Annotated in this window: 53 protein-coding genes and 2 tRNA genes (2 of these 55 only partly in view); 33 read left to right on the top strand and 22 right to left on the bottom strand. The window is 71.1% G+C overall.

The features are described from left to right. The 7 genes from ACA514_RS06775 to ACA514_RS06745 form a co-directional block, all read left to right on the top strand. Nucleotides 1–1,084 carry the 3' portion of an alpha/beta fold hydrolase gene (locus ACA514_RS06775; protein WP_375040140.1) on the top strand. Its footprint begins 182 nt before the window's first position, so 1,084 of the gene's 1,266 nt are visible here — the last part of the coding sequence; its start codon lies beyond the left edge, outside the window; its stop codon occupies nt 1,082–1,084. Nucleotides 1,085–1,201: 117 nt separating this feature from the next. Next, nucleotides 1,202–4,537, top strand: a complete 3,336-nt coding sequence (locus ACA514_RS06770) for an FtsX-like permease family protein (RefSeq protein ID WP_375040139.1) — start codon at nt 1,202–1,204, stop codon at nt 4,535–4,537. Nucleotides 4,538–4,548: 11 nt separating this feature from the next. Then, nucleotides 4,549–7,179 (top strand): FtsX-like permease family protein, encoded by a 2,631-nt coding sequence (locus ACA514_RS06765; protein WP_375040138.1) that lies wholly within the window; start codon nt 4,549–4,551, stop codon nt 7,177–7,179. Between the two features lie 43 nt (nt 7,180–7,222). Further along, the gene (locus ACA514_RS06760; RefSeq protein ID WP_375040137.1) at nt 7,223–8,158 is read left to right on the top strand and encodes an ABC transporter ATP-binding protein; all 936 of its coding nucleotides are present in this window, start codon (nt 7,223–7,225) and stop codon (nt 8,156–8,158) included. Next, complete coding sequence (locus tag ACA514_RS06755; RefSeq protein WP_375040136.1) at nt 8,155–8,850, top strand: ABC transporter ATP-binding protein; 696 nt, start codon at nt 8,155–8,157, stop codon at nt 8,848–8,850. Before ACA514_RS06760 ends, ACA514_RS06755 begins: the two co-directional genes overlap by 4 nt. A 42-nt stretch (nt 8,851–8,892) precedes the next feature. Next, the gene (locus ACA514_RS06750) at nt 8,893–10,131 is read left to right on the top strand and encodes a Tm-1-like ATP-binding domain-containing protein (RefSeq protein WP_375040135.1); all 1,239 of its coding nucleotides are present in this window, start codon (nt 8,893–8,895) and stop codon (nt 10,129–10,131) included. Beyond that, a complete protein-coding gene (locus tag ACA514_RS06745; protein ID WP_375040134.1) occupies nt 10,128–10,949 on the top strand; it encodes a phosphoenolpyruvate hydrolase family protein in 822 nt (273 codons plus the stop codon). The genes ACA514_RS06750 and ACA514_RS06745 overlap by 4 nt, the downstream gene beginning before the upstream one ends. 16 nt (nt 10,950–10,965) lie before the next feature. Here the strand turns inward: ACA514_RS06745 and ACA514_RS06740 are convergent, their stop codons facing one another. Continuing rightward, nucleotides 10,966–11,346 (bottom strand): YchJ family protein, encoded by a 381-nt coding sequence (locus ACA514_RS06740; protein WP_375040133.1) that lies wholly within the window; start codon nt 11,344–11,346, stop codon nt 10,966–10,968. Between the two features lie 79 nt (nt 11,347–11,425). On the opposite strand from ACA514_RS06740, the gene ACA514_RS06735 reads away from it, so the two are divergent. Continuing rightward, entirely contained in the window at nt 11,426–11,641 is a 216-nt protein-coding gene (locus ACA514_RS06735; protein ID WP_375040132.1) for a hypothetical protein, read from the top strand. A 1-nt stretch (nt 11,642) separates the two neighbouring features. On the opposite strand, the gene ACA514_RS06730 is transcribed toward ACA514_RS06735, so the two are convergent. After that, nucleotides 11,643–12,755, bottom strand: coding sequence for a hypothetical protein (locus ACA514_RS06730; protein ID WP_375040131.1), 1,113 nt, complete (start codon nt 12,753–12,755; stop codon nt 11,643–11,645). Nucleotides 12,756–12,870: 115 nt separating this feature from the next. Beyond that, a complete protein-coding gene (locus tag ACA514_RS06725) occupies nt 12,871–14,391 on the bottom strand; it encodes an alpha/beta hydrolase domain-containing protein (protein ID WP_375040130.1) in 1,521 nt (506 codons plus the stop codon). 258 nt (nt 14,392–14,649) lie between these two features. On the opposite strand from ACA514_RS06725, the gene ACA514_RS06720 reads away from it, so the two are divergent. From ACA514_RS06720 to ACA514_RS06705, 4 genes are all read left to right on the top strand, one after another. Further along, nucleotides 14,650–15,309, top strand: a complete 660-nt coding sequence (locus ACA514_RS06720) for a cutinase family protein (protein ID WP_375040129.1) — start codon at nt 14,650–14,652, stop codon at nt 15,307–15,309. Nucleotides 15,310–15,775: 466 nt separating this feature from the next. Then, entirely contained in the window at nt 15,776–17,374 is a 1,599-nt protein-coding gene (locus ACA514_RS06715; protein ID WP_375040128.1) for a TROVE domain-containing protein, read from the top strand. Nucleotides 17,375–17,572: 198 nt separating this feature from the next. Beyond that, nucleotides 17,573–18,778, top strand: coding sequence for a YncE family protein (locus ACA514_RS06710; RefSeq protein WP_375040127.1), 1,206 nt, complete (start codon nt 17,573–17,575; stop codon nt 18,776–18,778). Between the two features lie 55 nt (nt 18,779–18,833). After that, complete coding sequence (locus ACA514_RS06705) at nt 18,834–19,973, top strand: helix-turn-helix domain-containing protein (protein ID WP_375040126.1); 1,140 nt, start codon at nt 18,834–18,836, stop codon at nt 19,971–19,973. On the opposite strand, the gene ACA514_RS06700 is transcribed toward ACA514_RS06705, so the two are convergent. After that, nucleotides 19,945–20,370, bottom strand: coding sequence for a RidA family protein (locus tag ACA514_RS06700; protein WP_375040125.1), 426 nt, complete (start codon nt 20,368–20,370; stop codon nt 19,945–19,947). The two genes, ACA514_RS06705 and ACA514_RS06700, sit on opposite strands and share 29 nt — an antisense overlap. 128 nt (nt 20,371–20,498) lie before the next feature. Between ACA514_RS06700 and ACA514_RS06695 the strand changes: the two genes are divergently transcribed. The 3 genes from ACA514_RS06695 (at nt 20,499) to ACA514_RS06685 (ending at nt 23,572) form a co-directional block, all read left to right on the top strand. Then, nucleotides 20,499–21,470, top strand: a complete 972-nt coding sequence (locus ACA514_RS06695) for a helix-turn-helix transcriptional regulator (RefSeq protein WP_375040124.1) — start codon at nt 20,499–20,501, stop codon at nt 21,468–21,470. Between the two features lie 48 nt (nt 21,471–21,518). Further along, nucleotides 21,519–21,872: a hypothetical protein gene (locus tag ACA514_RS06690; protein WP_375040123.1), complete on the top strand. Its 354-nt coding sequence runs from the start codon at nt 21,519–21,521 to the stop codon at nt 21,870–21,872. A 125-nt stretch (nt 21,873–21,997) separates the two neighbouring features. Then, complete coding sequence (locus ACA514_RS06685; protein WP_375040122.1) at nt 21,998–23,572, top strand: hypothetical protein; 1,575 nt, start codon at nt 21,998–22,000, stop codon at nt 23,570–23,572. A gap of 69 nt (nt 23,573–23,641) precedes the next feature. On the opposite strand, the gene ACA514_RS06680 is transcribed toward ACA514_RS06685, so the two are convergent. Continuing rightward, nucleotides 23,642–24,556, bottom strand: coding sequence for a hypothetical protein (locus tag ACA514_RS06680; RefSeq protein WP_375040121.1), 915 nt, complete (start codon nt 24,554–24,556; stop codon nt 23,642–23,644). Between the two features lie 105 nt (nt 24,557–24,661). Here ACA514_RS06680 and ACA514_RS06675 point away from each other — a divergent pair, with 105 nt between their 5' ends. Beyond that, nucleotides 24,662–25,378, top strand: a complete 717-nt coding sequence (locus tag ACA514_RS06675) for a hypothetical protein (protein ID WP_375040120.1) — start codon at nt 24,662–24,664, stop codon at nt 25,376–25,378. Here the strand turns inward: ACA514_RS06675 and ACA514_RS06670 are convergent. Next, nucleotides 25,375–27,009, bottom strand: coding sequence for a sigma factor-like helix-turn-helix DNA-binding protein (locus ACA514_RS06670; RefSeq protein WP_375040119.1), 1,635 nt, complete (start codon nt 27,007–27,009; stop codon nt 25,375–25,377). The genes ACA514_RS06675 and ACA514_RS06670 overlap by 4 nt on opposite strands. Before the next feature lie 620 nt (nt 27,010–27,629). On the opposite strand from ACA514_RS06670, the gene ACA514_RS06665 reads away from it, so the two are divergent. The 4 genes from ACA514_RS06665 (at nt 27,630) to ACA514_RS06650 (ending at nt 31,622) form a co-directional block, all read left to right on the top strand. Next, nucleotides 27,630–28,523 (top strand): IS982 family transposase, encoded by an 894-nt coding sequence (locus ACA514_RS06665; RefSeq protein ID WP_375040118.1) that lies wholly within the window; start codon nt 27,630–27,632, stop codon nt 28,521–28,523. Between the two features lie 371 nt (nt 28,524–28,894). Continuing rightward, nucleotides 28,895–29,272 carry a hypothetical protein gene (locus tag ACA514_RS06660; protein WP_375040117.1) on the top strand — a complete coding sequence of 126 codons (378 nt, stop codon included), beginning with the start codon at nt 28,895–28,897 and terminating at the stop codon, nt 29,270–29,272. Beyond that, nucleotides 29,269–30,357, top strand: coding sequence for a hypothetical protein (locus ACA514_RS06655; protein WP_375040116.1), 1,089 nt, complete (start codon nt 29,269–29,271; stop codon nt 30,355–30,357). Before ACA514_RS06660 ends, ACA514_RS06655 begins: the two co-directional genes overlap by 4 nt. Nucleotides 30,358–30,683: 326 nt before the next feature. Then, entirely contained in the window at nt 30,684–31,622 is a 939-nt protein-coding gene (locus tag ACA514_RS06650) for a hypothetical protein (RefSeq protein ID WP_375040115.1), read from the top strand. Between the two features lie 154 nt (nt 31,623–31,776). Here the strand turns inward: ACA514_RS06650 and ACA514_RS06645 are convergent. Beyond that, nucleotides 31,777–31,849 (bottom strand) — tRNA-Arg (locus ACA514_RS06645). Between the two features lie 177 nt (nt 31,850–32,026). Here ACA514_RS06645 and ACA514_RS06640 point away from each other — a divergent pair. Beyond that, the gene (locus tag ACA514_RS06640) at nt 32,027–32,473 is read left to right on the top strand and encodes a hypothetical protein (protein ID WP_375040114.1); all 447 of its coding nucleotides are present in this window, start codon (nt 32,027–32,029) and stop codon (nt 32,471–32,473) included. Between the two features lie 81 nt (nt 32,474–32,554). Continuing rightward, nucleotides 32,555–33,586, top strand: a complete 1,032-nt coding sequence (locus ACA514_RS06635) for a D-alanyl-D-alanine carboxypeptidase family protein (RefSeq protein ID WP_375040113.1) — start codon at nt 32,555–32,557, stop codon at nt 33,584–33,586. 4 nt (nt 33,587–33,590) lie between these two features. Here ACA514_RS06635 and mscL read toward each other — a convergent pair whose 3' ends face one another. The 8 genes from mscL to ACA514_RS06595 form a co-directional block, all read right to left on the bottom strand. Beyond that, nucleotides 33,591–34,001, bottom strand: a complete 411-nt coding sequence (gene mscL / locus ACA514_RS06630) for a large conductance mechanosensitive channel protein MscL (RefSeq protein ID WP_375040112.1) — start codon at nt 33,999–34,001, stop codon at nt 33,591–33,593. Nucleotides 34,002–34,245: 244 nt separating this feature from the next. Continuing rightward, nucleotides 34,246–34,863: an RcpC/CpaB family pilus assembly protein gene (locus ACA514_RS06625; protein ID WP_375040111.1), complete on the bottom strand. Its 618-nt coding sequence runs from the start codon at nt 34,861–34,863 to the stop codon at nt 34,246–34,248. After that, nucleotides 34,860–35,678, bottom strand: coding sequence for an S-methyl-5'-thioadenosine phosphorylase (locus ACA514_RS06620; RefSeq protein ID WP_375040110.1), 819 nt, complete (start codon nt 35,676–35,678; stop codon nt 34,860–34,862). The genes ACA514_RS06625 and ACA514_RS06620 overlap by 4 nt, the downstream gene beginning before the upstream one ends. Nucleotides 35,679–35,808: 130 nt before the next feature. Further along, nucleotides 35,809–37,938, bottom strand: a complete 2,130-nt coding sequence (locus ACA514_RS06615) for an MMPL family transporter (RefSeq protein ID WP_375040109.1) — start codon at nt 37,936–37,938, stop codon at nt 35,809–35,811. Nucleotides 37,939–38,189: 251 nt separating this feature from the next. Then, nucleotides 38,190–38,549 carry an FmdB family zinc ribbon protein gene (locus ACA514_RS06610; RefSeq protein ID WP_375040108.1) on the bottom strand — a complete coding sequence of 120 codons (360 nt, stop codon included), beginning with the start codon at nt 38,547–38,549 and terminating at the stop codon, nt 38,190–38,192. Between the two features lie 158 nt (nt 38,550–38,707). Next, on the bottom strand, nt 38,708–40,195 hold the full coding sequence (locus ACA514_RS06605) for a potassium/proton antiporter (protein ID WP_375040107.1): 1,488 nt from the start codon (nt 40,193–40,195) through the stop codon (nt 38,708–38,710). A gap of 103 nt (nt 40,196–40,298) precedes the next feature. Further along, nucleotides 40,299–41,288, bottom strand: a complete 990-nt coding sequence (locus ACA514_RS06600) for a 2-hydroxyacid dehydrogenase (RefSeq protein WP_375040106.1) — start codon at nt 41,286–41,288, stop codon at nt 40,299–40,301. A 221-nt stretch (nt 41,289–41,509) separates the two neighbouring features. Continuing rightward, nucleotides 41,510–42,091: a 5-formyltetrahydrofolate cyclo-ligase gene (locus ACA514_RS06595; protein ID WP_375040105.1), complete on the bottom strand. Its 582-nt coding sequence runs from the start codon at nt 42,089–42,091 to the stop codon at nt 41,510–41,512. A 33-nt stretch (nt 42,092–42,124) separates the two neighbouring features. On the opposite strand from ACA514_RS06595, the gene galU reads away from it, so the two are divergent. Genes galU through ACA514_RS06575 form a run of 4 tightly spaced genes read left to right on the top strand, consistent with a single transcriptional unit; the run spans nt 42,125 to nt 45,271 of the window. Then, complete coding sequence (gene galU / locus ACA514_RS06590; protein WP_375040104.1) at nt 42,125–43,060, top strand: UTP--glucose-1-phosphate uridylyltransferase GalU; 936 nt, start codon at nt 42,125–42,127, stop codon at nt 43,058–43,060. Between the two features lie 41 nt (nt 43,061–43,101). Then, complete coding sequence (gene glp / locus ACA514_RS06585; RefSeq protein WP_375040103.1) at nt 43,102–44,307, top strand: gephyrin-like molybdotransferase Glp; 1,206 nt, start codon at nt 43,102–43,104, stop codon at nt 44,305–44,307. Between the two features lie 5 nt (nt 44,308–44,312). Continuing rightward, entirely contained in the window at nt 44,313–44,783 is a 471-nt protein-coding gene (gene moaC, locus ACA514_RS06580) for a cyclic pyranopterin monophosphate synthase MoaC (RefSeq protein ID WP_375040102.1), read from the top strand. After that, entirely contained in the window at nt 44,780–45,271 is a 492-nt protein-coding gene (locus ACA514_RS06575) for a molybdenum cofactor biosynthesis protein B (protein ID WP_375040101.1), read from the top strand. The genes moaC and ACA514_RS06575 overlap by 4 nt, the downstream gene beginning before the upstream one ends. On the opposite strand, the gene ACA514_RS06570 is transcribed toward ACA514_RS06575, so the two are convergent. Beyond that, on the bottom strand, nt 45,268–46,053 hold the full coding sequence (locus ACA514_RS06570; RefSeq protein WP_375040100.1) for a DeoR/GlpR family DNA-binding transcription regulator: 786 nt from the start codon (nt 46,051–46,053) through the stop codon (nt 45,268–45,270). The genes ACA514_RS06575 and ACA514_RS06570 overlap by 4 nt on opposite strands. 137 nt (nt 46,054–46,190) lie before the next feature. On the opposite strand from ACA514_RS06570, the gene nagA reads away from it, so the two are divergent. From nagA to ACA514_RS06550, 4 genes are all read left to right on the top strand, one after another. After that, nucleotides 46,191–47,321, top strand: a complete 1,131-nt coding sequence (nagA, locus tag ACA514_RS06565; RefSeq protein ID WP_375040099.1) for an N-acetylglucosamine-6-phosphate deacetylase — start codon at nt 46,191–46,193, stop codon at nt 47,319–47,321. A 76-nt stretch (nt 47,322–47,397) separates the two neighbouring features. Continuing rightward, entirely contained in the window at nt 47,398–48,018 is a 621-nt protein-coding gene (locus ACA514_RS06560) for a GNAT family N-acetyltransferase (RefSeq protein ID WP_375040285.1), read from the top strand. 224 nt (nt 48,019–48,242) lie between these two features. Beyond that, nucleotides 48,243–48,785, top strand: a complete 543-nt coding sequence (locus ACA514_RS06555) for a hypothetical protein (protein WP_375040098.1) — start codon at nt 48,243–48,245, stop codon at nt 48,783–48,785. 51 nt (nt 48,786–48,836) lie between these two features. Continuing rightward, nucleotides 48,837–48,910: transfer RNA gene (locus ACA514_RS06550), tRNA-Ala, on the top strand. A gap of 379 nt (nt 48,911–49,289) precedes the next feature. Here ACA514_RS06550 and ACA514_RS06545 read toward each other — a convergent pair. The 6 genes from ACA514_RS06545 to ACA514_RS06520 form a co-directional block, all read right to left on the bottom strand. Beyond that, nucleotides 49,290–49,727, bottom strand: coding sequence for an NUDIX domain-containing protein (locus ACA514_RS06545; protein WP_375040097.1), 438 nt, complete (start codon nt 49,725–49,727; stop codon nt 49,290–49,292). An 889-nt stretch (nt 49,728–50,616) separates the two neighbouring features. Next, the gene (locus ACA514_RS06540) at nt 50,617–51,246 is read right to left on the bottom strand and encodes a hypothetical protein (RefSeq protein WP_375040096.1); all 630 of its coding nucleotides are present in this window, start codon (nt 51,244–51,246) and stop codon (nt 50,617–50,619) included. A gap of 240 nt (nt 51,247–51,486) precedes the next feature. Then, a complete protein-coding gene (locus tag ACA514_RS06535) occupies nt 51,487–52,305 on the bottom strand; it encodes a phosphotransferase (RefSeq protein WP_375040095.1) in 819 nt (272 codons plus the stop codon). Between the two features lie 21 nt (nt 52,306–52,326). Then, the gene (locus ACA514_RS06530) at nt 52,327–52,800 is read right to left on the bottom strand and encodes a hypothetical protein (RefSeq protein WP_375040094.1); all 474 of its coding nucleotides are present in this window, start codon (nt 52,798–52,800) and stop codon (nt 52,327–52,329) included. Nucleotides 52,801–52,929: 129 nt separating this feature from the next. Then, the gene (locus ACA514_RS06525) at nt 52,930–53,163 is read right to left on the bottom strand and encodes a hypothetical protein (RefSeq protein ID WP_375040093.1); all 234 of its coding nucleotides are present in this window, start codon (nt 53,161–53,163) and stop codon (nt 52,930–52,932) included. A 264-nt stretch (nt 53,164–53,427) separates the two neighbouring features. Further along, entirely contained in the window at nt 53,428–53,679 is a 252-nt protein-coding gene (locus tag ACA514_RS06520) for a hypothetical protein (protein ID WP_375040092.1), read from the bottom strand. A 441-nt stretch (nt 53,680–54,120) separates the two neighbouring features. Between ACA514_RS06520 and ACA514_RS06515 the strand changes: the two genes are divergently transcribed. The 3 genes from ACA514_RS06515 to mobC form a co-directional block, all read left to right on the top strand. Next, complete coding sequence (locus ACA514_RS06515) at nt 54,121–55,449, top strand: transcriptional regulator (RefSeq protein WP_375040091.1); 1,329 nt, start codon at nt 54,121–54,123, stop codon at nt 55,447–55,449. A gap of 41 nt (nt 55,450–55,490) precedes the next feature. Further along, nucleotides 55,491–56,018 (top strand): NUDIX domain-containing protein, encoded by a 528-nt coding sequence (locus ACA514_RS06510; RefSeq protein WP_375040090.1) that lies wholly within the window; start codon nt 55,491–55,493, stop codon nt 56,016–56,018. A 315-nt stretch (nt 56,019–56,333) separates the two neighbouring features. Continuing rightward, nucleotides 56,334–56,519, top strand: the 5' end (the start) of a protein-coding gene (gene mobC, locus ACA514_RS06505; protein WP_375040089.1) for a plasmid mobilization relaxosome protein MobC. 234 nt of this gene lie beyond the right edge of the window; the window shows 186 of its 420 coding nt (coding positions 1–186); the start codon lies at nt 56,334–56,336; the stop codon falls past the right edge of the window.

Raw genomic sequence — 56,519 nt, 5'->3', positions numbered from 1 at the left:
GGCGCCGCGGCCGGGCGCGATGCCTGCGGCGTGGCTCGAGCGGGCGCTGCGGGACTACCGGGTGCTGCTGCTCGACCAGCGCGGCACCGGGCGCAGTACGCCCGCGAACCGGCAGACGCTTCCGGCGGATCCGAAGGCCGCCGCCGAATATCTGCGGCATTTCCGTGCCGACTCCATTGTGCGGGACGCCGAACTGCTGCGCCGGCATCTGATCGGCGACCGTCCGTGGAGCGTTCTCGGGCAGAGCTTCGGCGGATTGTGCTCGGTGACGTACCTGTCGATCGCGCCGGAGGGGTTGAGCGAGGCGTTCATCACCGGCGGGCTGCCGAGCCTGACGGCGACACCCGACGACTGGTACCGGGCTGCGTACCCGCGGATCGCGGCGGCCAATGAGCGCTATTTCGCGCGCTATCCCGAGGACCAGGACGTGGCGCGCCGCATCGCCGCGCACCTGGACGAGAACGACGAGCGGCTTCCGGGCGGCGAGCGGCTGACGGCGCGCCGGTTCCAGACGGTCGGCATCGGGCTCGGCCATTCCGTGCAGTTCCACAATCTGCATTACCTGCTGGAGGAGGCGTTCGTCTCCGGCGGGCGGCTCTCCGACACGTTCCTGCGGGGCGTCGACGGCATCGTCTCGTTCGCCGCGCAACCGCTGTACGCGCTGATTCACGAGGCGTGCGTCAGCAATGGGACGGCGTCGAATTGGGCGGCGGCGCGGGTGCTCGCGGAGTTCCCCGAGTTCGAGCCCCAGGCGGAACCGTTCCGTTTCCTCGGCGAGACCATCCTGCCGTTCCTGTTCGAGGAGGACCCGGCGCTGGTGCCGCTGCGGGAATGCGCCGACCTGGTCGCGGCGCACGAATGGCCCGCGCTGTACGACGCGGAACGGCTCGCGTTCACGACCGTTCCGGTGACGGCCGCCGTCTACTACGACGACATGTACGTGGACCGCGAGATGTCGATGGCCGCGGCGTCCGTCATCCCCGGCATCCGGACGTGGGTGACCAGCGAGTACGCGCACAACGGGCTGTCGGCGGACGCGCGCGTCCTCGACCGCCTCCTCGCGCTGCGCCGCGGCGACCGGTGACCTCCGGACGCCGCCGATTCTGTCGCGATCATGGTGAAGTATCGGAAATGTTGCGATAAGGACAAGCGCGTCGCGAGGTCTTGTCGTCCCGGCGACGGCGGTTGATCATGAACGGCCATGGGGCAACGGGGGCTCGTCGTCAGCCGCATGGCCGCCGACCGGACGCTGGTGCTCGCGGCGTGCGCCACCGCGCTGTTCGCCACGACCGTCCTCGCGGCGCTCGTCGGCTACGCGGGGACCACGACCCGCGAGGGGCTGCGGCGCACCCTGGCGCAGGCGACGTTCGCGTCGTCCGGCGCGACGCTCAGCACGACCGTCCCGCCCGGCGGCCTCGCCACCGCGCAGCGGCAGGTGGACGGGGCGCTCAAGCGGATCTACCGGGACGTGCCGCTGTCGGTCTCGATGGGCGTCCGCAGCGACTCCTACACGCTGCCGGGTCAGGAGAAGAGCCCGCATCCCGAGCTGACGGTGTTCGAGACCTACACCGGCATCGACCGGCACGCCCGGCTGGCCCAGGGGCGCTGGCCGTCGGCGGGCGCCGGGGCCGGTAAGGACAGCGAGGTCGAGGCGGCCCTCCCGGCCACCGCGGCACGGCTCATGCACGCCTCCGTCGGCGACGTCCTGACCCTGCACGGCCGGATCGACGGCAAGTCGGTCGTGCGGGCCAAGGTCGTGGGGCTGTTCGACGTCCCCAGGCCCGACGACTACTTCTGGCAGGGCGACGGTCTGATCGGCACCGGCGCCGAACGCGGCGACTACACCACCTACGGGCCGCTCATGGTGCCGCAGGACGTGTTCGCCGCCCGGTTCACCGGCACCGGCGTGTCCGTCCGGTGGACGGTCCTGCCCGACCTGCGGCGGCTGGACACCGGCGACCTCGGCCCGCTCGGCGACCGCGTCGCGCACGGCGGCGACGTCTACGGCAAGGCCCTCGGCGGCGCCCAGTACACCGCCGTGACGAACCTCCCGCAGCTCACCGGCCAGCTCGGCGACGCCATGCGGGTCACCCGGTCGCTGCTGCTGATCCCGGTGCTGCAGCTGATCCTGCTGGCGGGCTGCGCCTGGATGCTGGTCGCCCGGCTGCTGGCCGACCACCGGCGCGGCGAGGTGGCGCTGCTGCGCACCCGCGGCCTCGGCATGCGCGGGCTCGCCGGGCTGAGCGCCGCCGAGGGCGCGCTGATCGTGCTGCCCGCCGCGGTGTGCGGGCCGCTGCTGGCCGGGCCGCTGCTGCGGCTGGCCGGGCTGGCGCCCGCGATCCGGGCGTCCGGGCTGCGGCTCGACGCCGGTCCGCTGCCGCCCCTGTTCGGCGTCTCGGTCGCGACGGCGCTGGCCGGCGCCGTCGCGCTCGGCCTTCCGACGCTGCGCGGCGCCAACCGCACGTTCGTCGAAGCGCAGGCCGGGATGGGCCGCGCCGCCCGGAGCAGGCTGGGCGCGTCGGGCGCCGACCTCGCGCTGCTGCTCGTCGCCGGGCTGGCGATCTGGCAGCTCAGCCGGTACGGGGTGGACGGCTCCGGCGGCTCCGGCAGCGCCACCGGGGTGGACCCCGTGATCGTGTCCGGGCCCGCGCTCGGGCTGCTCGCCGGCGCCGTCCTGCTGCTGCGCGCCGTGCCGCTGGCGTCCGGCGCCGCCGAACGGATCGCCGCGCGCGGCCGGGGCCTCGCCCCCACCCTCGGCACCCGCCAGGTCGGCCGCCGCTCGTCGCGCTACGCCGGACCGGTGCTGCTCCTGGTCATGGCGATCGCGGTCGGGGTCCTGTCGGTGACCACGATGGCGACCTGGCGCCGCTCGCAGACCGACCAGGCCGACTTCCAGAGCGGCGCCGACCTGCGCGTCGCCGGCGTGAACGGCGTCGGCGGCGCGACCCCGTTCGGCACCGGCGCGCGGATCGCCGCGCTTCCCGGCGTCACGTCCGCGACCGGCGTGCTGCGCACCGACGGCACGATCGGCACCGCGTCCGCGACCATGCTCGGCGCCGACGCGCGGGCGCTCGGGCCGATGCTGCGGGTCCGCCCCGGACTCCGCGACGGACTCGCGCTCGGCGAGCTGGCCGCCGGCCGTCCCGCGGCGCCCGCGCTGACGATCCCCGGCAGGCCCGGACGGCTGCTGGTCGACGTGCGGCTGAAGCGCACCGGCCCCACCCCCGAGCAGCCGCCCGACGCCCAGGTGAGGAGGGGCCGGACGTTCAAGGCGGAGCTGACCGTCGGCGACGCGCGCGGCGTGGTCGGCCCCGTCGAGCTCGACGGCGTCCCGGCGGACGGCAGGACGCACACGATCGCGGTCGACGCCGCCGCCATCACCGGGCCGGGCGGTGCGCTGAGCTACCCCCTATCTGTCCGCTCGCTGAACTACTCCTACGACGACAACCCCTACAGCGGGCCACTCGATCTGACGGTGGAGCGCATCCGCGGCGACGGCACCGGCGACGCGGCGATGCCCTCCGGCGCGGGCTGGGACGTCTTCGCCGAGCCGGTGGACCCCGCCAAGCCGGTGCGACCGGAACTCGGAAAGGGGCGCGGGATCGCCGAGATCGCGATCCCCACGACCCCGCCCGGCCAGCTCGTGTACGGCACCGAGCTGCCCACCAGCGGAACGATCGTGCACGCGGTGCTCGGCACCGGCACGCCGCCCACCCACGACGGCAAGAACCCGCGCCTCATGCCGGTGGTGCCCGGAGTCGTCACCACAGCCGCCGCGTCCCGCGCCAAGGTCGGCGTCGGCGGCACCCTTACGCTGAGCGGAGGCGAGGGCGACCAGCCCGTCAAGGTCGTCGGGATCGTCGAGACGCTGCCGACCATCGCGCCCGGCACCCCGGCCATCCTCGTCGACCTGCCCACCCTCGTGCAGAAGCGGGTCGCCGCGGGGCAGATCGGGCCAGGCGGCACACAACCCGGCGAATGGTGGGCGTCGGTCTCCGGCGACCGCACGGAACCCGCGGCCAAGGCCGTCGGCGCGCACCACGAATGGGGCGAGGTCGCCGCCGACCGCGCCGCGCTGCGCTCCCGGCTGCTCGACGCCCCGCTCGGCGCCACCCTCCAGGGCGTGCTCGTCCTCGGGTTCGGCTCCGCGCTCGCGTTCGCCGTCATCGCGTTCGTGGTGAACGCCGCCGTCACCGCCGGGCGGCGGTCCCGCGAGTTCGCGGTGCTGCGCGCCCTCGGCGTGCACCCGCGCCAGGTCGCCGGGATGCTCGCGGTCGAGCAGGCGTTCCTCGTCGTGGTCGGCCTCGCCGGCGGCGCCGCGCTCGGCCTGGCCGTCGCCCGGCTCGTCGTCCCGCACCTGGTCGTCGGGCTGCAGACCACCGAGCCGTACCCGCCGGCCGTCCTGATCGTCCAGTGGCCGCTGGTCGCGGCGATGCTCGCCGGGACGGCCGCCGTCCTCGGGCTGGTGCTGCCCCCGGTCATCCGGGTGCTGCGCCGCCGCAACGTCGGCGCCGGACTGCGCGCGGGGGAGGAATGATGGGCCGGGTCATGCAGGCCGGACCGTGGCTCCGGCTGGCCCGCACGCAGTGGGCGCCGCTCGCCGCGCTCGCCGTGCTGGCGCTGGTGTCGGCGCTGCTGGCGGTCACCGTCCCGGCCGCGACCGCCGCCGGGTACGACCGCGGCGCCCCCGCCTCCGTCGGGCCGGACGCCGACCTGAAGGTCACCGGCACGTCGCACGGGCTCGACGCGGCCGTCGCCGTCCCGGACGAGGTGGTGCTGGACACCAACGGGCTCACCTGGCAGCAGCTCCTGCCCGACTCGCTGCGCGGGGTCACCGGGCCGTCCGAGGCGTCCGTCGCCCTCACCCGGCAGATGGACATGGACGGGACCTTCCGGCAGCCGCGGCTGATGGGCTTCGACTGGGAACCGGGCGCCTGGAAGCGCATCGCCCTGGTCGCCGGGCGACTTCCCGCGAACCGGCCTCCCGAGCCCGACGTCGCCGCCTCCGGCCAGGAGGTCGAGGTGATGGTCGCGCAGCAGTACGCGCAGGCCATGGGCTACCGGCCCGGCGACCGGGTGACCCTCAAGGACCCGGACGCCCGCGGCCCGCTGTACGCCCGCATCACCGGCCTCTACGCGCCCGCGAACCCCCGCGACCCCTACTGGTCCTCCCGTCCCGGCCTGCTCAAGGCGATGAAGAGGATCATCAGCCCGGACGGCACCGAAGCGGACGTCGGCACCGCGCTGATGGACGCGCGCGGCTACACCGTCCTCACCCACGGCGCCGACCGGACCTTCACGTTCACCTGGCGGTTCCCGGTCCGGCCCGGCGCCTTCGACACCGGTCGCGCCCGCGCGGTCGCCGCCGACCTCGACGCCTACCGCACCGCCGTGCAGGGCCACGCCGGCCCGTTCTCCTGCACCGTCGCGACCTCGCTGGACGGCCGGCTGCACGGCTTCGAGGTCCGGCTGCGCACCGCCCAGTCCATCCTCGGGACGGCGCTGGCCGGGCTCGCCGCCGTCGCCGCCGGCGTGCTGCTGCTGGCCGCCGGGCTGCTCGGCGAACGGCTCCGCCCGGTCCTCGGCACGATGCGCGCCCGCGGCGCGTCGCTGCGCACGCTCGCCGGGCACGCCTGCGGGCTCACCGCGCTCGCCGTCGTCCCCGCCGCCGCGCTCGGCTACGCCGCCGGACGCCTCCTGGACGCCGGACCGCCCCAGCCCCGCTCGATCGTCGTCGTGGCCGCGCTGGTCGTGCTCGTCCTGGCGGTGTCCGGCGCGCTGGCGCTGCGCGAACGCGGCGGCGGCCCCGGCCCGGCCGGCCGCGACGACCTGACCACCGCCCGGCCGTCCGCGCGCCGCCTCGTCCTGGACGTGCTGCTGGCCGCCGTCGCCGTCGCCGGCGTCGTGGTGCTGCGGCGGCGCGGCGGCGTGTCCGGCGACGATCCGCTCGTCGCCGCCGTCCCCGTCCTGCTCGGCGCCGCGCTCGGCGTGCTCGTCCTGCGCGCCTACCCCTACCTGCTGCGCGCCGCCGCGCCCGCGCTGCGCCGCGGCCGCGGCGCCGTCCTGTTCGTCGGCCTCGCGCGCGCCTCCCGGCAGACCATGACCGGCGCGCTGCCGCTGGTCGTCCTGCTGCTCGCCGCCGCCGTCGCCGGGTTCAGCGCGACCGTCGACACGGCGCTGCGGGACGGGCAGGTCCGCGCCTCCTACAGCATGGTCGGCGGCGACGCCCGCATCGAGTCCGCCGACCTCGACCCGGGCGCCGTCGCGAAGGCGCGCGCGGTCCGCGGCGTCACCGCCGCCGTCCCCGCCCGGATCGTCGAGGACGCGGCCGGGCCCGGCGACCCGTCGCCGATCACCGTCGTCGCCGTCGACCTCGACGCCTACCGCAAGGCGTTCCCCGACGTCCCCGGCGTGCCCGGCGCGCCGAACGGGCAGCTCGCCTCGCCGGACGCCGCCGCGATCCTCAAGTCCGGGTCCAAGCCGGTCACCCTCACCAGCTCCCTCGCCGGCCCGATCCGGGTCAGGCCGACCGGGACGATCGACGACTTCCCGTCCGTGACGCCCGGCTCCCCGTTCGTCATCGTCCCCTACAAGGCGCTGGACTCCCTGCAGCGGCCGTCCGAGGTCTTCCTCCGCGGCGACCGCATCGACGGCGCCGCGCTCGGCAAGGTGCTCGACGCCGCCACCCCCAAGGAGGTCACCCGGAACCTGCGGCTGCGGAGCGACGTCCTGCACGGCATGACCGGCGTCCCGGCGATCGACCTCGTGCACCGCACCTTCCGGAACGCCGCGCTGATCGCCGGCGGCTACGGGCTGCTCGCCGTGCTGCTGGTCCTGGTCGTCGGCGCCCGTGCCCGCGCCCGGACCGTCGCGCACCTGCGCGTCCTCGGCCTCGGCCGGCGGCAGAGCCGCACCCTCGCGCTCGTCGAGATCGCGCCGGTGCTGCTGTGCGCGGTCGCCGCCGGATGGGTGCTCGGGCTGCTCCTGCCCGAGATCACCGGCCCGGTCGTCGACCTGCGCCCCTACACCTCCGGGTACGTCGCCACCGGCCACGCGCCCGGCGCCGCCGCGTCCCTGGCGCTGCTCGCCGCGCTGCTGCTGGCCGCCGCCGCGGCGCTCGCCGTCGACCGCGCCTTCGACCGCCCGTCCCTGGGCGACGTCCTGAGAACGGGGGACTGACGTGAGCGAACCCGGGGCCGTCCCCCCGCACGGAGGAGGATCCTTGGCCGACGCACCCGACCTGGCCGAACTCGAACGCCGCGCCGTCGAGCGCGGCCCCGCCTACGGCGAGGGCGCGCACATCGTCTGCGACAACCTCGTCCGCATCTACAAGAGCGAGGGCATCGAGGTCGTCGCGCTGCAGGGCCTGGACCTGCTCGTCGACCCCGGCGAGCTGATCGCCGTCGTCGGCGCGTCCGGCTCCGGCAAGTCCACCCTGCTCAACATCCTGTCCGGGCTGGACGTGCCGACCGCCGGCGTCGCCCGCGTCGCCGGCTCCGACCTGCTCACCATGTCGGCCAAGGAGCGCCTGACGTTCCGCCGCGAGAAGGTCGGCTTCATCTGGCAGCAGACGGCCCGCAACCTGCTGCCGTACCTGACCGCCGCGCAGAACGTCGAGCTGCCGATGCGGTTCGCCGGGCGGTCCCGGCGCGAGCGCGCCACCCGCGCCGCCGACCTGCTGGGCATGCTCGGCGTCGGCGAATGCGCGGGCCGCCGCCCCGCGGAGCTGTCCGGCGGCCAGCAGCAGCGCATCGCGATCGCCGTCGCGGTCGCCAACGAGCCGCACGTCGTGCTCGCCGACGAGCCGACCGGCGAGCTCGACACCGCGACCGCCGCCGAGGTGTTCGCCGCGCTGCGCCGCGTCAACCGCGAGTTCGGCACCACCGCCGTGATCGTCACGCACGACGCCGGCGTCTCCGAGCAGGTCGACCGCACCGTCGGCATCCGCGACGGCCGCACCAGCAGCGAGGTCCGCCGCCGCGACGAGGCCGACGGCACCCGCACCGCCGAGGAGTACGCCGTCCTGGACCGGGCCGGCCGCGTCCAGCTGCCGCGCGGCTTCACCGAGACGCTCGGCATGCGCGACCGCGTCCGGCTGGCGCTGGAGAGCGACCACGTCGGCGTCTGGCCCGACCGGCCCCGTGAGGAGGGCGCATGACCGAGCCGATGGTCGCCGTCGACGACCTGGTCCGCACCTACCGCACCGGCCGGGTCGAGGTGCCCGCGCTGCGCGGCGCCTCGTTCCGCGTCGCGCCCGGCGAGCTCGTCGCGATCAAGGGCCGGTCCGGGTCCGGCAAGACGACCCTGCTGAACCTGATCGGCGGCCTGGACGCCCCCGACGGCGGCACCGTCCGCGTCGACGGCCGCGAGATCGGCTCCCTCACCGAGGACGAGCTGCTCGCGCTGCGCCGCGACGACATCGGCTTCGTGTTCCAGTCGCACGGCCTCATCCCGGTGCTGTCGGCCGCCGAGAACGTCGAGGTGCCGCTGCGGCTGACCCGCACCGCGCCCGCCGAGCGCGACGAGCGCGTCCGGGTGCTGCTCGCGCTCGTCGGCCTCGCCGACCACGCGGCGCAGCGCCCCTACGAGCTGTCCGGCGGGCAGCGGCAGCGCGTCGCGATCGCCCGCGCGCTGGCCAACCGGCCGCGGCTGCTGCTCGCCGACGAGCCCACCGGCCAGCTCGACTCCGAGACCGCCGCCGCGATCATGCCGCTGCTGCGCGCCGTCGTCGCCGGCGAGGGCGTCACGGTCCTCGTCGCCACGCACGACCAGGCGCTGCTGTCGGAGGCCGACCGCGTCCTGCACCTGGAGGACGGCACGATCGCCGAGGCGCCGGTGCCGGCCGTCTGAAAGGCCGGTTGCGCGGGCGCGCGCAGGGCAGGATCTTCGAAGGTGGCTCTGGGACGGGAGGGCGCGGCCGTGGCGACCGTGGTACTGGTGGGGACGCTCGACACCAAGGGCGCGGAGTACGCGTGGCTGCGCGACCGGATCCGGGAGCTGGGCTGCGACGTCGTCCTCGTCGACGCGGGCGTCGGCGAGTCGCGGACGGCGGCGGACGTGCCGGCGGAGCGGGTCGCGCGGGCGGGCGGCACGTCGATCGAGGTGCTGCGGGACGCGGGTGACCGGGGCCCGGCGGTGACCGCGATGGGCGAGGGCGCGGCGGTCGTCCTCGCGGAGCTGACCGTGCGGGGACGCGTGGACGCGGTCCTCGCGGTCGGCGGCAGCGGCGGGTCGTCGATCGCGGCGCGGGCCGTCCGGGACCTGCCGATCGGCCTGCCGAAGCTGATCGTGTCGACGATGGCGTCCGGGGACGTGACGCCCTACGTCGGCGCGAAGGACGTCACGATGACCTACAGCGTCGTCGACATCGCGGGCGTCAACCGGGTGTCGCGGCTGATCCTCGGGAACGCGGCGGCAGCGGCGGCGGGCATGGCGAAGGCGTACGCGGCGGCGCCGCGCGAGGCGGCGGACGAGCGGCCGCTGGTGGCGGCGTCGATGTTCGGCGTGACGACCCCCGCGGTGGACGCGGCGCGGGAGCGGCTCGGCGAGCTCGGCTACGAGGTGCTGGTCTTCCACGCGACGGGCGCCGGCGGGCGCGCGCTCGAAGGCCTGGTCGACAGCGGGCACATCGCGGGCGTCCTCGACCTGACCACGACGGAACTCGCGGACGACCTGGTCGGCGGGGTCCTGTCGGCGGGCCCCGACCGGCTCACGGCGGCGGGGCGGCACGGGATCCCGCAGGTCGTGGCGCCGGGCGCCCTCGACATGGTGAACTTCGGGCCGCGCGGCACCGTCCCCGAGCGGTTCGCCGGCCGCAACCTCTACGTCCACAACCCGACCGTGACGCTGATGCGGACGACACCGGACGAGATGGCGGAACTCGGCCGGCGGGTCGCCGCGAAGCTGTCCGCCGCGACCGGGCCGACGGTGCTGTTCCTCCCGCTCGGCGGGGTGTCGGCGCTGGACGCGCCCGGCCTGCCGTTCCACGACCCGGACGCCGACGCCGCCTGCTTCGCGGCGATGGACGGCGCCGTCGAGACCGAGAAGCTGGACGTGAACATCAACGACCCGTCGTTCGGCCGCGCGATGGCCGACCGGCTGCACGGGCTGATCGCAGGGGGAGAGCAGTGAACCGTCGGACCGTCCTGGAGCGCCTGCGGGCCGCCGTCGCGGCGGGCGAGCCGGTGATCGGCGCGGGAGCGGGCACCGGCCTGTCCGCCAAGTGCGCGGAGGCCGGCGGCGTCGACCTGATCATCATCTACAACTCGGGCCGGTACCGGATGGCCGGGCGCGGCTCGCTCGCCGGGCTGCTGCCCTACGGGGACGCCAACCAGATCGTGGTCGAGATGGCGTCGGAGGTGCTGCCCGTCGTGAAGGACACCCCGGTCCTCGCGGGCGTGTGCGGCACCGACCCGTTCCGGGTCATGCCCGTCTTCCTCGACCAGCTGAAGGCGATGGGGTTCGCCGGGGTGCAGAACTTCCCGACCGTCGGCCTCTACGACGGCGTGTTCCGGCAGAACCTCGAAGAGACCGGCATGGGCTACGACCTGGAAGTGGAGATGGTGCGCCTCGCCCGCGAACGCGACCTCGTCACCGCCCCCTACGTCTTCGACGAGGACTCGGCGCGCGCGATGGCGGAGGCGGGTGCGGACGTCCTCGTGCCGCACGTCGGGCTCACCACCAAGGGCAGCATCGGCGCCGGCACCGCCCTGACCCTGGACGAGGCGGTCGCGAAGGTGCAGGCCATGCGGGACGCCGCGGCCGCCGTCCGCGACGACGTGCTCGTCCTGTGCCACGGCGGCCCGATCGCCGAACCGGACGACGCCGCCTACGTGCTGTCCCGCACGAACGGCGTCGTGGGCTTCTTCGGCGCCTCCTCGGTCGAACGGCTGCCGACCGAGCGCGCCATCACCGACCAGGTCGCCGCCTTCAAGAACCTGGAGATCTGACGCGCGCGACCGGAGGTCAGAGGACCTTTCCGCGGACGTAGACCCAGGCGCCGTCGTGGCGGACGAACCGGCTGACCTCGTGCAGGACGCCGTCCTCGCCTCCGGCCGCGTAATGCGCGCGGAACTCCACGACTCCCTTGGCGTCGCCGGGGCCGCCGTCCTCGGTGCGGACGATCTCCAGCCGCGTCCAGCGCATCGCGGGGTCGAAGCCGACGTCGCCGGGGCGCGTCGCCGGATGCCAGCTCCTCAGCAGGTAGTCCTCGTCCTCGACGGCGAACGCGCTGAACCGCGACCGCATCAGCTCCTCGGCCGTCCGCGCCTCCGCGTCGCCCCGGTGCAGGCGCCCGCAGCACTCTCCGTAGGCGGTCCCGGACCCGCACGCGCACTTCTTCGCCATGCTGCGATTGTCCCGCAGGGGGAACGCGTCCTCGCAGGACATCCGGCTATTCCTACTTATAGCGGGTAAGGGGATGAACATGCGCGAAGAGCATGAGGACGACCTCGTCGAGTCGCAGGGGGTGAACGCCGGCGGGCCGGTGGACGCCCCGCCCTCCGGCGCGAAACCGGACGGTCCCGATCCGGAACCGCCGGAACTGCCGCTCACCGCCGGAACGCTCGACGACGAGATGGTCGGGCTCCCCGTGCAGAAGCCCGGCTACCCCGGCCAGCAGCGCTCCATCGACACGAGCTGACTCAGCCGGTCGTCATCACCAGCGTGCCGAGCGCGCTCTTGCCGACGCCCCACATCGCCGTCCCGCCGGGCGTGACGCTGAGGCCGGTCAGCACGGAGTTCCACGTCCCGGCCGACTGCGGGATCTCCACCCGCGACCACGCGCCCGTGGCGGGATCCAGGTGCAGAACCATCGGCGCGCCCTGAACGTCGCCGGCCATCCCGCTCGCGTATGCGCCGCCACGGCCGTCCGGCGCCAGCGTGGCCCGCGTCGCGGGCCCGGCTCCCGGAAGCGGGACGTTGCGCCAGGCCGTCCCGTCCCAGTGCGCCAGGAAGGGCGGCACTGAAGGGTCGTCGGACTGGCCGATGGCCCACACGTCACCGGCGCCCAGCGGCAGGACGTCCGTCGCCCGCGCCGTCGCGGGCCACACGTTGATCGGGTGCTCGGTCCAGGTGCGGCCGTCCCACTGGGCGGTGTCGGGGTAGTAGGCCCACTGGCCGTCCCAATGCCCGTGCCTGCCGGCCGCCCACGTGCCGGCGCCGTCACCGACACGGATCCGCGCGATCGAGATCTCCTGTGCCGGGCCCGTCAGCGGGACCCTCTCGGCGCTGCCGCCGCTGACCCGGAAGACCTCGTGGTAGTCGAACGACACCCACACGTTCCCCGGACGCGCGTCGACCGACGCCGTCCCCGCGGCGCCGTCGTCGCCCTCCGCGATGTGGACCTGTGTCCAGGAGGTGCCGTCCCAGTGCAGGATCCAGTTCTTCCCGACCTGGTAGGCGCTGCTGGTGTACCCGGCCGCCCACGCGTCGGTCCGGGACGTCGCCGCCACCGCGTCCAGGCTCGCGTCGTACAGCCCGTTCGGCAGCGGATAGCCCTGCCAGCCCGAGCCCGTCCAGCGCTGCATCACCGGCCGCGGATGATCGAAGACCGTCGAGCCGATGTGGTAGTAGGTCCCGACGGCCCAGGCGTCGCCCGGCGCCATCGCCGCGACCCCCGCCAGCGTGCCGCCCGGGACGAACGGTGACGCCACCGAGTGCCAACCCGTGTCCGCCCGGGCCGGTGCCGCTCCGAGCCCCAGCACCGCCAGCGCACCCGCCGCGACCGCACCCCGCCACCCATATGACCGCTTCATAGCGCCAGCATCCGCTGGCGCAATCGTCCCCGTCAACGCCCCCCGCCCCATGGTTCGCGCGACCGGCGGGGCCCTTCGTCCTGCGAGCGCCCGCCGGCCGCGCCGTCCTTCGAGGTCAGCCGCCGATGCCGGAGTCCTGCGCGGCCTTGACGATCGCCGCGGCGTCCTCGGGCAGCAGGTATCCGCCGTCGACGGACTCCTGCGCCGCCGCCTGGACCTTGCTCACGTACCCCGCGTGCGTCGGGTAGAGCCGGCTCAGCACCGGCTCTGCGGTCGGCGGGAACGACGGGTCGGACGGGTCGCCGGAGTCATGGCGGTCCCACCCGTCCTTGTCGCCGTTCCAGGGGTCGCGGGCGCCGTAGAGGCCGCAGAACACCCCGTCGTCGAGGCCGATGTTCCGAAGGCCGGTGAGCGTGCGCGTCGGCACCGTGACGTCGGGCAGCCGGACGCCGCCGGCGGCGAGGCCCGTGCGCGGGTCCCGCAGCACCGTGTTCACCGGCGCGCCGCTCGGCGGACGCGCCCCGCCCCGCGCCCACGACGCCAGATGGCGCAGCGCCGCGTTCATCGAGTAGTGGCCCGGACCGTCGTTGAACGGCGCCGACCCGGCCGAGCAGTCCGCCTGCGGCGCCGCCGACCCCGCCGACTTCTCCAGCGTCGGACCGCCGAGGTCGTAGGCCCACTGGTCGCCGTGGGACGTGCCCGCCAGCTCCCAGTGCACGACGCTGCCGGTGTCCGGCTGCCGCGCCGCCGACGCCAGCGGCACGTCGGTCTCGGTGAGCACGACGAACGTCGGCACCTTCAGGTCCGTCCGGATCCTCGAGGGGTTCGGCATCGTCAGCGTGTCCGCCAGCTGCCCGCTGATCGGCGCGCCGACCGCGCTGTTGCTGTGGATCATGAGGCCGTCGTAGACCTGCGCCACCGGCTGCACGGCGTCGGCGTAGGTCGTCATGAACCCGGCCGACTGCGACTCGCCGTCCGCGAGCAACGTCTTGATCTTCAGGCCGCCGAGCGGGTCCGGCCCGTCGGGGGAGCGCAGCGCCTGCCCGGCCTGCGAGAAGATGTCGTAGGAGTAGGCGTCGCCCGGATGGACGAGCGTGCCGTACCGGGCCGGGTCCCAGCCCTTGAGCCCGTGGATCTCGCCGAGCCCGCCGTTGACGCCGACCGCCTGCGCCGAGACGCCGACCCACGCGTACCCCTCGCGCAGCAGCTCGTCGCGCTCGAACCAGTAGTCGGGCGACAGCTCCAGCTGCCCGCTGACGTTGAGCCATTCGACGACGACGGTCCCGTTGAACTTCGCCGGGTCGGCGGGCCGCCGGACGAGCAGCCGGGTCTTGTACGCGGCGCTGCCGGACTCGCGCACGCTCCACCGCCCGTCCGAGCCCCAGATGCCGGACTTGGCGTACGACTTCGCGGTGCCGGAGATGAAGTACTCGTTCTCGGTGTAGCCGAGCGAGCCGAGGTCCTCCGCCGCGGCGAGGAACGGGAATCCGTGGCTGCCCGCGGGCGGGACGCTGACGGCCGGGTCGTCCGCGGCGGCGTGCGCGGCGGGCGCCGCGCCGACGAAGGAGCTGAAGAGCACCGCTCCCAGCACGGCGGCGGTGGCCCGCCGCCGGGGGGAGCGCAGGGGTGGTCGCACGATTTGCCTCCTGGAGCACAGGGTGGGGGGAAGCACAGTGTCGGCCGCCCCGCCCGTCCCGGCATCGGGGAAATCGCCAGCCCCCCGCGACCCCGCAGCACCGCCCGCGGGTTTCGGCGACGCCGGCCGACGAGACCGGCGATTCTGCCGATGCGGGAGGAGCCGCCGCGCTCTACGTTGCGGGGCTGACCGGCCCTGAATCGGTCGGGGCCCGGATCGGTTCCCACCCTGCGCGTCAGCGCACGAAAAGAGGCCCGCATGTCCCTCACCCCCACCCTCCGGCGGCTCGCGGCCGTCGCCCTCTCCGGCGCCGTGGGCGCCGCAGGCCTGGCCGCCGTGGCCGCCGCCCCCGCGTCGGCCGCCGCCTGCTCCGACGTCGACTTCGTGTTCGCCCGCGGCAGCGGCGAACTGCCCGGCCTGGGCATCGTCGGGACGCCGTTCGCCAGCGCCCTCAAGGGCGACCTGCCCGGCAAGTCGGTGAGCTCCTACGCGGTGAACTACGCCGCCGACCTCGGCCAGACCAGCGCCGGACCCGGCGCCACCGACATGAGCAACCACGTCAAGTCCGTCGCCGCGTCCTGCCCCGGCACCTCGTTCGTGCTCGGCGGGTACTCGCAGGGCGCCAGCGTCACCGACATCGCCATCGGCATCCGGACCCTGCTGGGCACCGGCGGCACGATCCCGACGAACCTCGCCCCGCGCGTCAAGGCCGTCGTCGTCTACGGCAACCCGCTGCGCCTCTACGGCCAGACGATCAACACCGCCAGCTCCCTCTACGGCCCGAAGGCCAAGGAATTCTGCAACACCGGCGACCCCGTCTGCGCGAACGGCGTCGACATCACCGCCCACCTCACCTACGCGACGAACGGCACCGTCCCCCAGGGCGCGCAATTCGCCGCCGCCAGGATCAACGGCTGATCCTTCGCCGCCCGCGCATTTAATGGAATGCGCGGGCGGCGACCCGCGAGGTATGTTCGCCGCAGTACTTCAGATCGCGCCCGGTGCGAAGGTGAGAGTTCTTCCTCTTCCCGGGCGAGATCCGCGAACACAACTGAACACGCACCTCCCGGTGCGCAGGCGAACGGATACTTCGAGGTTCGACTCCTTGCGGGGACGCAACGCGCGCCCGTGGCCCGATTTGGCCGGGCGAAACCGTACGCCGCCTTGACCTCGGGAGGAGCACGCTCCTCGCAGGAGCCCGGTGCGCAGGCAACGGTTACTTCCTCTGGATCCATGGGTCGCGGGTTCGAATCCCGTCGTCGTCTTCGGGACGGCGTAGCTCAGAATGGCAGAGCAATGGACGCGTCGGACCGTCGCCGGTTTTCCGACCTCGGGCATCCCCGCGAGACGAGCGCCTCCTCCCATTATGGAAGGAGGCTCCTTCATGGCGAAGTTCAACATTCGCGGCGCCCGTGCCGCGACGCCGAGCCCCGTGGCGTCCGAGCGGATCCCGACCGGCCGCACGCACGAGGGCGCCCCCGGGCACGCCCGCGACGCCAAGTCGGAGCTTTTCCTTCTCGCCGTCTCGAATATGGTCGGCGAGGACGGTTTCTACGAAAAGTCCTGCGACCGCGACGACCGTTTTCGCGCCCTGGTGCACGAGGTCGCCGTCGAGGACGTCGAGTGGCTCGCCGGCTTCCTGCCGTGGCTGCGCGCCGAGGCCGGCATGCGGTCCGCGCCCGTCGTCGCCGCGCTGGAGGCGGTCCGCGCCCGCCTCGGCGCCGGCCTGCACGGCGGCAACCGGCAGCTCGTCGCGAGCGTCCTGCGGCGCGCCGACGAGCCGGGCGAGGCGCTCGCCTACTGGATGGCCGCCTACGGCCGCGCGATCCCCAAGCCGGTCAAGCGCGGCATCGGCGACGCCGTCCTGCGGCTCGGCACCGAGTTCAACTACGTCAAGTGGGGGAGCGAGGGCAAGGGCATCGGCTTCGCCGACATCCTCAACCTCACCCACCCGGGCGACCGGAAGGGCAGCGCGCAGGCAGGCCGCTTCCAGGGGCCGTGGCAGCACGACCTGTTCGGCTACGCGGTGCGGCGCCCGTACCGGCCCGACGCGCCGATCCCCGCGTCGCTGGAGACCCTGACGCGGCGGGACGCGCTGCTGTCCATGCCGGTCGGCGAGCGCCGCCGGGTCCTGGAGGACCCGGAGACGCTGCGCCGCGCCGGCATCACCTGGGAGGCCCTCGCCGGATGGCTGCAGGGACCGATGGACGCCGCCGCCTGGACGGCGATCATCCCGTCGATGGGCGTTTTCGCGCTGGTCCGGAACCTGCGGAACTTCGACGTCGCGGGCGTGCCGGACGAGGTGGCGCGGCGGGTCGCGGAGAGGATCGCCGACCCGGAGGCGATCGGCCGGTCGAAGATGTTCCCGTTCCGGTTCCTCGCCGCCTACAACGCGGCGCCGTCGCTGCGCTGGGCGTGGCCGCTGGAGCGGGCGCTGAACCACTCGCTGGCCAACGTGCCCGCGCTCGGCGGCCGGACGCTGGTCCTCGTCGACCGGTCGGGTTCGATGTTCGACCGGGTCTCGCAGCGCTCGGGCCTCAACCGGGCCGACGCGGCCGCCGTCTTCGGGACCGCGCTCGCGCTGCGCGCCGGCTCGGCCGACCTGGTCGAGTTCGGCGGCGGCCACCGGACGGTCGAGGTGCGCCGCGGCGAGTCGCTGCTGACCGTCCTCCAGCGGTTCCACTCCATGGGCGGCACGAACACCGCCGAGGCGGTCCGGGCGAACTACCGGGGCCACGACCGCGTCGTCATCGTGACCGACGAGCAGGCGTGGGGCGGCGTGCGAGGCGCCGACCCGGCCGGGCAGGTGCCGGACGGCGTTCCCGTCTACGCCTGGAACCTCGCCGGCTACCGGTACGGGCACGGGCCGTCCGGCACCGGCAACCGGCACACCTTCGGGGGCCTCTCCGACGCCGCGTTCCGCCTCGTCCCGCTGATCGAGGCCCGCCGCACCGCGGCGGCCGGCTGGCCCTGGCAGAACTGACGCCGTTCCCCACCGGCCCGCATCCCGAACCCGGGTGCGGGCCGGCGGCGCGGCGCGTCCGCCGGTTCCCGCGGCCGGTTGTCGCGTCCCGACATCCGGACGCCCGCACGTTGGCTCCCGCGACCTTTGCCGCGCCCGCCGGGCTCCTCACACTTGACGCTACCCGTTCCGACGGCGGCGACTTCCAGAGGAGACGTCATGTCCAGCAGAAGACTGAAGGCCCTGGTGGCCTGTGCGGGAACGGCCGCGGCCCTGGCCGTCCCGGCGGGAGCGGCCGCGGCGCCCGCGGACGCCGCGGCGATGCGCGACGTGCTGCTGGTGGGCAACAGCCAGTCGGGAAGCGTGAGCTTCGTCGACGGCCGCACCTACCAGAACCTCGGCTCCTTCAACGTCATCCCCGACCTGCAGCAGCGCCTCGCGGAGATGACGCTCGTCCAGCGCGCCGGGTACGAGACCGTCAAGCAGATCGAGGGCGGCGACCGGTTCGTCGACGACGTCCAGCTGGCCGCCGACGGCCGCACGCTGTACGTCTCGCGCGGCAACCTCGACGACGCCGCGGCCTTCGACGTGGCCACCGGCCGGGAGCTGTGGCACACCCGGCTGGACGGCTTCCACGCCGACCACGCCGCCCTGTCGCCGGACGGCACGAAGTACGTCATCTCGGCGACGACCGCGCAGGTCGCCGAGGTGCTCGACCCGAGGACCGGCGCGGTCACCGGCAAGTTCGGCACCGGGACCTATCCGCACCAGAACGACTTCACCGCGGACGGCCGCTACATCTACAACACCAGCATCGGGATCACGTCGCTGCCGAAGTCGCTCGAACTGCTGAAGGGCGACTTCCTGCTGGAGAAGGTCGACGCGAACACGCTCCAGGTCGTCAAGACGTGGAAGTTCCCGCACGGCATCCGGCCGAACCTGGTCGCCCCCGACGGCAACACCTTCTACGCCCAGCAGTCCTACCTCAACGGGTTCGTCAAGTACGACCTGAACCAGGGGAAGATCGTCAACACGGTCACCATGCCCTACAGCGACCACGGCAAGGCGCTGAGCCCGGACGACTACCCGCAGAACTCCGCGCACCACGGCCTCGCGCTGTCCGGCAACGGCCGGCAGCTCTGCGACGTCGGCACCATCGACGACTACACCGCCATCGTCAACACCTCGGACCTGTCCACCAAGGGCATCTTCACCTACCCGGTGAACAGCCTCCCGTACTGGGGGACGACCAGCACGGACGGGACCCGCTGCTTCGTCTCCCTCAGCAAGGCCAACGCCGTCTCGGTCATCGACTACGCGACGGCGAAGGAGGTCGCCCGGGTCCCCGTGGGCGTCTTCCCGCAGCGCGAGCGCACCGGCCTCGCGGCCCCGGAGGCCGTCGCGGCACTGACGCCCGCGGGCTGAACCAGGCAGACTGGGGCGTCGCGGGATCCTCGCGGCGCCCCACGCGGGAGAGGACATGTCGGAACGCACGGTGCTCCGCCGGCTCATGGAACGCATGCGCGCCGACCCCGGGCTGCTCGACGCCGTCGTCGAGGCCGCCCGGTCGGAGTCCCCGCCGATCGCGGGCCTGCCGGTGCAGGAGGTGCGGCGGCACATCGCCGCGCTGCTCGCCGTCGTGTCCGCCGCGTTCATCGACATGTCCGGGCTCAGCGAGGAGGACACCCGGGCCGCCGACCGGCTGGCCACCGACCGCGCGCTGCAGGGCGTCCCGCTGGCCGCCCTGCTCGACGGCTTCCAGGCGGCCCGCTCGTACGTGCTGACGCGCCTGATGCAGGAGGCCCGCGCGGCCGGGGTGTCCCTCGACTCCATGATCGGCGAGATCATGGAGCTGGACCGCTACGCCAACGACCTGCAGAACCGGCTGATCCACGCCTACCGCGAGTCCGAGCTCAGCCTCGCCCAGTCGGCGCACGCCGCCCGCGTCCAGGCCCTGCGCGAGCTGCTCGGCGGCGGCCCCGCCCGCGCCGCCGACGCCGGCCTGTCGGCCACCCGCCGCTACCACTGCCTGGTCACCGACATCGGCGACCCGCGCGAGGCCCGCCGCACGGAGGCCGCCATGGCCCTGCCCGACGGCGTCTCCGGCCTCGTCGACGGCCACTGGTGCGCCGTCACGACCCGCCTGCCCGCCCGCACGGACCCCCTCGCGGTCGCCGGCCCGCCGGTGCGGCCCGGCGACCTCCCGGGCGTCTACCGCCTCTGCCTCGCCGCCCTCGCCTCGGCACGGCGCCGCGGCCTGGACGGCCTCCGCCGCCTCACCGACCTCGCCATGCCGGTCGCCCTGGACGCCTATCCGGACCTCGGCGCGGTCCTCGCCCGCGAGCACCTCGCGCGGCTCGACCCGTCCGACGAGTTCCACCGCCTCCTGGCCGAGACGGCTCTCACCTACCTCGACCACGGCGAGCACCCGGGCCGCACCGCCGACGCCCTGCACATCCACCCGAACACGGTCAAACACCGCCTGCGCCGGTTCGGCGCCCTCACCGACTTCACCCACCAGGCCCCGCCCGGCGAGACCCTCGGCCGCGCCCTCACCTGGCACTGGGCCCTCCAAACCTGGCTGGCCACGCCTACCGGGCGGCGTCCGGAGAGGGGTTGAGGGGTGCGACGGCGGTTCCCTCGAGTTCGACCATCAGGGTGGGGATGGCCAGCCGTGTCACTCCGAGCATCGTGGTGGCGGGCGCCACCCCGGCGGCGCCCAGCCGCGACGCCAGGATCCCGTAGTGCTGGAAAAGCAGATCGACGTCGGTGGTGTAGACGTTGAGCCGGACGAGGTCCGCGAGGGACATGTCGCCCCCGCTGAGAACGGCCTCCAGGTTGTCGAGGCTCAGCGCCAGTTGCGCCGCCATGTCACCGGCATGCTGGGGCCTGCCGTCGCCGCTCATCGCGGTCTGCCCGGCGCAGTACAGGGTCCGGGCGTGCCCGGAGACGATCTCGCCCTGGTTGTAGCCCATCTCCACCGACCACGTCCACGGGTTGACCGCCGTTCGCTGCATGACCACATCGGCTCCATTCGATTCGTCGAGGCGTACGTCCATCGGCCTGGTGGCCGCCTTTCGACGCCGTGGAGAAAGCCTCGCAACAAATCACGACACCCTCTGTCGTGTATCGCTAAGGTCCGCGTATGCGCGCCGACCGGTTGGTCTCCCTGGTGCTGTTGCTGCGCCGGCGCGGCCGGCTGTCCGCGGCCACGCTGGCCCGCGAGCTGGAGGTGTCCACCCGCACCGTGCTGCGCGACATCGAGGCGTTGTCCGCGGCCGGCGTCCCGGTCTACGCCGAACGCGGCCGGCACGGCGGATTCGCGTTGCTGCCCGGTTTCCACACCGAGCTCACCGGACTCAACCACGACGAGGCCCTCGCCCTGCTGATCGCCGGATCGCGGCGGGGCGCGCAGGCGTTCGGTCTCGGCTCGGCGCTCGCCTCCGCCATGCTCAAGGTGGTCGACGCGCTGCCAGAAAGCCATCGGGACATCGCGGCCGGCGCCGCCGAGCGGCTGCTCATCGACCCGGAGACCGACCTCCTGTCGCGCCGCGTGGCCGACGAGGAGTTGCCCGGCACCATCGTGGCCGAGGTCCGGCGAGCGGTCTTCGCCGGGCACAAGCTGCGCATCCAGTACGCGGCCGCGGGCCGGCCGCCGCAGTGGCGCACGGTGGACCCGATCGGCCTGGTGACCGTACGGGACCGGGGCTACCTGCTGGCCACGAGATCCGGCGCGGACCGCACCTACCGGCTGTCCCGGATCCTGGCCGCCGAGGAACTCGACGAACCCGCGGAGCGACCGGACCGGATCGATCTGGACCGGGCCTGGCAGGAACGCAGCACACGGTTCCGGGCCGGCGGCGACCAGGTCACCGTGCTGGTGCGGCTGAACCCGGCGCGTCAGGACGAGCTGCTGGACACCGCGCTGGCCGTCCGCGCCGAAGGAGCCGATCCGGACGGCCGGGTGCGGCTGAGCGTGACCTTCCAGGATCCGAGGCACGCCGAATGGGCGCTGTGGCAGCTCGGCACGGATGCGGAGGCCCTGGCCCCGCAGTGGTTGCGCACGTCCCTGCGCGACCGCGCCGCCGCGATCGCCGCACGCTACGAACCGCCGTAGCGCCGAGCTGCTCTACGATGCTGGCACGTCGGGCTCTGAAGGGAAGTCATGGGCTATCAGGAACGACGGGTCGAACTGATCGCCAAGCGGGCCGCGCCGCACCTGGAGCCGGGTGAGCGGATCCAGACGGGATTCCTCGCGCAGACCGGTTGGTGGATCTTCACCGTGCCGGTGGCGACGTTCGTGGTGACCGACCGCGCCATCTTGATCGTGGGCGGCGACGGCGCGCAGCGCCTTCCCCGGGACTTCCGCTTCGGCAAGCCGACCGGGCTGTACCACCGGATCGAGGCCGGGCGCACGTACAAGGTGCACCGGCAGTATCACCGGGAGATCGCGGCCGCCGACGAGGCCTTGGACGAGATGAAGGCGCGCGGAGACCTGCCGGGGAGCGAGCAGAACTGACTCCCGGTTCGTCGCCTCGACGCGCCGCCTGAGGCCACCGCCTTCACGGCCGGCGCCGTGGTTTGTTCATCCGTTGGCCATCGGGCTGACGCCCGGGCACCGGCAGGACCTGGGAGATTCTCGCCATGTCCGCGGGCCTGAGTGCCGCCGCCGCTCAGGGCGCGGCCCCGTCAGCCCCGGCGGCTCGCCGCCGGGCGGTTGCGGCGCGGCTGCTGCCGGGCGGTCTCGTGCTCGCCTGGCTCGTGGTCCTGCTGACCCATCTGCGCATTCCCGTCCCGTCCGACCAGCTCAACTACCTGGAGGCCGCGGCGCGGTTCCCGAAGCCCGTCGAGGCCACCACGGAGATGCACCAGGTGACCCGGTTCGGCCTGATCGTTCCCGCGCGCCTGGCCATCGCCGTGTTCGGGTACTCGCAGGCCGCCTACGCGACCGTGCCGGTGCTGGCCACGCTGACACTGCTCCTCGGCACGTACGCGCTGGGCACGGCGCTGTTCGCCCGGCCGGTGGGGACGGCCGGCGCCCTGGTCGTGGTCGCGGCGACCCCGGTCTTCGCCGACTCGACGGACCTGCTGCCCGACGTCCTCGCGGCCGGCCTGTTCACCTGCGCGGCGGCTCTGGCGGTGTCCGCCACCCAGCGGCCGGACCCGCCCGGCAGGGCGCTGCTGCTCACGGTGGGAGCGCTGCTCGGCTGGTCCTACCTGGCCCGCGAGTTCGTGGTCTTCATGTGGCCGGTCGTCCTGGTGCTGCTGTATCGCAGGGTCCGCCTGGCGCGGATGGTCTGGGTGTTGCTCCCCATCGTGGTGATCGGGGCCGCGGAACTCCTGCTGTGCTGGCGGCTTTACGGCGACCCGCTGGCGCGGATGCTGGCGATCACCGGACACGGCCAGCGGCCGTCGGCGCCCGACATCGCCTCCACCTACCGCGACAAGCCGCGGATGCTGTACGTGCTCCGGCTGCCCAAGACCCTGCGGACGTATCCGGACGGCGGCCTTCTCGTCGCCCTGCTCGGCCTGACCCTGCTGGGCGGACTGCTCCGTCCGCGCCGGATGGCGGTCCCCGTCGCCTGCTGCGCGCTGCTGTGGGTGCCGCTCACCCTGCTCGGCGGCGTCCTCGACCCCAGCGCTCCCAAACTGCGGCTGCAGTTGATCCGGTACTGGTTCCCCATCTTCCCCGAGTTCGTGCTGGGCGGGCTGGGACTGCTCTGGCTCGGCGCGGTGTTCCTGGCCGGCCGGATCCCCGACCGGGCCCGGTCGCGGCTCGTCCTGTCGGCCGGGCTGGTGCTGGCCGTCGCCCTGATCACCTGTGTCACCGCCGCCCGCTCCTGGTGGGAGGCGCCGTCGACCCGGGCGGGCGGCGGCACCCAGATGGAGGCGCTGCGTTCCTGGATGCATGATCACGACAGCCGGGGCTCCCGCGTGTGGACGGACCCCCGCACCGGCAAGCTGCTCCGGGTCTACCAGGACGGCCCTTGGGGCGGGCGGGCCTGGTCGACCCGGATCCGCGCCGTCCGTCCAGAATCCGAAGGGCCACGGCCAGGGGACCTTCTCGTGCTGTACGACACCGACAACGGACGGCTTTGCGCGGTCTGCCGGAGGGCCGCTCAGCCGATGCTGGCCGATCCGACCTGGACGGGACCACGCTGGCAGCAGGTCTACGGAAGCCGTGACCGCGTCGTCCGCGTGTACCGGCTCACACAATGACCGCGTTCCAGCAGCGCTCCTGGAACCGCCCGTCCATTGCGCCAGAACACCCGTCCTGCGAGGGCGCTCTCAATCGATGGTGTCGCGTTCCAGCAGGGTGATGCCGACGGCGACGCCACGGAACGGGTCGCCGGGGGCGGGCGCGCGCGCGGTCTCCGCTTCGCGGGCCAGGCACAGGGCTAGCAGCCGGATCGCGGTGGCCTTGCGAGGCGTGAGCGGTTCCTGCTGGGCGAATACCGGGGCCGCGATCGTTTCGAGACGGCTCACTGCCTGCTGCGCCCATGCGCTCGGTGCCGTGCCGTCGAGCGCGCGGCGCCCGTCGCGGATGTTGACGGCCAGGTCGCCGATGGCGGCCTGGTTACCGCGGTCCAGATTGGCGCACGCCGCGGCGTGCAGGACTCCGGCGACGCGGCGGCGCCACTGGCGTTCGGGCTCCCCGCTGAACAGGTAGTAGCGGGCCTGGTAGTACATGCCCCGCTTGAAGACGCGGTCGAGGGCGCGGTCCAGCAGCACCGAGCCGGTCTTGCCGCTACCCAGGCCCGCAGGCATCGCATGGCGGGCCTCGCGGAGTTGTCCCCTCTCGTCGTCCCACTGGTTGCCCAGCTCACTGGCCCGTTTCTTATCGATGGAGATGTCGGGGTCCGTGGCCATCGAGTACCTGGCATATGCGGCGTCCTCGCTGCTGATGGCGTGACTCAACCGCCGGGTCGCGTCGATCGCGGAAGTGAGGTCGCGGTCGGCGTCATGGCCGGGGACCAGAACGCCGGCCAGTTCCCGTGTGGTCGCCCCGGCCGCCTTGAGTTCCGCGCCGCAGTCGGCGGCCATGTCCTTCGCCACCCAGAGGGCATGGCCGCCGCGGTGGCGGCGGAGGTTCGAGACCGCGCGGACGAGCAGTATCCGCGCGAGCAGCGGCGCCGCCCGGTCGACGTCGGCGGCGATGTGGCGGGCCAGCGCCCTGCGGTCGATTCCACTCGGCACGTCCATGAAGGCTCCCGTCCGCCTGCGAAACCTCGCCTTTGCCGGAAGCCTAACCACCGACAGCATCCCTTTCAGGACCCAGTCCCGGTGGGGTTCAGGGATACTCCGCCTATGCGCAGCCATGCCTTCGCCTTGATCTCCTGCCTGATGCTGGCGGGCTGTTCCGCGGGCCAGGCCACCGCACCGTCGGCGGCTCCCGCCACGACCGCGCCGACGGCCCCACCGCCCGCCACGTCGACACCGATACCCGGGACGACAGCGATTCCGACCGCACCGATTCGCCTTACCGATAAAATGACCCGGCCTGGTACACGACTGCGGTTCGGCGAGAAGGCGATCGTGCCCTTCCGCGACTATTACCCCCTGCAGAAGACCTACGTCGAGGGTGTATTGGGCATCGTGGTGCAACGCATCCGGACGACCCCCGGTTCGAAGGTCCAAGGCAACTTCGACGAAGACAGCAGGGCGGTTCTGAAACGCAACATCGCGTACCACGCCAGGATCATCATCACCAACGAGAGCGGCAACGCCTTCTCGCCGGGCACCCCGCGCTTCACCGGCGATTTCGGCGACTGGGGTCCCGACGTCACCGTGTCCGGCGAGATGCGGCTGCCGGGCTGCCGGGAAGGGTACCCACCCGATTCCGACGAGTTCGATCGCAAGGGCGCCGAATGGAAGACCTGCCTGCTCGCCGTGTCATCACATTCCCGCCCGATGACGCAGGTGCGGTACGAAGACCCGCCATACGGCAAAGAGATCCAGTTCGAACAAGACCCGTCACCGGACTTCAACGAACACTACGACCTCGGCGCGATCACCTGGTCCTAGACGCCGTCCGGGATGGGAATCGGGGGCAGCGGGCCCCGCAACCGGTTCGCGCCCCGAACGTCCTGAAGCCAGGCGAGCCATCGGTCCGTGTCACGGCTCGCGGGGTGCCGGGCGCCATGTCGCCGGGTCTGGACGTCCAGGATCTCGGTGAGACCACCGAACGCCTCGATGACGGCGCGGTCGTCTCGGAATTCTGTCTGCACGCGGGCGATGTGCCGGTATTTCGCGGTTTCCAGGGCGTCGGGGTGCCGGTCCCCCTGGACGCGGGCACGAACGTCCAGCAGGGGATCCAGCAGGACGAACGCCCGCTCTCCCTGCCCGTCCAGGGCCAGGCCCTTGCCCCGCGAATGCCCGGCGTCGAGGGTGTCGGGGTGGTAGGTGTCCAGGGCGAGGGTCCGGCTGGAGATGACGCGGGTGTAGGTGCGCACCGACTCCTCCGTCCGGCCCAGGCGCCCCAGCAGCCAAGCGTGCCGGCACAGCGCATGCAGCAGCAGTTGCTTGCGGGCCGGTAGCGCGCCCAGGCGCGACGTCAGCGCGACGAACCCCGCCTCGGCTTCGGTGAACCGGCCCTGATTCATCAGTGCCCAGTGCAGCAGCAGCTCCGTCCGCGGGTCAGCGGCACCGAAGTGGTTCTGTTCGTCCAGGCTCAGCGCCCGCAGCAGCTTCTCGGCCCGCTGGTGCTCGCCGAGTTCGGACCAGGCCTCGGCCAGTGCACGCCGGATCCGAAACGCTTCGGTGGACGGACTGCGCAGGAACCGCAGATGCCGTACGGCGGCCCGGGCCAGGTCGCGGGCGGCACGCTCGTCGCGGTCCGCGACCAGCGCCTCCGCGAGCACGGCGACCTTCCCGACAATGATCTTCGACTCCTCGGCGCCGAACCTCCCGGCCCGGCAGCCGAGCAGCGTCCTGCGCAGCTCGGTGGCCTTGGCGCCGACCTCCAGACGCTCCTCGTGGCCCATCGTCCGCAGATCACCGCCATGAGCTGACAGGTGACCCGCCAGCGAGGCCACCTGCTCCACGACGCCGACCGTGTCCGCTCTCCGCACTCGCACGGCCAGCGGCCCGCGAAGGCGATGGCGCGCCAGCCGCATGCGGTTCCGGGCCAGTTGCGGTTCGATGTCCAACGACTCGGCGATCTCGTCATAGGACACGTGATACATGCGCCCTATCAGCACCTGGCGAAGGTGCGGCGGCAACCGCCGGAGCACGGCCGCCACGTAGAGGGCCTCGACGACGAGGTCACCGTGGCCCAGGCCGGGCGCGGCCAGGTCCGGAAGCCGTTCGACCGGCGACTCCGGGCGGCGGTGACGGGGATCCCGGACCCGGTTCAGCGCCACCACCCGCAACCAGGCCTGCAGGTTCTGGATCTGGGCGCCCAGATCCTCGCCCTCTCTGTTCGCCTTCTCGCACGCCCGCAGCAGGGCATGCGAGACGGCGTCCTCCGCATCGGCCCGGGAAACGCGACGGGACTGCACGAACCGCACCAGGGACTCGCAGCCGTCCGAGAACTCGGAGAGGACTTCCGGGCCCTCCACCGACGGCGGGACCCGCTGCGACCGGTCCTGGAGCCGCCGGTCCACCCCTCCGGTCACCGCACCGATCACCGCCGCCAGCAACGGCTCCCAGTCCATGCCCGACCTCCTCGCATCCCCGCCGCATGGTGCGGTGCACGACGTCCTGCCCTTAACCGACAGAACCCGCAGACGAAGATCACTTACCACGAAGCCACATCTTGTGATCCAAGTCACTCACCCCTTCATGCCCCGCCTCGCACGGCGCCCATCACGTCGATTCGTCCAGAACAAGGTGTAGGCGGCGTAGCTGTTCGCCGGCGAAGCGGCGGGCTGCTTACCGGTATCGCGGACGGGCGGGTCGGAGTCCGCCAGCGGCAGAGATGTCCGTCCGCAGTCGGCACTCGGGAGGATGCTCGACCGGCCGCCCCGCTGCGGGGCTCACACTGGAACTGCTCGGAGACGCCAAGGCGGCAACCTGAACTTGCCGATGAGGCCTCGGGAGTGACCGCGATAAGCCCTGCGCCGAACCGGCGGATCTCGATGGCGAAACGCCTCCGGCCTTGGTCGGAGGCGTTGCCGCTATTCAGAGTGACCCGCTTGTGGCGCCCCCGGCAGGATTCGAACCTGCGGCACCCGCTTTAGGAGTCAGGTGGTCACCGCAATCTCGCCATGCCAACTAGACGAGTAGTTCCGAAGTTCGGGCTTGTAGACGCGGCGAGGGTGTTCAAGATCCGTTTGTGACGACAGACCTGAACACCCTCTTGACCGCACTGTACGTGAAGATCGATGACGAGATCGGATGTCGGCGATGGCTGGGCAGGCCGCCGCTGTTGAGCGACTCCGAGCTGGTCTGCCTGGCGGTGGCCCAGGCCCTGCTGGGCTGCACCTCCGAAGCCCGGTGGTTGCGGTTCGCCCGCGCTCATCTGGCCGGCATGTTCCCCTACCTGCCCAAGCGGCCCGGCTACAACAAGCGACTGCGGTCGGCGTTGCCGCTGGTCAAACGAGTCATCCGGCTGCTGGCGGTCGACACCGACTTCTGGCTGGACGATGTCTGGATCGCCGACTCCACCCCGGTGGAGTGCGGCCGCTCCCGCCCCACCACCCAGCGCTCCAACCTGGCCGGCTGGGCGAGCTACGGCTACTGCCGCTCGCACTCACGCTGGTTCTGGGGGCTGCGCCTGTATCTGATCTGCACTCCGGCGGGCATGCCGATCACCTGGGCGCTGGCCAACCCCAAACTCGACGAACGCCAGGTGGTGGCAGCGATGCTGGACGTCGACCCCGGCCTGGCAGCCGAGCGGCCCGGCGTACTGCTGATCGCCGACAAGGGCTTCAGGGCCCGCTGGTTCGAACACGACCTTCACCTTCGCGGTGTCCAGCTACTACGGCCATCGATGCGCAGCGAACCAGCCCGAGCCGGAGAGCATCTGCTCAAGCCGGTCCACCAGCTCATCGAGTCGGTCAACGACACCCTCAAAGGCCAACTCGACCTGGAACGACACGGCGGACGCACCTTCGAGGGCGTGGCCATACGGGTCGCCCAGCGCATCCTGGCCATGACCGCAGCAATCTGGCACAACCACCGCACCAGCCAACCCATCACCCGGTCACTGACCGCCTTCGACCACTGAACACATCGGAACTACTCGTCTAGCTGCGCAAACTCCCAGCCAACGACCTCGCCGAGGATACCCATGGGACCGCATTGGGAACGATCAAGCACTCACACCGATCGCTACGCCGCCCTTCTCATCTATCTCGGACTCCAGTAAACGTCCGTGTCTGGCGCTCAGGTGCGGCTCCTGGCTTGGCGTCGAGGCCGACAGCGCCAGTCAGGATGTGGACAGGACGACTTCAGTGCTTCGTCGGGTTGAGACTAGGATGCCCGTTGACCGACCATGATGAGCCCGACGCAGGTTCGCCCTCGACATGGCGATCTGGGGGCAACGTGGCCACGACTGTTCCAGGCGCCCAAACCGGGCACAAGCACTAGGCTGACCGAGTGCCCGATGAGCTGCGCATCGTCGTCACGGGAAGCGCCGACTTACCCGAGCAATCACGCAAAGCGCTTTCTGACGCCCTCACCAAGCACGGGCAAGATCTGGTGGACGAGGCGGGTCGACTGGCAGCAGCGCAGCACTCCGGTTCCGGTGATCCGATGGTGACGCCGGGCATGGTGACTGACGTCGCCGTTTGGCTGAGGCGGGGCTATATACAACAGAAGCGCACTACGCGTGTAATAATTGCAGAAGCTGTCATCATGTTAGCCACCTTTATTGGAGGCATTTTCATTAACAATGTCACCAAGCCCTGGGGGGCGGTTGGCATGGTGATCTGCGGCGCCCTTGCCTTGTTCTGCTTCCATTGGAGAGAGCGGTGAGCAACGAGCCGGAAGAGTTCAACCCAGCTGCGGAACCAAGACTTAATCCAGACGCCGAATCGTTCTTGGCGAAATCGCTCGATGACGTACGCCAAGACATCATTCGACTGGCAGCGCGGTCGCAGGCCGCGCGCCCGACTCCCCCCTCTGAAGTCACGGTCAGCGAAGTGAAGGATGCTCTTAACGAGCTGGGACTTGCCACTGCGGAGCTAGACAGACCATTTCGGCCAGGTCTTATATCGTGGTTTGGGATTTCCGGGCTCATTCTTGTCGTAGTGGGCGCGGTGCTCGCTGCCGTGAGCCTAAACAGCTGGACAACCATTACAGCTACCGCGATAAGCCTTATCGGTGCGTCAGGGGCATATTGGTCTATATGGACTGCGCGTAGGGTACTGAGGCGCGCTGAACCCGCCGATCGGGCGGTAGATGAAGTAAAAGTCCTCCAAGGCTGGGCTGCTTTAGAACGAGCAATGAAGGAGCGTATTGGTGAACTGCCAGAAGGTCGCTCCAGCCTTTCCTATGTGATTCAGAAATATGCCGAGACAGCCCAGCTTTCCAATGATGATATGGAAGAGTTGCGCAGTATTCTCAGGGTGCGCAACGAAGCAGCGCACTCTCCGATAGGGTTTTCAACCAGCAACTCAACTATTCAGACTGCACTAGCGGCGCTTGACCGCCAATTGGAAAGGGTTGTCGAGCATATTACGCCACAAACTTTTGAGCGCGTGGTGCTGGCTAACCTCCAGATTATTTTTCCTCAGGCAACCACTCGAAGTGAACCTGATTTCGACGTAGATGCCTACCTGCACCTATCAAAGGCGATGACCGTTGGAATTGTTGTCAAATATCATCGCCAAGAACTCAACTCTTCGACACTTCGCAAGTGGGTTGCAGGTTTCGGTGACAGAATTTTTCCGGTGCTGGTTATAACTAATGGCAAACTTCCTCAGGGTGAAGCTTTTGTGGCGGTAGACTCAGAAGATACTCATGCTTGCATCGCAAGTTGGCGAGGATCAAGGGACAATCCACGTTTGCAAATGGCGATTGAGTCGCTAGTGCAGCGATACCAAGGTTCTGTCGAGTGAACCAGTAGCGGTGCAACGCGTGTGTGTCCACCTGGCTCAACGCTGGCGTACCGGCCCCCCAGGTCGCCGAGTGGGCAGGCCACAGTGTGGAGGTGCTGCTCAGGACCTACGCGAAGTGCATCGCTGGGCAGGACGAGGCCGCCAAGCGCCGTATCTCTGATGCCCTGAAGGGCAATTGATCTGGGCGCACCGGGATGCCCCCGGCTGATCCTGTCGGGGGCATCCCGGCGATATGTGAACCTTCTCCCTTGTTGGGAGGTTTTCGGTATTGAGGTTGCATGTCGGGATGGTTGAAGTGCTGCGATCAAGGTTTAGAGTCTTGTGCGATGGGAGGGGAAGTGTCTAAGAAATTTGCTGAGCTACACGTGGATGCCCTGGAGTGGGTAAGTGATCATGCCGGCGAGCGCTCTACCGGGTATGTGGATCTAACTCCGTTCGCCGAAGATCACGGAATGGATGGTCAAGGAGCTTTCGCTTTACTGCGCTTCTGTGTCGAACGGGGCTCGCTGGATGACGAGCAGAGGTCTCTGGGCAACCCAGAAGCGCGCCTTACCCCGGAGGGGGCGGGCTTGGTGGAAGCTCGGCAACGCGCGCGTGCCGACCCAGTGCTGAGAGCTGCCGCAGCTCGCCGTGGCGTGCTCACCTGGCTCTGGAGGCAGAAGCACGAAGGCGTGCACATGCCTGTCGTTCAAGGTGTCCTGATTGCGGCCGAGTCCATGTTCGAGGGCGAGCGTCTGCAGTTGGACGAGATCGACCGTGCGTCTGCGTATCTCAAAAGCAAGGGCTTGATCGAAGGTGTGGGCGCATGGGGTCGCGAGGGGCTGCTCCGAGCACACACCACCGCGGAAGGGGATGACTGCGCCGAACACTATGGGGGAGATGTGAGTGAGTACGAACGGCGCCATGACCAGGCGAGTGGCCCGGTTTTCCACATCGGGAACAACTCTGGCAATATTGCCGCGAACAGTCGCGACTTCACGATGAACGCCTCAACGGTCAATGGTGTTGATCCTGCGGCGATCGTGATGTTCGCACGAGCCGTGCGCCAAGCTGCACCGGTGTTGGGCCTGCCTGAGACGGAGGCCGAGGAGTTGTTGGAGACGGCCGACCGCTTGGAGTCCGAAGCAGGGGACGGTGATCCGGACCCCACCCGCGTCCAGCGCTGGGGAGGAACTGCCATTGGAATCCTCAACTCTCCGGTGGTCAGTGGCGCTCTGGGAAGCGTCCTGGCGTCCTATGGGCTGACCGTCCTGCCCGGAGTGTAGGGACGGTGGCGTTCGCCAAGCGGGTTCTGGCGCGGGACCGTATCGGGACCAGGTGACCGCAGCGCGCCGCGCACGGCTGCATGCAACCGCACATAGCAGAGAGCCCCTGACCGGCGTTGGCTGGTCAGGGGCTTGTTCTTGCTGGTGATCAGGGCGCCCCCGGCAGGATTCGAACCTGCGGCACCCGCTTTAGGAGAGCGGTGCTCTATCCCCTGAGCTACGGAGGCGTGTCGTCGCTTGCCGGAAGAGCGTAGCGGACGGCACCTACAGGGTACGGGAAGGGGCGTACTGGGCGCTCCCCGTTATGGGGGGCGGGAGAGCCCGGGAGAGTGCCAGAGGGCCGCGGGAGACGGGGTGCGCGCGCTCTAGGCCCGGTGGGGCCGGTGTGGGTACGCTTCGGTGCCGTGACGGGTCGGCATCGCGGGCAGCCGAAGGACCGGGAGACCGGGGAGACCGAAGAGGCCGCGGAGGAGCGCGCGCCTCGGCGGAGGCGGATCTCGGTGATCGCGGGGGCCTTCCTGCTGCCCGTCGTGCTGGCGACCGTGGTGGCGCTCTCGCTGCGCGAGGAGCCGGTGGACGGGCCGGGCGGCGCGGTGACGCCGACGCCGACGCCGAAGGCCGTGCAGGCCTCGCCGTCGGGCGAGCCGACGTTCGGGCAGTACGTTCCGCCGGCGAGCCGGCCGCAGGCCGAGACGAAGGCGCCCCAGCGGGCCGCCGAGCCGTCGGCGGCGCCGACGAGGAGGCCGTCGCCGTCGCCGACGCGGCCGCCGGAGACGCGGCCGACCTGCCCGTGGTCGGACGTGCCGTTCCTCGATCAATGGTGCCATCGCCATCGTCACATGGGCCGCTGAGGCGGTTACGCCCGGTTCACCGATGAACCTGTAGTAGCGTTCTGCCGCTGTTCGCATTCGGGCATCAGGAGGAAAACCACCGTGCCGAACCCCCGGTCGGCTGCGCTGGCCGCGGCCGTCCTGGTGATGGCGACGCTCGTGCCGCAGGGTGCCGGCAGGGCGGCCGAAGGCGGGGACGACGTGAAGTCGCTGCGCGAGGCCGCCGCGAAGGCCCGTGACGAACTCGAGTCGGCCACCAAGGAGATGGAAGGCCGCCAGAAGGACCTCGCGGCCTCGCAGAGCAAGCTGAAGGCGACGCTGAAGGACCTCGCGGACGCCGAGGCGCAGCTCAACGGGATCCGCCAGCCGCTGGCGCGGCTGGCGAACTCCTCCTACCAGCAGCCCGGCGCCGCCGGGTCGATGGCGGTGTTCGGCGGCGGGAACCCGGAGGAGGCGCTGCGCGCCACCGCGGACGTGAGCATGCTCGCCAAGTCGCAGCAGGAGCTTGTGGACCGTGCCGATGCGCTGCAGCGGCGCAAGCAGCAGCTCGCGTCCACCGCGCAGGACCTGCAGTCGCGCAGCGCGATCGCGCAGACGCGCGTGCAGCAGGACATCGACGGGCTCAAGCGGCGGTCCGCTCAGCTGACCGACCAGCTGAACGCGATGCTCAAGAAGCTGCCGGCGGGCAAGCGGCTGGAGCTCGGGTGCGACAAGAGCCTCGCCGCCGACGCCAAGAAGTTCCCCAACGGGCTGATCCCGCAGAAGTACCTGTGCCCGCTGCCGCAGAAGGGCCGTGAGCTGCGCGCGGACGCGGCGCTGGCCTTCTACAAGCTGAACGCCGCGTACAAGGCCCATTTCGGACGCGACATGTGCCTGACGGACTCCTACCGGAGCCTGGCCGAGCAGCAGTCGGTGTACGCGAGGCGGCCGGGCTTCGCGGCCGTGCCCGGCACCAGCAACCACGGCAAGGGCCAGGCCATCGACGTCTGCGGCGGGGTGCAGAACCAGGGCTCGGTGCAGTTCAACTGGCTGAAGGCCAACTCGAAGAAGTACGGGTGGTTCCACCCGGCGTGGGCCTACAGCAACCCGTTCGAGCCCTGGCACTGGGAGTACGGCACCGAGAGCCAGTACTGACGCGTCAGGGCGCCTCCACCCGCGGGACGATCTCGGAGGTGCAGAACCGGCAGCGCCGCGCCTTGATCGGGATGTCGGCGAGGCATTCGGGGCACTCGCGCTCGGTGGCCTCCTTCCCGCGGTCCATCCGCTCGATCAGCTTCGTGGTCGGCAGCACGACGAGGAAGTACACGACCGCCGAGGTGATGATGAAGGCGATCGCCGAGGTGACGAAGATCCCGTACGGGAACCTGGTGCCGTCGATCGTCACCGCCAGGCGGGTGTAGTCGGGCTTGCCGCCGAGCAGCGCGATCAGCGGGGTGATGAAGGAGTTCGCGAAGTCCTTGACCAGCGAGGCGAACGCGGCGCCGACGACGAACGCGACGGCGAGTTCGACGAGGTTTCCGCGGAAGAGGAATTTCTTGAATCCGCCCATGTGTGCTCCCGGGGGGTCGGTGAGGCGCGTCCCGTCGGACGGCCTCCTGCGAGGATCGGCTCTGGGCGCGCGGGGGAGGGGCGCGGCCGGTCCACGCCGTGTTTGCCCTGATAGGACGGTTTCGTAACTCCCGCATGCGCAATGTCACCCGTGCTCCGTCCGGTGGTGCCGGACCGGAACGGCTACGGATGGTAATGAAAGCTCACGCCTTGCGCCAAGTCGGTGCCGTCCGGCGCCGGGGCGTTCAGGAGCAGGTGATGGTGATGGAGAGGGCGGAGCCCGCGCCGGCGAGGGCCTGGGCCTGCGCGCGGTCGGTCGCGAGGACCACGAGGGCGCCCTCCTGGCCGCTCTCGTCGTGCCGGCGGGGGACGGTCACCACGGGGACGCCGGACACGACCACGCGGGCCTCGCCCCACCGGTCGTCCTCGCGGGGCATGTCGGGGCCGGCGGACGGCGGGCCGGCCAGCACGTCGACGCGGTCGCCGGAGTGCAGGAGGCGGGCGCTGGCGGCGTCGGCGATCCGGACGGGCGCGGCGACCGTGCCGGGGCCGTAGCCGCGCAGGAGGCCGTCGCCGACCAGGCGGGCGTCGGTGAGCGGCTCGCCCCGCCGCATCGGCCCGGCGAGGACGCGCCCGGCCGCGCCGGAGCGCACCGCGCCCGCCGGGACGGCCGGGGGCGGCAGGTCGAGGGCGCGCAGGTCGGAGGTGCCGAGCGCGGTGCCGGCGGGCAGGTCGCGGGCCGCCGCCAGGACGCGGACGGACGCCGCCGGGCCTGGCCGCAGCGCGGTGAGGGCCAGGCCCGCGGCGGCCGCGGCGAACAGCGCCGCGAGCGGCCGCCGCAGCCGGGCCGCGCGTGCGTTCACGGCAACTCCAGGGGCAGTCGCATGCCGTCCAGGACCGCGGGGCAGGCGCAGCCGCGGTCGGCGGGCAGCGCCTTGACCACGTCGGCGACCACGTCGCGGAGCCGGCCGATGTTCTCGCCGAACACCCGGAGCACCTCGTCCATCGTGACGCCCTCGCCCTCCTCGATGCCGGCGTCGAGGTCGGTGACGAGGCAGAGCGGGGTGTAGCAGAGGGCCAGCTCGCGGGCGAGCACGGCCTCGGGGTGGCCGGTCATCCCGACGAGGGTCCAGCCCTGGCCCGCGAACCAGCGGGACTCGGCCCGGGTGGAGAAGCGGGGGCCCTCGATGACGACGAGCGTGCCGCCGTCGACGGGCGGCCATCCGGCGGCGTGCGCGGCGTCGACCGCGGTGCGCCGGCCGACCGGGCAGTACGGGTCGGAGAAGGAGACGTGGATCGCGGCGCCCTCGTCGTAGTAGGTCTGCGCGCGCCCGGACGTCCGGTCGACGAGCTGGTCGGGGACGGCGAGCGTGCCGGGCCCGAGGTCGGGGGTCAGGGAGCCGACCGCGCTGGGCGCGAGGACCTGCCGGACGCCCAGCGACCGCAGCGCCCACAGGTTGGCCCGGTAGGGGATCTTGTGGGGCGGGAAGCGGTGGTCGCGGCCGTGCCGGGGGACGAACGCGACGCGGCGCCCGGCGAGCTCGCCGACGGCGATGGCGTCGCTCGGCGGGCCGTAGGGGGTGTCGACGCGCACCTCCTCGACGTCGTCGAGGAAGGAGTAGAAGCCGGAACCGCCGATGACCGCGATCTCGGCCGTGGGCTGCGAGTTGGTGGACATGCCGCCGACACTAACCAGCGCCGGGCGCCCGCGGCGGATCGGCCGCCGATTGTGGATAACTTCATGATCGGCGGACGCGGCGGAGGGGCCCGGCGCTCGCCGGACCCCTCCCGGTCCCGTCCGCCCGGCGTCAGCCGACCCGGTCGAGGACCCTGGACCGGCCCGAGGACGTCTCGCTCCCGGCGAGCCGGCCCGGCGCCCAGATCCGCCGTCCGAGGTCGTGCGACAGGGCGGGAAGCAGCAGCGACCGGACGATCAGCGTGTCGAACAGGACGCCGAACGCGACCACGAAGCCCATCTCCACCATGGACACCAGCGGCAGCGTCGCCATCGCGCCGAACGTGGCCGCCAGCACCACGCCCGCCGACGTGATGACCCCGCCGGTGACGGTGAGGCCGCGCTGGATGCCGCGCCGCGTGCCGAGGACCTGCGACTCCTCCCGCACCCGGTGCATGAGGAAGATGTTGTAGTCGACCCCGAGCGCCACCAGGAACGTGAACGCCTGCAGGGGGAACCCGGTGTCGGTGCCCTCGAAGCCGAAGCCGTGCCGGAAGATGAGGGCGCACGCGCCGAGCGAGGCCAGGAACGACAGGACGACGGTGCCCATCATCAGCAGCGGCGCCACCAGCGCGCGCAGCAGCAGGACAAGGATGACGAAGATGACGCCCAGCACGATCGGGAAGATGACCTTGTTGTCGCGTGCGGAGGCCCGCTTGGTGTCCAGGGACGTGGCGGTGGTGCCGCCCACCTTCGCGTCCGCGGACGGGACGGCGTGCACCGCGTCCCGGAGCCGGTCGATGGTCTGCTCGGCCGCCTTGCTGTCCGCAGGGGCCCGCAGGGTCGCCTCGTACATGACGCGCCCGTTGGCGTGGGCGGGCGGGCCGACCTGGGCGACACCCGCGGTGTGCTCCGCCGCTGCGGCGACTTGGGGCGCTGCGGACGCCTTCGCTATGACGACGGCCGGGGACCCGGAACCGGCGGGGTAGTGCCGGGCGACGGCCTCCTGCCCGGCGATCGAGTCGGGGCGTCCGGTGAACTGCCCGGCGTTGGAGAGACCGTCGGCCTTGAGCGAACCTAGGCCGAAGGTAAGGCCGACGAGGAGGACCCCGGTGGTCAGCCAGAGCACGCGTGAGCGCCGGGCCACGAGTGCCGCCACGCGCGACCAGATACCGTGCTCGGCCTCGTACGCCTCCGGCTCCAGGTACTTGGCGTCGTAGCGCGGGACGAGCGGCCAGAACACCCAGCGGCCGAAGATGACGAGGAGGGCCGGCAGGAGGGTGACCATCGCGCCGAGCGCGGTGAGGACACCGGCAGCGGCGACCGGGCCCAGCCCGGCGGTGGAGTTCAGGTCGGCGAGCAGCAGGCACAGCAGGCCGACGGCGACGGTGGCGGCGGACGCGATGACGGCGGGCGCGGCGCGGCGCAGCGCGAACGCCATGGCCTCGTGCCGGTCCTCGTGCCGGTGCAGTTCCTCGCGGTAGCGGGCGACGAGCAGGAGGGCGTAGTCGGTGGCGACGCCGAACACCAGCACGGTCATGATGCCGGAGCTCATCCCGTTGACGGTCAGGTCGGCGTACCTGGCCAGCAGGTACACCACCGACTGGGCGAGCCCCAGGGCGAAGACGGCGCTGAGCACCGGGATGAACCACAGCATCGGGCTGCGGTAGATGATCAGCAGCAGGACGATCACGACGATGCCGGCGGCCATCAGCAGGAACCCGTCGAGGCTCTGGAACACGCCGAACTGGTCGGAGCCGGCGCCCGCGGGCCCGGTGACGTGCGCGGACAGCCCCGGCGGGGCCCGCTTGACGATGTCGCGGGCCTGGTCGACGGCGTCGGTCACGTCGTCGCTGTTGATCGGGACGAGGGTCTCCAGAGCCCGGCCGTCCTCGGCCGGGATCGGGCCCCGCGCCTTCTCGGCACCGGGGAGGCGCTCGAAGGCGGCCACGTTTGCGGCGGCCTTCGCGCGGTCGGCGGCGGTGATCCCGCCGGGACGCTCGTAGACGATGACGGCGAGCATCGTCTCGTCCTTCTGGAAGGCGTCCTGCAGCTTGACGACCTGGGTGGACTCCGCGCTGGCGGGCAGCCAGGACGCCGCGTCGTTCTTCTCCACGTCGGCGAGCCGTCCGGCGAGCGGGCCGAGGGCGACCAGCAGCACGACCCAGATGGCCAGGACGGCCCATTTGCCGCGGCGGCCGGCGATCAGCCCGGCGAGCCGGCGGGCCGGTGTGCTGGGGGGAGCCTGGCTCTGTGCGCGCATGGTCGATCTCCTGAGAGTGTCCGGCGAAGTCGCGATATGACGCGACTACTTGCTCTCAACTAGAGTCTCTCGGTACAAGAGAGAAAGCAAGTTATATCGCGAAATCTCGGGGACGCCTCAGGGTCCGGCTCGGGGTAGCCCCAGGGATCGGCTCAGGGGGCGAGCCCAGAAAATGACGAAGGCCGGAGGAGACCCTGCGCGGGTTCCTCCGGCCTCGGTGAAGCGCGGTGGTGCCGGGACGTGCCCGGAGGTCAGGCCACCTTCTCGGACGAAGACGACTTCGACGAGGAGCTGGAAGACGACGACGAGGAGTCGCTCGACGACGAGGACGACGACGAGTCGGACTTGCCGGAGTCACTGCCCGACGAGCCGTTCGACCCGTTGCCGTTGGACCCGTTGGACGAGCTCCCCACGGTCGAGGACGACTTGCTGGAGCCGCGGCTGTCGGTGCGGTAGAAGCCCGACCCCTTGAAGATGATCCCCGCGGCGGAGAAGACCTTGCGGAGTTTGCCGCTGCACGCCGGGCATTCGGTCAGCGCGTCGTCGCTGAACTTCTGCACGATCTCCAGAGGCTCGCCGCACTCGGTGCAAACGTACTGATACGTCGGCACGGTTCCTCCTCGCTGACTCAGCCCGGAGCCGTCCCGGACTGGCACTCACTCTAGATGACTGCTAATGGTACCCATGGCTGCAACAGGATTCACCGCGGGTCTGTTCCCGAGCGCCGTGAGCCTTCTGTGGCAGGGCCGTACGGAACCCCGGCCACGGCCTACACGCCCGTCTCGCCGAACCAGCCTGCCAGCTTCCCGCGGCGGCTGATGGCGCGCAGCCGGCGCTCCGTGGTCTCGCGCACGGTGTCGGTGGTCACGACCAGCAGGGTGTCGCCGTGCTGCAGGGGCGTGGTGGGTTCGGGTACGAAGCTCGATCCGTCTCTTACGACGAGGGTGATGGACGCCCCGGCGGGCAATCGGAGCTCGAAGATCTCCACCCCGCTCAACATGGAGTCGGGCGGGATGCGGACTTCGAGGAGGTCCGCATGGAGCTCCTCCAGTGGCGCGGCCTCGACGTCCAGTTCGCGGGTCTCCTCATCGCTCTTCAGCCGGCACCAGCGGGCGACCAGCGGCAGCGTGGGGCCCTGCAAGAGGGTGAACACCACGACGATGTTGAAGACGATGGAGAAGAGGCGATCGGCGCTCGGGACGTCCTTCACCATCGGGATGGTGGCCAGGACGATGGGGACGGCTCCGCGTAGCCCCGCCCATGAGGCGAACACCTTCTCGCCCCACGACAGCTTGAATCCGATAGAGGACAGCACGACCGAGATGGGGCGCGCTACGAGCAGCAGGACGAACCCGATGACGAGTGCCGGGACGATCTGGCCGGGCAATGCGCTGGGGGAGGCCAGCAAGCCCAGCATCACGAAGAGCCCGATCTGGGCCAGCCATCCGATGCCTTCGGCGAAGCCCCTCGTGGCCGGACGATGCGGCAGGCGGGCATTGCCGAGCACTAGCGCGCTCACATAGACCGCCAGGAAGCCGCTCGCATGCAGCAGCGTGGCGGCGCCGTAGGAGCCGACGGACAGCGACAACACGGCGATCGGGTAGAGGCCGGAGGCCGGGAGGGCGACGCGGCGCAGCGCCTGCGCCCCGAGCCAGCCGATCGCGAAGCCGAGCAGGCCGCCCGCGATCAGCTCGTACACCATCACGCCGAAGAGCTCGGCCAGGTTGGGGGCACCGCCGTGCTTGGCGCTGAGCGTCACCACGATGATGACGACGGGCGCGTCGTTGAAGCCGGACTCGGCCTCCAGCAGCCCGGTCAGCCGGGACGGCAGCGGCAGCCGGCGCAGCACCGAGAACACGGCGGCGGCGTCGGTGGGCGCGAGCACGGCGGCCAGCAGGAACGCCGGGCGCCAGTCCATGCCGATCAGCCACATGGCGGCGAGCGCCACCACCACGATGCTGATCAGTGTGCCGATGGTGGACACGCTGAGCGCTGCGGGCACGGACGGCCGCACATGGCGCCAGTTGGTGGTGAGACCGCCCTCGGCGAGGATCAGGACGAGGGCGGCGAGGCCGAGCGTCTCGGCCAGTTCGGCATTGTCGAAGTCGATGTGGAGGGGACCGGACTCGCCGATGAGAAGGCCGAGGCCCATGTACGCCAGGAGGGTCGGCAGGCCGGCCTTGTGCGACAGCCGGACCGCGACGATGGCGCTGAGTACGAGCACGGCCCCGAGGAGTAGCCAGATGTCGAGATGCACATCCCACCCTTCGGGGTCGTCAAAGTTGAACTTTTAGCAATACTACAGAATCATGCGTCAAATGCACATTTGCGGTTGATGAACTGGACGTCTGGAACGTCCGTTATCTCCGTCTGACCTGCGGATCCACTCCGTTGACGACGTTCTGCACCGCGTGTCCCTGGACGGCCCGCGTGACGTTGTCCAGCAGCATCGTCACGATGTTCCGCTGCGACTGCGTCGTCCCGCCCGCGGCGTGCGGGGACAGCAGGACGTTCTCGTGCGCGCGCAGGGGGTGGTCGGCCCGTGGCGGCTCTTCGTCGAAGACGTCCAGGGCCGCGCCGGCGAGACGTCCCGACTCCAGCGCGGCGAGCACGGCGTCGTCGGGCGCGATGCCGCCGCGCGCCACGTTCACCAGCAGCGCCTTGTCGGGGAGTAGGGCGAGACGTTCCGGGCCTATGAGGCCGCGTGTCTCGTCGGTGAGCGGTAGCGCGAGGACCAGGATGTCCGAAGTGGCGAGCAGATCGTCCAGTTCCCTGTACGTCACCGAAGCCGATGCACGCGGGTGCCGCGTCCAGTAGGAGACCTCACAGCCGAGCACCTGGAACAGGCGCGCCGCCTCTGCGCCTATGGCCCCGAAGCCAACGACCCCCACGCGCTGTGTGTGGATCTCCCTCGTCCCGCGCGCCAGCACTTCCGTCTGCGGCCATTCGCCCGCGCGCACATGCCGGTCACCCCAGACGAGATGGCGGCATAGCGCGAACGCGGCGCCGACAGCCCATTCGGCCACTCCGCGCGCGTTGGCACCGGCGGTGTTGGCCAGCGGTACACCGGCCTCCGCGAGAGAGGCACCGTCGATGCTGTCGGTCCCCACGGCGGGCATCTGGACGAACGCCAGATGCGGCGCGGCGGCGACGGCCTCGGCGTCCAGTCTCAGCTGCGCGCTGAAGTCGCCGATGACCAGTTCCGCCTCCGGGAGCGCCGCGAGGAGCCCGTCGCGGTCCCTGGTCTGCGGGAACGTCACCTCCACGGCGTCGCCGAACGAGCCGAACAGGCCGCGCACGAGATCCTCGCCGAGCGGGGGTAGGGAAAGGATTCGCCAGGGCGCCGTCATCTCGAACCTCCCGGTGAGCCTTGCGTCCGACCGCGGTTCCCCCCGAATCCGCGATCTTGCCGATACTCACCCTATGCGGCCGTCCGATACTGGCCATCACGCCAGGTCCTGCTAACCGCCGGGCCAGATCTGCGGGCCGGCCGGATACGCCATCCGCGCCTCGGCCGACCCCGCCAGGCCGGTCGGCCGCCCGCCCCGGCGCGCGAGGGCCGCCCGGACCCTCAGGCGAAGCGCACCAGCCCCTCGGCCGGCGTCGCCGCCGCGCGCACCCGCCGGTCATGCGGCTCCGACGGCACCTCGTCCACGAGCTCGGCGTCGTACACCAGCCCGACCGTCAGGATCGCGGGCCCCACGCGGGCGAGCGCCCGGTCGTACGAGCCGCCCCCGCGGCCCAGCCGCATCCCCGACCGGTCGACCGCGACCGCGGGCACCAGGACGACGTCCGCGCTGGCCACGGCCCCGGTTCCGCGCGGCGGCTCGGTCGGCTCCAGGCATCCGCGCGGGCCCGGCGCCAGCGAGTCGGGGCCCTCGTAGGAGGCCCAGTCGAGGTCGCCGTCCGGCAGCAGGCGGGGCAGCAGCACGTACGTGCCGCGCTTCCACAGCGCGAACAGCAGGCTGCGGGTGTCCGGTTCGGTGTCGATGGAGGCGTAGGCGGCGATCGTCCCCGCCATCTCGATCTCGGGCACGGACAGCAGCGCGTCGCGCAGCGACCGGCCCGCCGCGGTGCGCGCCTCTGGAGTCATGATCGCACGCCTTTCCAGGATCCCGGTGCGGAGGTCGGTCTTCGAAACGATGTCGTGCACGCTGTTGTCCTCGCGGATGACTAGGGTCTTTCCATGGTCGACATTGCACCCGTACTCAAGGCCGTGGTTCCGGCGGCGGGCCTCGGTACCCGATTCTTGCCCGCCACGAAGGCGACGCCAAAGGAAATGCTGCCCGTCGTCGACAAACCGGCGATCCAGTACGTCGTCGAGGAGGCGGTCGACGCCGGCCTCAGCGACGTGCTCATGATCACCGGGCGCAGCAAGCGGTCCATCGAGGACCACTTCGACCGGGCCTACGAGCTGGAGGAGGCCCTCAACGCCAAGGGCGACAGCGAGCGGCTGGCGGCCATCCGCGAGTCCGCCGACCTGGCGACCATGCACTACGTCCGGCAGGGCGAGCCGCGCGGCCTCGGCCACGCGGTGCACTGCGCCCGCCAGCACGTGGGCGACGAGCCGTTCGCGGTGCTGCTCGGCGACGACATGATCGACGCCCGCGACAAGCTGCTGCAGCGGATGATCGAGGTGCGCGGCCAGTACGGCGGCAGCGTGGTGGCGCTGATGGAGGTGGAGCCCGACCAGGTCTCCGCCTACGGCTGCGCGGCCATCGAGCCCACCGGCGAGGACGACGTCGTGCGCATCTCCGACCTGGTCGAGAAGCCCGCGCCCGAGGAGGCGCCGAGCAACTGGATCATCATCGGCCGGTACGTCTGCGACCCCGCGGTGTTCGACGTGCTGGAGAAGACCCCGCCCGGCCGCGGCGGCGAGATCCAGCTGACCGACGCGCTGCGCACCCTCGCCGACATGCCGCCGGAGAACGGCGGCGGCGTCTACGGGGTGAAGTTCCGGGGCCGCCGCTACGACACCGGCAACAAGCTCGAGTACCTGCGGACCGTCGTGCAGTTCGCCGCCGAGCGCCCCGACCTGGCGCCCGAGTTCATCCCGTGGCTCCGCGAGTTCGTCCAGGCCCATGACGCCGCGGACGGCGTGGGCGGCACCGGCGACGCGTGACGACCCGTCACACTGGGGCCCGGGGGGATCAGGCAATGGGCATGAGAACGGTCGATGAGCATCTGACGGAGATCCTCGGCAGCGTCGCCGCGCTGCCGCCGCTCGACCTGGCGCTGCTGGAGGCGCAGGGGACGGTGCTGGCCGAGCCCGTCTCCGCGCCGGTTCCGCTGCCGCCGTTCGACAACTCCGCGATGGACGGCTACGCCGTCGTCGCGGCGGACGTCGCGGGGGCCACCGAGGCGGAGCCGGTCACGCTGCCCGTGGTCGGCGACATCGTGGCCGGCGACCCGGCCGTCTCGGCGATCCGGACGGGGCTGACCGCCCGCATCATGACGGGCGCACCGCTGCCCGCCGGCGCCGACGCGGTCATCCCGGTGGAATGGACGGACGGCGGCGCCGCGACCGTCCGCATCACCCGTCCGGCACCGGTGGGCAACTACATCCGGCGCTCCGGCGAGGACGTCCTCGCCGGGCAGACGGTCGTGGAGGCCGGGACGAGGCTGGGCGCGAGGCAGCTCGGCATGGTCGCCGCCGTGGGGCACTCGCGCGTGGTCGTACGGCCGAGACCGCGCGTCGTGGTGGTCTCCACAGGGGACGAGCTGCAGGAGCCCGGCTCGCAGCTCGCTCCCGGGCAGATCTGGGAGTCCAACAGCTACATGCTCACCGCCGCCGTCGTGGAGGCGGGCGGAGTGGGCTACCGGCAGGCGACCGTCCACGACGAGCCCGCCAAGGTCATGGAGATGCTGGAGGACCAGCTCGCCCGGGCCGACGCCATCATCACCTCGGGCGGTGTGTCCATGGGCACCAGGGACGTGGTGAAGGAGGTGCTGTCCGGCACGGGGACGGTGGACTTCCACAAGGTGCGTATGCGGCCGGGTAAGCCGCAGGGGTTCGGCCTCCTGGAGGGCACGCCCGTCTTCACACTGCCGGGCAATCCCGTAAGCGCGTACGTCTCCTTCCAGGTTTTCGTGCGCCCCGCCTTGCGCGCCATGCAGGGGCTGCCACCCGAACCGTTCCCGGCGGTCAGCGCCGTCCTGGCGGAGGACGTCAAGTCGCCCGCCGGGCTGCGGCACTTCCTGCGCGGGCGGCTGTCGTTCAACCGCGGCCACTACACCGTCGCACCCGCCGAGACGCAGGGGTCCCACCAGCTCGGATCGCTCGCCATGGCGAACGCGCTGATGATGCTTCCCGAGGACGCCGAGGCGCTGCCCGCAGGTTCGCACGTCGAAGTCATGAGGTTGCCATGAGTGCCATGGGCACCGAGTTCTCCCACCTGGACGACAAGGGCGCGGCCCGGATGGTCGACGTGTCCGCCAAGGACGTGTCGGCCAGGACCGCGACCGCGACCGGGTTCGTCCGGCTCTCCGCCGAATGTGTCGGGTTGCTGCGCGCCGGCGACATGCCGAAGGGCGACGCGCTGTCGGTCGCCCGCATCGCCGGGATCATGGGGGCCAAGCGCGTCCCCGACCTGGTCCCGCTCTGCCACCCGATCGCGCTGCACGGCGTCACCGTCGAGTTGGAGATCCACGACGAGGGCGTGGCGATCAAGGCGGTGACCCGCACCGCCGACCGCACGGGCGTGGAGATGGAGGCGCTGACCTCGGTCTCCGTCGCCGCGCTGGCGCTGGTCGACATGGTCAAGGCGGTCGACCCCGCCGCCGTCGTCACCGACGTCCGGGTCGAGGAGAAGACCGGCGGCAAGACGGGCGTGTGGCGGCGATGATCAGGGCGATGGCGGTCACCGTCTCCAACCGCGCGGCGGCGGGCGTGTACGCCGACAAGTCGGGCCCGGTGCTGGTCGAGCTGCTGCAGGACCTCGGCTGCCAGGTGGACGGCCCGGTCGTCGTCCCGGACGGCGAGCCGGTCGCCGAGGTGCTGCGGGAGGCGGTCGCCGCGTCCTACGACGTCGTCGTGACCTCCGGCGGCACCGGCCTCACCCCGACCGACCGGACGCCCGAGATGACCAGGAAGGTCATCGAACGCGAGGTCCCGGGGATCGCCGAGACGATCCGCGCGGAGAGCCGCGGCGAGGTGCCCACCGCGATCCTGTCGCGCGGGATGGCCGGCCTCGCCGGGCGGACGCTGATCGTCAACCTGCCCGGCTCGACCGGCGGCGTCCGCGACGGCATGGCCGTCCTCGGCCGCGTCCTGGCGCACGCCGTCGACCAGATCGCCGGCGGCGACCACCCCCGCCCGGGCGGGGCGGCCTAGACCTGGACGACCCGGACGCCGGCCTCGGTGAAGGCCGCGACGTCGGCCGCCGCGACGGTGCCGTCGGTGACCAGCACGTCGATCCGGTGCGTCCCGCAGATCCGGGCGAACGCGCGGCGGCCGACCTTCGAGCCGTCCGCGACCACGACGACCTGGTCGGCGCGCTCGGCCATCAGCCGGTTGACGTTCGCCTCGCCCTCGTTGTGGCAGGTCGCGCCGTGCTCGACGGCCACCCCGTTGACGCCGAGGATCGCCACGTCCAGCGTCACGTGGTCGAAGATGCCGGTCGCCAGCGGCCCGGTCAGCTCGTAGGACTGCGGGCGCGGCACCCCGCCGGTCAGCACGATCTTCACGTGCGGCCGGACGGCCAGCTCGGCGCCGATGTTCAGTGCGTTCGTCACGATGGTGATCGCCGGTGCGCCGCCCTCGGCGTGCAGGTCGGCGCGGGTGGCCAGCACCCGGGCCACCTCGGAGGTCGTGGTGCCGCCGTTCAGCCCGATGATCGAGCCCGGCGTGGCCAGCTCGGCGGTCGCGGCGGCGATGCGCTGCTTCTCGGTCGCGTTCCGCGCGGTCTTGTAGCGCAGCGGGAGGTCGTAGCTGACGCTCTGCGCGACCGCGCCGCCGCGCGTGCGGGTGAGCATCTGCTGCTGCGCGAGCTGGTCGAAGTCGCGGCGGATCGTCGCTGCGGACACCGCCATCCGGGCCGCCGCCTCCTCGACGCTCAGCCGCCCGGCGTCCGCGAGCAGTTCCAGCAGCGCGTTCCAGCGTTCGTGGCGTGTCACCCCGGCCCCTTCCGGTACGCGGGCGGCCGCGCGGGACGGCTCCGGCCTGGATTCTAGCGATGCGCCACTATGGTCTTTCCTGTTCAGATTTGCTATTGAACAAGCACTAACACGCAGACTGCTGCAAAGGAGAGCCCATGGCGGAGCGCGTCGGCGGGCACACCGGGACGCTGACGAACGCCCGGATCGTCCTGCCGGACGGCGTCACGTCCGGCGCCCTGCACATCGACGGCGGGCTGATCGCCGAGTCGTCCACCGGGGAGACGGTCGACCTCGACGGCCGGTACGTGGTCCCCGGCTTCGTGGACATGCACGTCCACGGCGGCGCGGGCGCCTCCTACCAGTCCGGACGCGCCGAGGAGGCGCGGCGGGCCGCCCTGTTCCACCTCGCGCACGGGACGACCACCACGATCGCGAGCCTCGTCACCGGCACGTCCGACGAGCTGGCGAACGCCGTCACCGCCCTCGCCGACCTCGCCGCCGAAGGGCTCATCGCCGGCGTCCACCTCGAAGGCCCCTACCTCGCCCGCGACCGCTGCGGCGCGCACGACCCCGCCCTCCTGCGCGACCCCGACCGCGCCGAGTTCGCCCGGCTCGTCCGCCTCGGCGCCGGCCACGTCCGCATGATCACCCTCGCACCCGAGCTGCCCGGCGCGCTGGACCTCGTCCGGGACGCCGCGGACGCCGGCGTCATCGCGGCCGTCGGGCACACCGACGCGCCCGGCGACACGGCCCGCGCCGCGTTCGACGCCGGCGCGACCGTCGCGACCCACCTGTTCAACGCCATGCGCCCGCTGCACCACCGCGAGGGCGGCCCGGTCGCCGCCGCGCTGAACGACCCGCGCGTCACCGCCGAACTGATCAACGACGGCGTGCACGTGGAGGCCGCCGTCGCCCGGCTGGCCCTCGCGGCCGCCCCCGGCCGCGTCGCCCTGATCACCGACGCGATGGCGGCCGCCGGCATGGGCGACGGCGACTACCGGCTCGGCGTCATGGACGTCCAGGTCCGCGACGGCCGCGCCACCCTCGCCGGCGGGGCGTCCATCGCCGGGAGCACGATCACGATGGCGGACGCGTTCCGCCGGGCCGTCACCCGCCTCGGCACGCCGATCGAGGAGGCCGCCGCCGCCGCGTCGCTCGTCCCGGCCCGCGCGCTCGGCCTCGGCTCTCGCGTCGGCTCGCTGGAAGCCGGCAAGGACGCCGACCTCGTCGTCCTCAACGACGACATGTCCGTACACCGCGTCATGAAAGGCGGCCGCTGGTCGTAAGGCGCCGGGTCGATTTCTCGGCCACAATTGATGGCGTCCGCAGGTGCTACCAGGGAATCATGGAACCGTGGAACGATTGCGGGGATGGCCGGTCATCCTCACCGAGGGCCCCGTCGGGCTGCGCCCGCTCCGGCACCGGGACGCCGCCGTCTGGCGTGAGCTGCGGGTACGCAACGCCGACTGGCTGCGCCCCTGGGAGCCCACCAATCCCGAGACGCCGCTGTTCCGCAGCGGCCTCGGCCCCTACCTCAGCATGGTGCACACCATGCGCCGCGAGGCGCGCCAGGGCCTCGCACTGCCCTGGGTCGTCACCCACGAGGACCGCTTCGCCGGCCAGCTGACCATCGGCGCGATCGTCTGGGGCTCGGCCCGCTCCGCCCAGATCGGCTACTGGGTCGACAAGCAGGTCGCCGGCCGCGGCGTCATTCCCACCGCGGTCGCCCTCGCCGTCGACCACTGTTTCTTCACCGTCGGCCTGCACCGGCTCGAGGCGAATATCCGCCCGGAGAACGCCGCCAGCCGCCGCGTCGTCGAAAAGCTCGGATTCCGGGAAGAAGGAATTCGCCGCCGCCATCTGCACATCGACGGCGCCTGGCGCGACCACATCTGTTACGCCCTGACCGTCGAGGACGTGCCGGGCGGCCTGCGGGCCCGCTGGCTGGCCGAACGCAAACAGGCATTTCCCCGGCGCACTTGAGTCCACGGTGACTTTCGTCGCGTAAATATCCTGCGATCGAGAAGACTCGGCAAACGGAGAGTAACGGCGGCATCGATCTCGCGACACACCGCCCCTTATGCTCGTCAACCTCTGACACCGGCTCGTACCGTGCGGGGCGTGACCCTGCTCCCATTGCACGCCCGCGCGCCGAAAGTCGGCCCGCCGATTCAGCGTGCCCTGGGACGGCCCGAGGCGGTGACCGCGTGAGCAGCGCCGTCCTCTACCTCGCCATCGTCGTGGTCTGGGCCATCGTCCTGGTGCCCATGTGGCTGCGCCGCGACACCGAGAACACCGGCATCACCCGCCTCCTCCACAAGCGCGCCGACGAGCTGGAGGACGAGGAGGAGGAACCGGCGGAGGAGCCCGCGGAAGAAGAGGAGACGGCGCCCCAGCGCCGTCCCGCCACCCGCGCCACCGTCATCGCCCGGCGCCGTCGCCGCACGTCCGGCCTGACGGCCCTCCTGGTAACCGTCGTCGCGCTCGTCGCGTCCGGCCTGCTGCCCTGGTGGGCCACGCTGCCCCCGGCCCTGCTGCTGGCCGGCCACCTCGCCCTGCTGCGCGTCGCCGTCGGCATGGACGCCGCCCGCCACCGCGCCGAAGCCGAGCGCCGCGCCGCCGCGCGCGCCCGCGCCCTCGAGGCCCGCCGCGCCGACCAGGCCGCCGAACCCGCCGAGGTCATCGAACTCCTCGCCCCCGAGGAGGTCTTCGACCAGTACGCCGACGACCGCCGCGCGGTGGGCGAATGACCCGGGCGTGCGCGAGCACCCCCCGAAGTTTGCTAACCTTACGGAGTCCTTGGGGCTGTAGCGCAGTCCGGTAGCGCACCTCGTTCGCATCGAGGGGGTCAGGGGTTCAAATCCCCTCAGCTCCACCGAGAACACCCAGGTCAGAGGCCGGTTTAGGAGAGATCCTAAACCGGCCTTTGATCATTTGCCACCACGTTGCCACCAAGACCGCCTGACACCAGATGGCACGCCCCGGCCACCCAAGCCTCATCCCCACGCCCGCACCCTCGCCGCGCCGCTGCGCAAGATCAACGCCTGAGGGCGCACCTGCCCGCGCCATCTCCGGCCCACCGACCACTGGGCAACTCAGCCGCCGATAGGGGCCGGCGCAAGCATCTCTCGGGACAGGACAACGCCGAGCAGGCGCCGTGTCGGGTCGCAGGAGGTTGGCGACAGATCCGGCTCGGCGGGTGGGTGACACTCGGGCTAGATGATCTTTGGTTCTTCGTCTGAGGGCAGGGCGGTTTACTGCCGCTTGTCGGTCGGGGTGGTCCATCGGGGATCGATGCGACCCAGCCAGGCGTCTTGATCATCTGCCAGGGGCTGTTTCAGTGGTAGCGGTTGGAAACGGCAGGCGAAGGCCAGGTCGGCGTCGTCTCCATCGCCGCATACCGTGCGGTTCCACGCGTCTGTCGTGGTTGCTGGCGCTTGAAGATGGAAGTACGTGGTCCTGCGCGGCCGGTGGGTGTCGGGGTGTGGCTTGTTCTCCACGGCGATTTGCCCGACCACTGAGACGGTGCGCAGGCCGGTCTCTTCGAAGACCTCGCGCAAGACGGCTTGTTCGAGGTCCTCGCCGGGCTGGACGCCGCCGGCGGGGACCTGGGTGCCGGCTTGAGGCATACCGACGTGGTCGAAGACAAGGAGTTCGGGAGCGGCACGATGTCTGATCACGTAGGCGGCCACGCGGATTCCAGGTCGGGTCATACGAGCATTGTGCGTCCGTCGGAATCGCACTCGCGAAGCCGCGATGTGGTCGGCCGTGCCGGCTCCGGCTTGCGGGCACGTGCGCGCGGGCGGAGGGCTGGTCAGGGGACCTGTGGGGACCGTCCTGGACGTGGCTGATCTTGCTTGTAGACAGGTTCGGCCGAGACAATGGCGAGCCGGGGTGGGCGCGGCAGATAGGTCGCCTGCGGTGTGGGCCATTGATCGGCGCGAAGTCCGTGGTACGGCGGGGCCCATCCCGGCAGGTGGCGGGAGTAGAGGTCTCTCCAGTCGGCGGTGAAGTAACAGGGCAGTAGCCCACCGGTGTTAGGAATCGGCTCGGGGGCGGGACCGCGCGTGCTCAGCTGCTGGCGGACCTCCTCGGCGCGGTCGGTGTGACGGCGGCAGAACCAATGGGCTCGACACCACCCGGTGCGCGGGTCCTGTTCGATGATCTTGATGGTGGCGCGAGCTCCGCAGATCCTGACGTCTGGAGCGAATGCCTCGACCGGTCCTTCGGGCAGATGCACAACGCAGTCCGGCCGCAGTGGCCGCTGGCGAGGTTGGTATGGCCGCATCCTCGGTCCCTCGCAGGTTCCGGTCCGTTCCCGCACACTACGAGGTGGCTCATAGCGGGGTGCGTCGGCGGCCAAAAGAGTCGACAAGCGAGGCCGGCCATAGCGGTCCTGGCCAATGATCTCGGTCAAGACGTTCCAAAACTCGCGGTCCGCCGGATCTCGGAGATGATCGCCAGAGCGGTACCAGACCCATGCCATCGCGAGCGCCAACTCACGTGTACCGGGACTCAGTCGCTGGTCACGGTACAGCAGGGCGAGTAGGTGATCGTGTGCCTGGAGTCGTTCCGTATCACTCAGTCCGGCTTGGCGCCGGCGCCGGACACCATGATCTTCTCCAGCAAGATACGTTCCAGCCATTGCTCGACCCTTCTGCCTGCTGTCAGGTCTATTGGATCAGGCCGGGACAGCTCCGTCCGGATGACCCCCTCATGGTTGTCGTAGTGATACAGAAGAAACCACACTGTCCACTGCTGGTTCTCCTCCTGGATCGCCCGCGCCATCTCCTTGGCAAGCTCCACCTCGGGCATGTCCATGATCGACAGCTGCTCAGGATCCTGTCCGGCCGCCTGTACCGTAGCCTTGCCCCGCGGATACAGCGTCTTGGGTGAGTAGCGGTCGAACCCGGTGGCGCCGTCGGCGGTTGTGACGATAATTGCCACGCCCGTGGCGGGGTTGACTGCCAGCGGAAGGTTCTGTGGATCCTCTCGCCCCCAGCCCTTCTTACTTAGCGCTCCCCGCAGGACTCCGACGGTTCGCGCCCACCGAACCAAGCCGGATGCATTACGAGCATCGACCTCACTCCGGTACAAGGACGCCTGCTCATCGGCCTCACGCAAGGCCTCATTGATATCACTGGCCCCAAGGCCGAGTTCATCGAGCCGTCTATGCGCATCCTGGCCTTTGTGAATCTTGCATACGCTCATTGGTAACCTCCGCCTACCGCCCCTAGTACATCGTCAGCTGGGCCGAGCATCCGGACAAGAGTGGCGGAAGTGACAATCACCCTCTTAGCCCTTGCTGTGTGGCGCTGTTCCCTGCGGGTTCACTACAACAGCGAGGCTCTTACCAGGACCAGTAGCCGGACGTAGGCGTGTGCAGGACCTGCGGCGCAGACATGTCCAGACCTGGCCGTGCCGTTCGGTCTGGCACGTGATCAGCGGAGTTCAGCTGGAAGAAGCGTGGGTGCGCCGGTGTGACGCCCAGCTCTGCGCTGCCGTCGCGTGGTCGAGTGCCCAGGGCTCGTTGTTGGTGGCGAGGTTGGCTTGCCATTTGTCGGCGAAGGCGCGGGTGAACAGGTCGATGGTGGCTGGGGCGGTGGTCGTCCAGGCGGGGAACTGTGAGGCCCAGTTTTCGGCTTCCGTCGGGGTGTGGCCGGCTTTCAGCAGCCAGGGGATGAGTAGCGCCATCTCGAGAAAGGCGGCGCCGCGTCCGGCGAACGTCCAGTCGACCACGTAGGCGGTGTCGTTAACGCCGAGTAGGACGTTGGCGGGATTGAGGTCGGCGTGCAGCAGGGTGTTGCCGGCCAGCGCGGACATGTCGCCCATCGATTCCCAGCGGCGCTCGATGCGCTTGCGTTCCAGCACGTCGGGGAGCGGGTGTGCCTGCAGGCTGTCGATGATCTTGGTGAGGGTGCCCAGGTCGGGCGAGCCGGGGGTGTAGTCGGCGTGCCGGCCTTGGACGTGTTCGAAGGCGAGGAGGAGCCACCCCCCCGCCTCCACGGTCCAGTGGAGGCGGGGGGCGTACTGGGTGACGTGGGGGTTGATCGCGGCTTCCCAGCGCAGCGACCGGACTTCCGGGCCGTCGGTGTCCGGTGCGGTCTTGCGTGCGGCCTTGACGAACAGCCGGCCGTCCGCGGTGTGGATGGTCGCGGCGATGTCGGCGTGGTTGCCGGCGGGCGCGGGCTCGACCCGCTGGATGGGGCCGGTGTGCGCCGTGACTGCGCCGAGCACCTCGGGCGGCAGGTCGGACCAGTCGCTGCGCATGGATCGATCCCCGTGGTGGTGTCAGACGTTCATCGGTGGCTGCGCGCAGTTCTCCGGGCAGCAGGACTCGCCGTCCATCCACCATTCCAGATCGACGCGGTACCCGGTGGCGCGCATCGCCGCCAGGCCGCGCTCGGACGCCTGCCCGGACCGGATGTCCTCGTCCATGATCGGCAGGTGGTGCATGAACCGGGCCGCGACCATGTTGCACACGGCCGCGAAGGTGCGGGTGCGCATCATGGAGCGGTGCCAGATCTTGTCGACGGCGGGCGAGGGCGCGAACTTCACCCAGGCGCGGGTGTCGCCGCCGACTTCGGTCATGGTGTCTCCCCATGCCTTCATGAAGACGAGGAACTGCTCGACGCCGCGCTCGGCGTAGGGGCGGGTGACCTTGTCGAAGGTCACCACGTCGTTCACCATCTGGTCGAACAGTTCGGGTGTGACGAGGCCGCGTGGGTCTTTGGTGGCGACGGCCATGTCGGGAGCGAGGGTCATGTGCACCTCCGACGCGCGTTGTGGTTGGTTCTCTCGGCCCAGGCGCGCGTCTGTTGACCTGGGCCGGAGGGTTCTGGTGGGGGCGGGGCAAGCGCCCGGGATGCCGCCCTGCCTCGTGCCGCTCCCGGCTTACGGTGCGGGCTGCCGGAGAGCGGTGTCCGTTGGATTGGCGATCGGCCGAGGTGCGGCCTTGTCGGTGAACTGGTCGGAGATGCTTGGAGCTTCCGGACGCTGTTTGGGTTCACGTGTCTGAGCGCGGGCGGCGGCGCGCTCGGTGATGTTGCCGAGGTACTCGATCCGCTCGGGGATCTCACGCCTACCGAGCAGGTAGTACTGCGACTCGGGGACGACTTCCTGTTCCATGAGTCGCCGGTACGAACCCAGTGCACTGGCTAGGTATCGCGCATGGTCGGGATCAAGTGACACGACGTCTCCTGTTCGAGGTGCGTGCTGTGGGCTCGCGATAATGGGACCGGTGCGGCCCGCCACGGCCGGCTGTGTTGTGTATGGCGCTGTCGGTGTGGGGGCGCGGCGGCTTTCGGGGGAAATGCCGCCGCGCCCTGCCGCGCATCACCTTCATGCCGGAACGGCGATCCGAAGTGGATGCGCGACGACTCGACTCGCTGGTCATCGCATGAGTCCCAGCGTGCGGATGATCTGTCCTTCGAGCGCCGCCAGAGTGGGAGCGTCCAGGAGCCGGTGGGGGCCGGGAAGCATGACCCACCACGCGCGGGTGTAGTGCCCCCACCAGACAATCGCCCCGTATTGACGGGCGAGGCGGTGGAGTTCGGCATCGCGGATCGACTTGGCGTCCATCCGGTTGGTAGCGGCACACAGCTCGTCGGCGGGGAGGCGCCGCGGGTAGCCAGCGGGGTTCATGCGGTGGCAACCTCGGGAAAGAGAGCGCTGCTGGTGGTCTGCCGGTCGTTTGAGGGCTCCGGGACGCACCCGCGCTGCGTGGTGAGTTGTTCGATCAAGGCTGTTTCGGTGTCAGCTGCGAGGGTGTGGACGAGGCCGCTGCGCATTTCGGACTCGGTGAGGAGGCGGGTGCGAGTGGCCCACCAGGTCGGCTTGCTGTCGGGCTGCCGCGAGGTCCATATCGACCACTCCGGCCACGTTCTGGAGGTTGAACCGGTCATTTTCACTCCCTGCTTGCTGAGTGCTTCAAGCCAAGCCGGGCCGGGCGGGTGTGGGGAGGTGTGAACGGGCGCGCTGTGTTGTGACGGCTTCACACGGGGTGTGAAAGAAGTGCCGAAGAAGCCTGCTCAGCGGGCTGACGCGCTCCTACACTGCGGTTAACTCTCAGCAAGGAGATGCGTCGTGGCCGAAGCGAACCTGCTGCTCGACGCTTTGCTCGACGAGGCCGGCATGTCGTATGCGGGCTTGGCCGGCCGGTTGAACCGGGGCGGCAACACTCGCTACGACCATGCATCGGTCCGGCGGTGGATCCGCGACAGCGCGATCCCTCGCGGCGAGGGACCTCAGCTGATCTGCCGTGTTCTCGGCGCCGCGCTCGGTCGTCCCGTCACGCTTGCGGACATCGGCATGGACCAGGCTCGACCTGGTGACCTGAGTGATGCGCCCTTGCATACGGCGCTTGAGCACGTCGCTGCGCTTTGGCGGGGCGACCACAAGCAGACCGAGGCCGTTGAGAAGACCCGGATGCTGGCAGGCAACGCCGCGGTCGCACCGGTCTTCGCCTGGGAGAACCCGCCCGATGACATCGACGTTTCCCACCGCGGACCGCTTGCGGTCGGCGCTGGCGACGTCGCGCGGGTGCGTGCTGCTCGTGACCGATACGAGCAGATGTACCGCCGCGTCGGCGGTGTTCCCGTACGGCCCCGAATCATCGCCTACCTCAACACCCATGTCGGCCTGCTCGTCCGCGGTGGGTACGACGACCGCACCGGCCGCGAACTTCTCCGGGCCACCAGCGGCCTGGTCGCCCTGGCAGGGGTCTCCGCCTACGATGCAGACCGGCAGGCGCTGGCGCAGCGGTATCTGCTGTACGCGCTGCGGATGGCGAAAGCCTCCGGGCACCGCGGCTTCGGCGGATACTGCCTGGCGTTGCTTGCCAACCAGGCGATGTACCGAGGGGAGTTCCGGCGCGTCCTGCAATACACACAGACCGCTCTGCGCGGCGCCCATGGGCATCTCTCACCGGCCCTGGCGGTGGACCTGCATACGTTGCAGGCCAAGGCGTACGCTCGTATCGGGGATACGCGCAGCAGTCACAGGCACATGGCGGCCGCCGAGCACATCGAGGTCCGGCCGGAGAACGAACCACCCGAAACCGGATACGTGCAGCCCGGCCTTCTGGAGACGCAGCACGCGGACGTACTCCGGCGGCTCGGCGATCTGACCGCTGCGCAGACCTACGCCGAGGAAGCCGTCCGCACCTCCGCAAAAACGCATCTGCGTGGTCAAGCGCACCGGTTGGCGACCCTTGCTCAAGTGCTGGGGGAACGAGGCGACGCCGAGGCGGCTGCGGCGAAAGGGCACCAGATGCTCGACTGCGCCCAAGGGATGGAGTCGGGTCGCATCCAAGACCGCGTTGCGAGTCTGTCTCGTTCACTTGCGGCATTCGACTGCCCGGACGTACGGGACTTCCGCGAGCGCGCTGCCCTTGTGTCGCAGCACGACCAGTAGCGTGACGGCTGAGCCGCGCCACCGACCAAGGGAGTTCGTCCGTGCGCTGGACCGTCCATTCGGAGAAGCCGCTCTACACCGATCCCTGGCTCGACATCCGCATCGCTGACGTCGAGATCACCGGCGGTCGTCATCTGGAGCACCGCATCATCCGGTCGCGAACCGGCGGTGCCGGCGCGGTCGTGGTGGACGATCGGCGGCGAGTGCTCCTGGAGTGGAGACACCGCTTCATCACCGATGCATGGGCCTGGGAGATCCCGATCGGCGGCATCCGTGACGGGGAGGAACCGGCCGCCGCAGCCGCCCGCGAGGTCGAGGAAGAAACCGGATGGCGGCCGGGGCCGATGCGTCCTCTCACCGTCGTCCACCCGACCCCAGGGATCTCCGACTCCCAGCACCACATCTTCTGGGCAGACGGCGCCACCCACATCGGACCACCTACCGAGGACTGGGAAGCCGAGCGGATCGAATGGGTGCCTCTGGCTGACATTCGCGGCCTGGTCGAAGCCGGGAAGATCGTCAGCGGTACCAGTATGGCCGCCCTCCTCCTCGCAGCCTGCGGAGGCTGAAAGCCCCCTCATCACATCGACTGGTCAAATCTGACGCCGAGCTATGTTTCCGGCGGTTCTCGTTTTTCCTCCGCGGAGCGGATATCGAGGGCCTGTCAGGGAGAGCGGACGATGTAATATCGCCTGGCATTGAGCGTCAGATTCGGCTCACCGTTGATATGAATTGGCCTTCGAGAGCCACCGCATAGGCGGTTCAGTGCGGGATGCAAGATAGCTGGTAGAGCGCTACCTGTTGTGGATAGCTTCTGCTCGGGAGATCACACTGGCCAGGCAGGGGACCGAGCGCGGTCCCTCAAAAGCCAGGAGCGGAGGTCTATGGCGACATCCAAGCAAGGCAGCGACGGGGGCGAGCCGCTGCAGCGGCGAGCGAAGCTCGGTGGAGGGCGGCGGCGAGAGCGGGAACTGAGAATCCGGGTCTGCGACCAGGAGTACGAAGAGTTCCACGAGGCGGCGACGCGAGCCGGGCTCGCCTGTAGTGCCTTCGTCGTGAAGACGGTTCGG

This window comes from Actinomadura sp. NTSP31 (assembly GCF_041951385.1).
Taxonomy (GTDB): domain Bacteria; phylum Actinomycetota; class Actinomycetes; order Streptosporangiales; family Streptosporangiaceae; genus Spirillospora; species Spirillospora napierensis.
This window is presented reverse-complemented; position numbering and strand designations above follow the sequence as displayed.

Bases quoted from the DNA above. Each gene is read 5' to 3' on its own strand.
- ACA514_RS06770 (WP_375040139.1), top strand. From the start codon at position 1,202: ATGGGGCAACGGGGGCTCGTCGTCAGCCGCATGGCCGCCGACCGGACG.
- ACA514_RS06765 (WP_375040138.1), top strand. From the start codon at position 4,549: ATGCAGGCCGGACCGTGGCTCCGGCTGGCCCGCACGCAGTGGGCGCCG.
- ACA514_RS06755 (WP_375040136.1), top strand. From the start codon at position 8,155: ATGACCGAGCCGATGGTCGCCGTCGACGACCTGGTCCGCACCTACCGC.
- ACA514_RS06740 (WP_375040133.1), bottom strand. From the start codon at position 11,346: ATGGCGAAGAAGTGCGCGTGCGGGTCCGGGACCGCCTACGGAGAGTGC.
- ACA514_RS06735 (WP_375040132.1), top strand. From the start codon at position 11,426: ATGCGCGAAGAGCATGAGGACGACCTCGTCGAGTCGCAGGGGGTGAAC.
- ACA514_RS06730 (WP_375040131.1), bottom strand. From the start codon at position 12,755: ATGAAGCGGTCATATGGGTGGCGGGGTGCGGTCGCGGCGGGTGCGCTG.
- ACA514_RS06720 (WP_375040129.1), top strand. From the start codon at position 14,650: ATGTCCCTCACCCCCACCCTCCGGCGGCTCGCGGCCGTCGCCCTCTCC.
- ACA514_RS06715 (WP_375040128.1), top strand. From the start codon at position 15,776: ATGGCGAAGTTCAACATTCGCGGCGCCCGTGCCGCGACGCCGAGCCCC.
- ACA514_RS06710 (WP_375040127.1), top strand. From the start codon at position 17,573: ATGTCCAGCAGAAGACTGAAGGCCCTGGTGGCCTGTGCGGGAACGGCC.
- ACA514_RS06705 (WP_375040126.1), top strand. From the start codon at position 18,834: ATGTCGGAACGCACGGTGCTCCGCCGGCTCATGGAACGCATGCGCGCC.
- ACA514_RS06700 (WP_375040125.1), bottom strand. From the start codon at position 20,370: ATGCAGCGAACGGCGGTCAACCCGTGGACGTGGTCGGTGGAGATGGGC.
- ACA514_RS06695 (WP_375040124.1), top strand. From the start codon at position 20,499: ATGCGCGCCGACCGGTTGGTCTCCCTGGTGCTGTTGCTGCGCCGGCGC.
- ACA514_RS06690 (WP_375040123.1), top strand. From the start codon at position 21,519: ATGGGCTATCAGGAACGACGGGTCGAACTGATCGCCAAGCGGGCCGCG.
- ACA514_RS06685 (WP_375040122.1), top strand. From the start codon at position 21,998: ATGTCCGCGGGCCTGAGTGCCGCCGCCGCTCAGGGCGCGGCCCCGTCA.
- ACA514_RS06680 (WP_375040121.1), bottom strand. From the start codon at position 24,556: ATGGACGTGCCGAGTGGAATCGACCGCAGGGCGCTGGCCCGCCACATC.
- ACA514_RS06675 (WP_375040120.1), top strand. From the start codon at position 24,662: ATGCGCAGCCATGCCTTCGCCTTGATCTCCTGCCTGATGCTGGCGGGC.
- ACA514_RS06670 (WP_375040119.1), bottom strand. From the start codon at position 27,009: ATGGACTGGGAGCCGTTGCTGGCGGCGGTGATCGGTGCGGTGACCGGA.
- ACA514_RS06650 (WP_375040115.1), top strand. From the start codon at position 30,684: ATGGGAGGGGAAGTGTCTAAGAAATTTGCTGAGCTACACGTGGATGCC.
- mscL (WP_375040112.1), bottom strand. From the start codon at position 34,001: ATGGGCGGATTCAAGAAATTCCTCTTCCGCGGAAACCTCGTCGAACTC.
- ACA514_RS06620 (WP_375040110.1), bottom strand. From the start codon at position 35,678: ATGTCCACCAACTCGCAGCCCACGGCCGAGATCGCGGTCATCGGCGGT.
- ACA514_RS06615 (WP_375040109.1), bottom strand. From the start codon at position 37,938: ATGCGCGCACAGAGCCAGGCTCCCCCCAGCACACCGGCCCGCCGGCTC.
- ACA514_RS06600 (WP_375040106.1), bottom strand. From the start codon at position 41,288: ATGACGGCGCCCTGGCGAATCCTTTCCCTACCCCCGCTCGGCGAGGAT.
- galU (WP_375040104.1), top strand. From the start codon at position 42,125: ATGGTCGACATTGCACCCGTACTCAAGGCCGTGGTTCCGGCGGCGGGC.
- glp (WP_375040103.1), top strand. From the start codon at position 43,102: ATGAGAACGGTCGATGAGCATCTGACGGAGATCCTCGGCAGCGTCGCC.
- moaC (WP_375040102.1), top strand. From the start codon at position 44,313: ATGGGCACCGAGTTCTCCCACCTGGACGACAAGGGCGCGGCCCGGATG.
- ACA514_RS06575 (WP_375040101.1), top strand. From the start codon at position 44,780: ATGATCAGGGCGATGGCGGTCACCGTCTCCAACCGCGCGGCGGCGGGC.
- nagA (WP_375040099.1), top strand. From the start codon at position 46,191: ATGGCGGAGCGCGTCGGCGGGCACACCGGGACGCTGACGAACGCCCGG.
- ACA514_RS06540 (WP_375040096.1), bottom strand. From the start codon at position 51,246: ATGAGCGTATGCAAGATTCACAAAGGCCAGGATGCGCATAGACGGCTC.
- ACA514_RS06535 (WP_375040095.1), bottom strand. From the start codon at position 52,305: ATGCGCAGCGACTGGTCCGACCTGCCGCCCGAGGTGCTCGGCGCAGTC.
- ACA514_RS06530 (WP_375040094.1), bottom strand. From the start codon at position 52,800: ATGACCCTCGCTCCCGACATGGCCGTCGCCACCAAAGACCCACGCGGC.
- ACA514_RS06525 (WP_375040093.1), bottom strand. From the start codon at position 53,163: ATGGAACAGGAAGTCGTCCCCGAGTCGCAGTACTACCTGCTCGGTAGG.
- ACA514_RS06520 (WP_375040092.1), bottom strand. From the start codon at position 53,679: ATGAACCCCGCTGGCTACCCGCGGCGCCTCCCCGCCGACGAGCTGTGT.